The organism is Streptomyces sp. NPDC005898, from assembly GCF_040629635.1.
Classification (GTDB): domain Bacteria; phylum Actinomycetota; class Actinomycetes; order Streptomycetales; family Streptomycetaceae; genus Streptomyces.
Genome location: NZ_JBEXWC010000027.1, coordinates 1 through 54,453 on the forward strand (window position 1 = coordinate 1; position 54,453 = coordinate 54,453).

Annotated in this window: 58 protein-coding genes and 1 tRNA gene (1 of these 59 only partly in view); 22 read left to right on the forward strand and 37 right to left on the reverse strand. The window is 72.1% G+C overall.

Features of this window, described 5'->3' with window-relative positions:
• Positions 1-139: 139 nt before the first annotated feature.
• Positions 140-343 carry a hypothetical protein gene (locus ABZ385_RS28030; RefSeq protein WP_358913682.1) on the forward strand — a complete coding sequence of 68 codons (204 nt, stop codon included), beginning with the start codon at positions 140-142 and terminating at the stop codon, positions 341-343.
• An 18-nt stretch (positions 344-361) separates the two neighbouring features.
• Here the strand turns inward: ABZ385_RS28030 and ABZ385_RS28035 are convergent, their stop codons facing one another.
• A complete protein-coding gene (locus tag ABZ385_RS28035) occupies positions 362-1,129 on the reverse strand; it encodes a hypothetical protein (protein ID WP_358581247.1) in 768 nt (255 codons plus the stop codon).
• Between the two features lie 47 nt (positions 1,130-1,176).
• Here ABZ385_RS28035 and ABZ385_RS28040 point away from each other — a divergent pair, with 47 nt between their 5' ends.
• The gene (locus ABZ385_RS28040) at positions 1,177-1,365 is read left to right on the forward strand and encodes a DUF5703 family protein (RefSeq protein ID WP_127911640.1); all 189 of its coding nucleotides are present in this window, start codon (positions 1,177-1,179) and stop codon (positions 1,363-1,365) included.
• A 120-nt stretch (positions 1,366-1,485) separates the two neighbouring features.
• Here the strand turns inward: ABZ385_RS28040 and ABZ385_RS28045 are convergent, their stop codons facing one another.
• From ABZ385_RS28045 to ABZ385_RS28055, 3 genes are all read right to left on the reverse strand, one after another.
• A complete protein-coding gene (locus ABZ385_RS28045) occupies positions 1,486-2,256 on the reverse strand; it encodes a chaplin (protein ID WP_358913683.1) in 771 nt (256 codons plus the stop codon).
• Between the two features lie 136 nt (positions 2,257-2,392).
• Positions 2,393-2,626, reverse strand: a complete 234-nt coding sequence (chpH, locus tag ABZ385_RS28050; RefSeq protein WP_358696309.1) for a chaplin ChpH — start codon at positions 2,624-2,626, stop codon at positions 2,393-2,395.
• Between the two features lie 210 nt (positions 2,627-2,836).
• Positions 2,837-4,162: a M20/M25/M40 family metallo-hydrolase gene (locus ABZ385_RS28055; protein WP_358581241.1), complete on the reverse strand. Its 1,326-nt coding sequence runs from the start codon at positions 4,160-4,162 to the stop codon at positions 2,837-2,839.
• Positions 4,163-4,349: 187 nt separating this feature from the next.
• Here ABZ385_RS28055 and ABZ385_RS28060 point away from each other — a divergent pair.
• Positions 4,350-4,437: transfer RNA gene (locus tag ABZ385_RS28060), tRNA-Leu, on the forward strand.
• A 255-nt stretch (positions 4,438-4,692) separates the two neighbouring features.
• On the opposite strand, the gene ABZ385_RS28065 is transcribed toward ABZ385_RS28060, so the two are convergent.
• From ABZ385_RS28065 to ABZ385_RS28110, 10 genes are all read right to left on the reverse strand, one after another.
• Positions 4,693-5,007 carry a hypothetical protein gene (locus tag ABZ385_RS28065; protein ID WP_358913684.1) on the reverse strand — a complete coding sequence of 105 codons (315 nt, stop codon included), beginning with the start codon at positions 5,005-5,007 and terminating at the stop codon, positions 4,693-4,695.
• 62 nt (positions 5,008-5,069) lie between these two features.
• The gene (locus tag ABZ385_RS28070; protein WP_358913685.1) at positions 5,070-5,903 is read right to left on the reverse strand and encodes a helix-turn-helix transcriptional regulator; all 834 of its coding nucleotides are present in this window, start codon (positions 5,901-5,903) and stop codon (positions 5,070-5,072) included.
• Positions 5,893-6,417, reverse strand: coding sequence for a DUF6879 family protein (locus ABZ385_RS28075; RefSeq protein ID WP_358913686.1), 525 nt, complete (start codon positions 6,415-6,417; stop codon positions 5,893-5,895). The genes ABZ385_RS28070 and ABZ385_RS28075 overlap by 11 nt, the downstream gene beginning before the upstream one ends.
• Positions 6,401-6,610 (reverse strand): hypothetical protein, encoded by a 210-nt coding sequence (locus ABZ385_RS28080; RefSeq protein WP_358913687.1) that lies wholly within the window; start codon positions 6,608-6,610, stop codon positions 6,401-6,403. The genes ABZ385_RS28075 and ABZ385_RS28080 overlap by 17 nt, the downstream gene beginning before the upstream one ends.
• A 205-nt stretch (positions 6,611-6,815) precedes the next feature.
• Complete coding sequence (locus tag ABZ385_RS28085) at positions 6,816-7,493, reverse strand: potassium-transporting ATPase subunit C (protein ID WP_358913688.1); 678 nt, start codon at positions 7,491-7,493, stop codon at positions 6,816-6,818.
• Between the two features lie 7 nt (positions 7,494-7,500).
• Positions 7,501-9,675, reverse strand: coding sequence for a potassium-transporting ATPase subunit KdpB (gene kdpB, locus ABZ385_RS28090; RefSeq protein ID WP_358913689.1), 2,175 nt, complete (start codon positions 9,673-9,675; stop codon positions 7,501-7,503).
• Positions 9,672-11,339, reverse strand: coding sequence for a potassium-transporting ATPase subunit KdpA (kdpA, locus tag ABZ385_RS28095; protein WP_358913690.1), 1,668 nt, complete (start codon positions 11,337-11,339; stop codon positions 9,672-9,674). Before kdpA ends, kdpB begins: the two co-directional genes overlap by 4 nt.
• A gap of 8 nt (positions 11,340-11,347) precedes the next feature.
• Entirely contained in the window at positions 11,348-11,437 is a 90-nt protein-coding gene (gene kdpF, locus ABZ385_RS28100) for a K(+)-transporting ATPase subunit F (protein WP_358581209.1), read from the reverse strand.
• Positions 11,434-11,607 (reverse strand): hypothetical protein, encoded by a 174-nt coding sequence (locus ABZ385_RS28105; protein WP_358581207.1) that lies wholly within the window; start codon positions 11,605-11,607, stop codon positions 11,434-11,436. The genes kdpF and ABZ385_RS28105 overlap by 4 nt, the downstream gene beginning before the upstream one ends.
• Before the next feature lie 50 nt (positions 11,608-11,657).
• Positions 11,658-12,143, reverse strand: a complete 486-nt coding sequence (locus ABZ385_RS28110) for a cupin domain-containing protein (protein ID WP_358581205.1) — start codon at positions 12,141-12,143, stop codon at positions 11,658-11,660.
• 52 nt (positions 12,144-12,195) lie between these two features.
• On the opposite strand from ABZ385_RS28110, the gene ABZ385_RS28115 reads away from it, so the two are divergent.
• Positions 12,196-13,269 carry a helix-turn-helix domain-containing protein gene (locus tag ABZ385_RS28115; protein ID WP_358581203.1) on the forward strand — a complete coding sequence of 358 codons (1,074 nt, stop codon included), beginning with the start codon at positions 12,196-12,198 and terminating at the stop codon, positions 13,267-13,269.
• Here the strand turns inward: ABZ385_RS28115 and ABZ385_RS28120 are convergent.
• Positions 13,259-13,672 carry a YchJ family protein gene (locus ABZ385_RS28120; RefSeq protein ID WP_358581201.1) on the reverse strand — a complete coding sequence of 138 codons (414 nt, stop codon included), beginning with the start codon at positions 13,670-13,672 and terminating at the stop codon, positions 13,259-13,261. The two genes, ABZ385_RS28115 and ABZ385_RS28120, sit on opposite strands and share 11 nt — an antisense overlap.
• 29 nt (positions 13,673-13,701) lie before the next feature.
• Positions 13,702-14,403: a FadR/GntR family transcriptional regulator gene (locus ABZ385_RS28125; protein ID WP_358581199.1), complete on the reverse strand. Its 702-nt coding sequence runs from the start codon at positions 14,401-14,403 to the stop codon at positions 13,702-13,704.
• Positions 14,404-14,543: 140 nt separating this feature from the next.
• On the opposite strand from ABZ385_RS28125, the gene ABZ385_RS28130 reads away from it, so the two are divergent.
• Both ABZ385_RS28130 and ABZ385_RS28135 read left to right on the forward strand, forming a co-directional pair.
• Positions 14,544-15,050 (forward strand): gluconokinase, encoded by a 507-nt coding sequence (locus tag ABZ385_RS28130; RefSeq protein WP_358696326.1) that lies wholly within the window; start codon positions 14,544-14,546, stop codon positions 15,048-15,050.
• A 44-nt stretch (positions 15,051-15,094) separates the two neighbouring features.
• Positions 15,095-16,492, forward strand: coding sequence for a gluconate:H+ symporter (locus ABZ385_RS28135; protein WP_358696327.1), 1,398 nt, complete (start codon positions 15,095-15,097; stop codon positions 16,490-16,492).
• Positions 16,493-16,561: 69 nt separating this feature from the next.
• Here the strand turns inward: ABZ385_RS28135 and ABZ385_RS28140 are convergent, their stop codons facing one another.
• The 3 genes from ABZ385_RS28140 to ABZ385_RS28150 form a co-directional block, all read right to left on the reverse strand.
• A complete protein-coding gene (locus ABZ385_RS28140) occupies positions 16,562-18,124 on the reverse strand; it encodes an APC family permease (RefSeq protein WP_358913691.1) in 1,563 nt (520 codons plus the stop codon).
• A gap of 32 nt (positions 18,125-18,156) precedes the next feature.
• Positions 18,157-19,119 carry a hypothetical protein gene (locus ABZ385_RS28145; RefSeq protein WP_358581188.1) on the reverse strand — a complete coding sequence of 321 codons (963 nt, stop codon included), beginning with the start codon at positions 19,117-19,119 and terminating at the stop codon, positions 18,157-18,159.
• Positions 19,120-19,339: 220 nt separating this feature from the next.
• Entirely contained in the window at positions 19,340-20,995 is a 1,656-nt protein-coding gene (locus ABZ385_RS28150) for an FAD-binding dehydrogenase (protein ID WP_358581186.1), read from the reverse strand.
• Between the two features lie 133 nt (positions 20,996-21,128).
• Here ABZ385_RS28150 and ABZ385_RS28155 point away from each other — a divergent pair, with 133 nt between their 5' ends.
• From ABZ385_RS28155 to ABZ385_RS28165, 3 genes are read left to right on the forward strand one after another with little or no spacing between them, the layout of a single operon-like run.
• Positions 21,129-21,665, forward strand: a complete 537-nt coding sequence (locus ABZ385_RS28155) for an NUDIX domain-containing protein (RefSeq protein WP_358581184.1) — start codon at positions 21,129-21,131, stop codon at positions 21,663-21,665.
• Positions 21,666-21,688: 23 nt separating this feature from the next.
• The gene (locus ABZ385_RS28160) at positions 21,689-22,081 is read left to right on the forward strand and encodes a DUF202 domain-containing protein (RefSeq protein ID WP_358581182.1); all 393 of its coding nucleotides are present in this window, start codon (positions 21,689-21,691) and stop codon (positions 22,079-22,081) included.
• 32 nt (positions 22,082-22,113) lie between these two features.
• On the forward strand, positions 22,114-22,413 hold the full coding sequence (locus ABZ385_RS28165; protein WP_358581179.1) for a DUF202 domain-containing protein: 300 nt from the start codon (positions 22,114-22,116) through the stop codon (positions 22,411-22,413).
• Positions 22,414-22,474: 61 nt separating this feature from the next.
• On the opposite strand, the gene ABZ385_RS28170 is transcribed toward ABZ385_RS28165, so the two are convergent.
• Positions 22,475-23,410, reverse strand: a complete 936-nt coding sequence (locus ABZ385_RS28170; RefSeq protein ID WP_358913692.1) for an NADP-dependent oxidoreductase — start codon at positions 23,408-23,410, stop codon at positions 22,475-22,477.
• A 159-nt stretch (positions 23,411-23,569) separates the two neighbouring features.
• Between ABZ385_RS28170 and ABZ385_RS28175 the strand changes: the two genes are divergently transcribed.
• The 3 genes from ABZ385_RS28175 (at position 23,570) to ABZ385_RS28185 (ending at position 26,244) form a co-directional block, all read left to right on the forward strand.
• Positions 23,570-23,866, forward strand: coding sequence for a hypothetical protein (locus tag ABZ385_RS28175; protein ID WP_358581174.1), 297 nt, complete (start codon positions 23,570-23,572; stop codon positions 23,864-23,866).
• Positions 23,867-24,000: 134 nt separating this feature from the next.
• On the forward strand, positions 24,001-25,023 hold the full coding sequence (locus tag ABZ385_RS28180; RefSeq protein WP_358913693.1) for a phosphotransferase family protein: 1,023 nt from the start codon (positions 24,001-24,003) through the stop codon (positions 25,021-25,023).
• Positions 25,024-25,029: 6 nt separating this feature from the next.
• Positions 25,030-26,244, forward strand: coding sequence for an acyl-CoA dehydrogenase family protein (locus ABZ385_RS28185; protein ID WP_358913694.1), 1,215 nt, complete (start codon positions 25,030-25,032; stop codon positions 26,242-26,244).
• A gap of 18 nt (positions 26,245-26,262) precedes the next feature.
• Here ABZ385_RS28185 and ABZ385_RS28190 read toward each other — a convergent pair whose 3' ends face one another.
• From ABZ385_RS28190 to ABZ385_RS28200, 3 genes are read right to left on the reverse strand one after another with little or no spacing between them, the layout of a single operon-like run.
• Positions 26,263-26,856 carry a TetR/AcrR family transcriptional regulator gene (locus ABZ385_RS28190; RefSeq protein ID WP_358913695.1) on the reverse strand — a complete coding sequence of 198 codons (594 nt, stop codon included), beginning with the start codon at positions 26,854-26,856 and terminating at the stop codon, positions 26,263-26,265.
• A 21-nt stretch (positions 26,857-26,877) separates the two neighbouring features.
• On the reverse strand, positions 26,878-28,563 hold the full coding sequence (locus tag ABZ385_RS28195; RefSeq protein WP_358913696.1) for an AMP-binding protein: 1,686 nt from the start codon (positions 28,561-28,563) through the stop codon (positions 26,878-26,880).
• The gene (locus ABZ385_RS28200) at positions 28,560-29,324 is read right to left on the reverse strand and encodes an SDR family oxidoreductase (RefSeq protein WP_358913697.1); all 765 of its coding nucleotides are present in this window, start codon (positions 29,322-29,324) and stop codon (positions 28,560-28,562) included. Before ABZ385_RS28200 ends, ABZ385_RS28195 begins: the two co-directional genes overlap by 4 nt.
• A 311-nt stretch (positions 29,325-29,635) precedes the next feature.
• Here ABZ385_RS28200 and ABZ385_RS28205 point away from each other — a divergent pair, with 311 nt between their 5' ends.
• Entirely contained in the window at positions 29,636-30,919 is a 1,284-nt protein-coding gene (locus tag ABZ385_RS28205; RefSeq protein WP_358913729.1) for an MFS transporter, read from the forward strand.
• A 66-nt stretch (positions 30,920-30,985) separates the two neighbouring features.
• Positions 30,986-32,245, forward strand: coding sequence for a serine-threonine protein kinase (locus tag ABZ385_RS28210; RefSeq protein ID WP_358913698.1), 1,260 nt, complete (start codon positions 30,986-30,988; stop codon positions 32,243-32,245).
• A gap of 33 nt (positions 32,246-32,278) precedes the next feature.
• On the opposite strand, the gene ABZ385_RS28215 is transcribed toward ABZ385_RS28210, so the two are convergent.
• Positions 32,279-35,107 (reverse strand): penicillin acylase family protein, encoded by a 2,829-nt coding sequence (locus ABZ385_RS28215; RefSeq protein ID WP_358913699.1) that lies wholly within the window; start codon positions 35,105-35,107, stop codon positions 32,279-32,281.
• Between the two features lie 293 nt (positions 35,108-35,400).
• Here ABZ385_RS28215 and ABZ385_RS28220 point away from each other — a divergent pair, with 293 nt between their 5' ends.
• Positions 35,401-36,009, forward strand: a complete 609-nt coding sequence (locus tag ABZ385_RS28220; RefSeq protein ID WP_358698806.1) for a hypothetical protein — start codon at positions 35,401-35,403, stop codon at positions 36,007-36,009.
• A gap of 54 nt (positions 36,010-36,063) precedes the next feature.
• On the opposite strand, the gene ABZ385_RS28225 is transcribed toward ABZ385_RS28220, so the two are convergent.
• Both ABZ385_RS28225 and soxR read right to left on the reverse strand, forming a co-directional pair.
• The gene (locus tag ABZ385_RS28225) at positions 36,064-36,582 is read right to left on the reverse strand and encodes a hypothetical protein (protein ID WP_358581151.1); all 519 of its coding nucleotides are present in this window, start codon (positions 36,580-36,582) and stop codon (positions 36,064-36,066) included.
• Positions 36,583-36,651: 69 nt separating this feature from the next.
• Positions 36,652-37,119, reverse strand: a complete 468-nt coding sequence (gene soxR, locus ABZ385_RS28230) for a redox-sensitive transcriptional activator SoxR (RefSeq protein WP_358581148.1) — start codon at positions 37,117-37,119, stop codon at positions 36,652-36,654.
• A 104-nt stretch (positions 37,120-37,223) separates the two neighbouring features.
• Between soxR and ABZ385_RS28235 the strand changes: the two genes are divergently transcribed.
• Positions 37,224-37,688: a MaoC family dehydratase gene (locus ABZ385_RS28235; protein WP_358581145.1), complete on the forward strand. Its 465-nt coding sequence runs from the start codon at positions 37,224-37,226 to the stop codon at positions 37,686-37,688.
• Here ABZ385_RS28235 and ABZ385_RS28240 read toward each other — a convergent pair.
• From ABZ385_RS28240 to ABZ385_RS28250, 3 genes are all read right to left on the reverse strand, one after another.
• Complete coding sequence (locus ABZ385_RS28240; RefSeq protein ID WP_358581142.1) at positions 37,679-38,317, reverse strand: TetR/AcrR family transcriptional regulator; 639 nt, start codon at positions 38,315-38,317, stop codon at positions 37,679-37,681. The genes ABZ385_RS28235 and ABZ385_RS28240 overlap by 10 nt on opposite strands.
• A gap of 68 nt (positions 38,318-38,385) precedes the next feature.
• On the reverse strand, positions 38,386-38,676 hold the full coding sequence (locus ABZ385_RS28245; RefSeq protein WP_358581139.1) for a YiaA/YiaB family inner membrane protein: 291 nt from the start codon (positions 38,674-38,676) through the stop codon (positions 38,386-38,388).
• 99 nt (positions 38,677-38,775) lie between these two features.
• A complete protein-coding gene (locus ABZ385_RS28250) occupies positions 38,776-39,927 on the reverse strand; it encodes an acyl-CoA dehydrogenase family protein (RefSeq protein ID WP_358913700.1) in 1,152 nt (383 codons plus the stop codon).
• A 111-nt stretch (positions 39,928-40,038) separates the two neighbouring features.
• Between ABZ385_RS28250 and ABZ385_RS28255 the strand changes: the two genes are divergently transcribed.
• On the forward strand, positions 40,039-40,698 hold the full coding sequence (locus ABZ385_RS28255) for a TetR/AcrR family transcriptional regulator (RefSeq protein WP_358913701.1): 660 nt from the start codon (positions 40,039-40,041) through the stop codon (positions 40,696-40,698).
• Positions 40,699-40,704: 6 nt separating this feature from the next.
• On the opposite strand, the gene ABZ385_RS28260 is transcribed toward ABZ385_RS28255, so the two are convergent.
• Complete coding sequence (locus tag ABZ385_RS28260) at positions 40,705-41,280, reverse strand: TetR family transcriptional regulator (RefSeq protein WP_358913702.1); 576 nt, start codon at positions 41,278-41,280, stop codon at positions 40,705-40,707.
• 151 nt (positions 41,281-41,431) lie between these two features.
• On the opposite strand from ABZ385_RS28260, the gene ABZ385_RS28265 reads away from it, so the two are divergent.
• The gene (locus ABZ385_RS28265; protein ID WP_358913703.1) at positions 41,432-42,454 is read left to right on the forward strand and encodes an urea transporter; all 1,023 of its coding nucleotides are present in this window, start codon (positions 41,432-41,434) and stop codon (positions 42,452-42,454) included.
• A gap of 24 nt (positions 42,455-42,478) precedes the next feature.
• Here the strand turns inward: ABZ385_RS28265 and ABZ385_RS28270 are convergent, their stop codons facing one another.
• From ABZ385_RS28270 to ABZ385_RS28285, 4 genes are all read right to left on the reverse strand, one after another.
• On the reverse strand, positions 42,479-43,558 hold the full coding sequence (locus tag ABZ385_RS28270; protein ID WP_358913730.1) for a Zn-dependent alcohol dehydrogenase: 1,080 nt from the start codon (positions 43,556-43,558) through the stop codon (positions 42,479-42,481).
• 64 nt (positions 43,559-43,622) lie between these two features.
• Positions 43,623-45,014, reverse strand: coding sequence for an aldehyde dehydrogenase family protein (locus ABZ385_RS28275; protein ID WP_358913731.1), 1,392 nt, complete (start codon positions 45,012-45,014; stop codon positions 43,623-43,625).
• A gap of 150 nt (positions 45,015-45,164) precedes the next feature.
• Positions 45,165-46,304, reverse strand: coding sequence for a DUF6596 domain-containing protein (locus ABZ385_RS28280; protein WP_358581255.1), 1,140 nt, complete (start codon positions 46,302-46,304; stop codon positions 45,165-45,167).
• 8 nt (positions 46,305-46,312) lie between these two features.
• On the reverse strand, positions 46,313-46,720 hold the full coding sequence (locus ABZ385_RS28285; protein WP_358581129.1) for a YciI family protein: 408 nt from the start codon (positions 46,718-46,720) through the stop codon (positions 46,313-46,315).
• A 381-nt stretch (positions 46,721-47,101) separates the two neighbouring features.
• Between ABZ385_RS28285 and ABZ385_RS28290 the strand changes: the two genes are divergently transcribed.
• Positions 47,102-48,313: a S8 family peptidase gene (locus ABZ385_RS28290; RefSeq protein ID WP_358581126.1), complete on the forward strand. Its 1,212-nt coding sequence runs from the start codon at positions 47,102-47,104 to the stop codon at positions 48,311-48,313.
• 97 nt (positions 48,314-48,410) lie between these two features.
• Here the strand turns inward: ABZ385_RS28290 and ABZ385_RS28295 are convergent, their stop codons facing one another.
• From ABZ385_RS28295 to ABZ385_RS28305, 3 genes are all read right to left on the reverse strand, one after another.
• Positions 48,411-49,583 carry an MFS transporter gene (locus ABZ385_RS28295; protein WP_358581124.1) on the reverse strand — a complete coding sequence of 391 codons (1,173 nt, stop codon included), beginning with the start codon at positions 49,581-49,583 and terminating at the stop codon, positions 48,411-48,413.
• A complete protein-coding gene (locus ABZ385_RS28300) occupies positions 49,583-51,085 on the reverse strand; it encodes a citrate:proton symporter (protein ID WP_358581123.1) in 1,503 nt (500 codons plus the stop codon). Before ABZ385_RS28300 ends, ABZ385_RS28295 begins: the two co-directional genes overlap by 1 nt.
• Positions 51,086-51,243: 158 nt before the next feature.
• Positions 51,244-51,876 carry a TetR/AcrR family transcriptional regulator gene (locus ABZ385_RS28305; RefSeq protein WP_358581120.1) on the reverse strand — a complete coding sequence of 211 codons (633 nt, stop codon included), beginning with the start codon at positions 51,874-51,876 and terminating at the stop codon, positions 51,244-51,246.
• 92 nt (positions 51,877-51,968) lie between these two features.
• Between ABZ385_RS28305 and hmgA the strand changes: the two genes are divergently transcribed.
• The 3 genes in view from hmgA to ABZ385_RS28320 are tightly spaced (at most 46 nt apart) and all read left to right on the forward strand, a layout consistent with a single transcriptional unit that may run on beyond the window.
• Complete coding sequence (hmgA, locus tag ABZ385_RS28310) at positions 51,969-53,369, forward strand: homogentisate 1,2-dioxygenase (RefSeq protein WP_358913704.1); 1,401 nt, start codon at positions 51,969-51,971, stop codon at positions 53,367-53,369.
• 39 nt (positions 53,370-53,408) lie between these two features.
• Positions 53,409-54,158 carry a GntR family transcriptional regulator gene (locus ABZ385_RS28315; protein WP_358913705.1) on the forward strand — a complete coding sequence of 250 codons (750 nt, stop codon included), beginning with the start codon at positions 53,409-53,411 and terminating at the stop codon, positions 54,156-54,158.
• Positions 54,159-54,204: 46 nt separating this feature from the next.
• A protein-coding gene (locus tag ABZ385_RS28320; protein ID WP_358590357.1) for a type ISP restriction/modification enzyme crosses the window boundary here: on the forward strand, positions 54,205-54,453 show its start. It continues 963 nt past the right edge of the window; the window shows 249 of its 1,212 coding nt (coding positions 1-249); the start codon lies at positions 54,205-54,207; its stop codon lies beyond the right edge, outside the window.

Consider the following 54,453-nt stretch of genomic DNA (forward strand, 5'->3'; position numbering starts at 1 on the left):
GGTGCGTGCGCTCGCAAGGCGGAGGGTCGCCCCGATACTGGTGGTATCGGGGCGACCCCGACAACGCCGCGAGGGCGCGTGCCAGGCGTCGCCAGGCAGACGGGACTTTCACCACACGCCCTAGCCGGGGGCCCGCCTCGTGCGGACGGCCGTGGGTATCCCGCTCGTACGGCTGCGGCAGTGGTCCCGGCAGCGGGTGGCCGTCGCCGCCCTGCACGGTGAGTCGGTGGCCGCGGCCGCGGCGGTCGCGGGCTTTGCCAACCAGGCTTACCTGGCCCGCACGGCACGGGCCCTCCTCGGCCGTGCGCCCGCCTCCGTCAAAGGGGCGGGCGCGGACCGCTGAGCACGGCCCGGGCAGGCCTCAGCGACCGCCCGCGCCCCGCGTGCCGGGCCCCTTCCCGTCGGCCTCGGTGATGTCATCGACCTCGACGATCTCGACGATCTCGATCTCATCGAGCGGTACGGCCAGGTCCGGGTCGATGTCGGGATCCGCGTCGAGGCCGTCGAGCACCTCGTCGTCCAGTTCGTCGTCGAAGACCGCGCTAACGTCGAAGCGGCACACCACCCGGTGCGGATCGGCCTGTTCGAAGGGGGCCTCCAGCCACTCCCCCGGCTCGGCGGGGGCGTCCGCCGCGGTGACCCACACCGTGGAGTCGCCCTCCTCCAGCCCGAACTCCTTGTGCCGGGAGGCGATCTCGTCCGGTTCGAACTCGCCGAACAGGACCCCGAGCGCGCCGTGGACCGTGTCGGCCGGGCCGGCGCCCCGCTGCCCCGGGACGTCGGCGTCGGCGACCCGCTGGGCCTGCGCGAGCAGCCGCTGCGGCTCCGCCACGGCGTAGTCGCGGCGGATCAGCACGCTCAGCGCGTTCGCCTCCTCGGGGCCCCGGTAGGGCGGCAGCGCGTCGTCGGTGCCGGGGATCTCGAAGGGCGTGACCTCGTCGTAGCGGTCGTAGAGGAGTTCGTCGTACTCCTCGGCCGCGGCGGCGAGTTCGTTGAAGGCCTCGTACACGGCCGGATCGTCCTCGCCCGACCTGCGTTCGACCGCGGCCAGGTGGCGGTCGAGCGCGGTCTTGACCGCCTCGGCGGCGGCACGTACCTCGGCAGCGGTGGGCTGCGCAGCATCAGACATAGTGCAGACGCTATCCGTACCGGGCCGGTGCCCGCACAATAGATGCGATGCCGGAATACGAATTTGTCGACGTCTACGTCCCGCGCGGGGTCACCCGCAAGGAAGCCACACGTCTGCTCACGGACCACGCGGAGTACGGACACTGGGAGCTGGACCGCCTGAGCCTGCACCCCGACGGAAGCCGCAGGGTGCGGCTGAAACGGCGCATCATCCGCCAGGTGCGGGCCACCTGGTAGGCCGGTGCGGGCGCCTGGCGGGCCGGCTCGGGCCGAGTACAGGGGGTAGACGCGGAAACGGAGCGGGCCCCGCGACGGCGGGGCACGCTCCGTTTCCGGTGTTCTCGGGCTCGGGGCGGCTCAGGCGGACGCCCGCGCCCTCCGGTACAGCACGGTGCCCGCGAGCAGCACGCCCGCGCCCGCCGGCAGTGCGATGCCGATCGGCAGCGAGCTGCCCGTCTCGGCGAGCTGCGAGGCGCCCTTGGGGGGCGTGACGACCTGCGTGCCGGGGTGGTTCGGCTTGTCGTGCCCGCCCGGGACGTGGGGCTTGCCCGGCTTACCGGGCTCTCCCGGCTTGCCCGGCTCCTCCGGCTTGCCGGGGTGTTCCGGCTTGCCCGGCTCCTCCGGCTCACCCGGCTCGCCCGGCTCCTCGGGCTCCGTCGGCGGCTTCTCGCCGGGCGGCTTGGAGTGGCCGGCCTCGTTGGCGCAGCGGTTGCCGAAGGCCGGGTTGCCGACGCCGACGACGGTGATGCTGTTGCCGCAGACATTGACCGGGACGTCCACCGGCAGCTGCACGTTGTTGCCGGAGCCGACACCGGGCGAGTTGGCGGCGTGCCCCTCGGCCTTCGCCCCGCCGGAGGGCTTGTGCGAACCGCCGCCGCCCTTGCCGGAGCCGTTGGTGCAAGAGTTGCCCATCGCGGGGTTCAGGACCCCGACGACGTTCACGGTGTTGCCGCAGACGTTGACCGGAATATCGACCGGGGCCTGAACCGAGTTGCCCGCCAATACGCCGGGCGAGTTCGAACTGCCGCCCTGGGCGGTGGAGTCCGCGTGTGCGTAGCCACCGGTCGCGGCGAGTACGCCGGTCGCGGCCGCCACGGTGATCAGGCCTTTGCGCGTGACCTGTCGCATAGCTGTTCCCTGCCTTTTACCTTCCGAAGTACGCACGGACGTGCTCGCCCGGACGTGGAATATCCGTCGGCCCCGGAGCGCATGGCGTGCACTCCGGGGCCGACGGACTCAGACCCTCAACGGGTGAGGCACAACGTCACTTGTTGATGCAGGTGTTGCCGAAGGTGGGGTTCAGCAGCCCGATCACGTTGACCGTGTTGCCGCAGACGTTCACCGGCACGTGCACGGGGACCTGGAGTACGTTGCCCGAGAGGACACCGGGAGAGTTCACGGCGGCGCCCTGGGCACCGGCGTCGGCGGCGGCGATGCCCGCGCCCGCGAGCACGAGACCACCAGTGGCAGCCGCAGCAGCGACGACCTTCTTGATCATTATTCCTCCTTGTTGGCAATGCAGTCCCAGCCGCGGACTGCACCACCTGTAACGAGGAGGGGGTTGCGGGGCTACGAGCCGAAGGCTCCTTTCACTCTTCTCAGGCACGTACGTACGTGCTGACGATTATTGGAGAGTCGTTTCAGCACGTAAAACGGCCGTATTCCAGTCGGTTCACGGCCCGTTGCCGTCAGGCCGGGCCCGCCTCCGTCAGGACGCGTCGATGAACCGGTCGAGCACCCGGACGCCGAACTTGAGGCCGTCCACCGGCACCCGCTCGTCGACGCCGTGGAACATGCCGGCGAAGTCCAGCTCCGGCGGCAGCTTCAGCGGCGCGAAGCCGAAGCCGCGGATGCCGAGGTCGTCGAAGGACTTGGCGTCCGTGCCGGCCGAGAGCATGTACGGCACCGCGCGGGCGATCGGGTCCTCGGCGCGCAGGGCGGTCTGCATGGCGTCGACGAGCGCCCCGTCGAAGGTGGTCTCCAGAGCCTTGTCGGCATGCACGTCCTCGCGCTTGACCCGCGGACCGAGAATCCGGTCCAGGTCGGCGAGGAACTCCTCCTCGTAGCCCGGCAGGTAGCGGCCGTCGACATGCGCGGTCGCCTGGCCGGGGATCACGTTCACCTTGTAACCGGCGCCGAGCTGGGTGGGGTTCGCGGTGTTCTGGAGCGAGGCGCCGATGAGCTTGGCGATGCCGCCGAGCTTGGCGAGCGTCGCGTCCATGTTCTCCGGGTCGAGCTCGGTGCCGAGCGCGTCGCCCAGCTCGTCGAGGAAGTGCCGCAGCGTCTTGGTGACCCGCACCGGGAACTTGTGCCGCCCGAGGCGCCCGACGGCCTCGGACAGCTCGGTGATCGCGTTGTCCCGGTGGATCATCGAGCCGTGCCCCGCGGTGCCGTCCACGGTCAGCTTCATCCAGTGCATGCCCTTCTGGGCCGTCTCGACGAGGTAGAGCCGCAGGTTCTCGTTGACGGTGAAGGAGAAGCCGCCGACCTCGCTGATCGCCTCCGTGCAGCCCTCGAAGAGGTCGGGGTGGTTGTCCACGAGATACCGGGCGCCGTACGTGCCGCCCGCCTCCTCGTCCGCGAGGAAGGCGAGGACGATGTCGCGCGGGGGCTTGCGGCCGCTGCGCATCCGGTCCCGTACGACCGCGAGGGTCATCGCGTCCATGTCCTTCATGTCGACGGCGCCCCGGCCCCACACGCAGCCGTCCGCGATCTCGCCGGAGAACGGGTGGTGCGTCCAGTCCACGGCGTTGGCCGGCACGACGTCGGTGTGGCCGTGGATGAGCAGCGCGGGCCGCGAGGGGTCCTCGCCCTCGATCCTCGCCACCGTCGAGGCCCTGCCGGGGTGGGATTCGAAGATCTTCGGTTCGAGACCGACCTCGGCGAGCTTCTCCGCGACGTACTCGGCGGCCTTGCGCTCCCCCGGGCCCGAGTGGTCGCCGTAGTTGCTCGTATCGATCTGGATGAGTTCCCGGCAGAGGTCGACGACCTCGTCCTCACCGGTGACGGCCTTGCCCGTGCTGGACCCGCTCACGCTGGGCTCCTCCCGCATTCGCTGCTGGTGGTCCCCCTCATCCTCTCTCTCCCGGCCTCCGCGCCCAAGGCCGGGCGGCACCCGCCATCAGCAGTTCACGCCAGGTGGCGGGGTGATCGAGTACCCCCGGAAGCCTGGTAATGTTCTCTGTGTCGCCGCGGGGAACGCCCCGCGAGACACACACCTGGTCCGGGTGGCGGAATGGCAGACGCGCTAGCTTGAGGTGCTAGTGCCCTTTATCGGGCGTGGGGGTTCAAGTCCCCCCTCGGACACCAGCGAAAACCCCAGTTGATCTGGGGTTTTCTGCGTTTCTGGGGTGTGGCGTGACCCACCATGTGACCAACAGTTCAGAGAGTTCCCAGGTCAGGCCTGGGATGACTGGCCGAGCCTGTTGGCTCCGGAGACGGTGAGCTTCCCGGTTCCGTTTTTTCTGCCGTGCCAGGCAGGCGCCGGAACTGGTTGCGCTGGGTCCGGCCGGCGTGGCTCACGCACTCCGCGTCCACGGTCTCGGCGACGGAGATGGGGCAGGCTCAGAACTGGTGTCGTTCCGGCTTCGGCACGTACACAACTCCGGGGCCAGGAGCCGTCGTGCTTTGCCGGAAGATCTCGTGCAGCATCGACCGGGAGTTTTCGTGCATCGCGTTGGCCAGGTTGTCGGCCAGGAGGGCGGCCTCAGACGGAAGCAGGACCATTTCCGTGTCTGCCGTATGCCGACCGTTTTTCGTCAACCACATGGGGACACGAATGCGTCCCTCGTCATCCCGATACGCCGGACGGCTCGGGATGGGGTCCATCCGCCAGCCCTGCGGCGCCTTCTGCCTCTGGTTCTTCGGTTCGGTGGGCATGAGTACATCCTCGGGCCATCAGCACCGACCCGCCAGCAATATTCGCGTTGCGGGGTAGACGATCACGAACGGTAGGAGGCGGCCCAACGTACAAGCATTTCTCTGGCATCTTCATCGAACATCCCATGACGCTCGTACAAGCCGAACACTTCGAGATGTTCTGCGATGTCCCGAGCGTCCTGGAAAACTATGCGCCCAGTGAAGGTCTCGACCGTTGCCAGGCGCTGGTCGTAAACCGTGAAGGTATTCATCGGGCCGCGCCCGATGGTCGACCCCAACGGGATGATGCCGATTCGCACGTTGGGGAAATGAGAGAGCGAGACAAGGCGGTCGATCTGGACGGCCATCGCGGCGCTGGGGACCACGGCCCATCTGACGGCCTGCTCCGTCAACAGGAACGTGAACCGTTTCCTGTTGTCATAGAGGACCGCTTGCCGGTCCAGCTTCCTCGCGACTGTCTTGGAGATGTCCACTGGTGAGTGGCCCAGGCTCGCCCTGATGTACTCAGGTGTGGCCAGGAGCCCTGTCACCATCGCGGGCAGGAAGTACCGGAGCGTCACGGCTTCCGCTTCCAGGGCCGCCAATTCCGACTGCCGCTTCTCCAGTCCCCGACGCCACGATGCCCGCTTACCCTGCCACTCCGTATGGGCGAGCCGCGCGAGGACGGCCACTTCCGCCACCATCTCCGGGGGAGCGTCGAGGGCTCTGAGAATCAACTCGACGTCGACAAGTCCCGGTATCATTCGACCGGTCTCGATGTTGCTGAGCTTTGTCTGGGACATGTTGCAGCGCTGGGCGAGCCAAACCTGTGTACGGCCGGCTCGCCTGCGCATCGTGCGAAGCGTTTCCGCCAGGGCAGCTTTCGACTGTCCCAGCTCTCCAGGATCAAACGTCAAGGCCCTTCACGTACTCCTCGAAAGGCACGGCGTGTTCCAGGGCGATTTGCTGCCACTCCCGATACGGGGCGGGGTCCCCCTCGTACGCCTTGCGATTGATTTGGGTACCGTCCGGCCGGAAATTCAAGTGGGCGATGCGAATCCTGTCGAACATCCACCAGTCACGCCCGCAGAGCGGCAGACCGTAGTCCTCTTGCGTCACGTCCAAGACGCGGATGTCCTCCCCGGCCGCGACGTTGCCGGGGATTCCCCACGCGAATTGGTAGCGCTGGTAATCGGTGAGCGGTCGGCGCACGATGCGCACGCGACCGATGCGCTTGCCGGACGCGATATATCCGCGTACCCGTTCATGCCAGCGAGCATTATGGCCGTCGGGCATATTCTCGCCCCTCAGGAAGCGGGCGACGTTCTCCCGCTCTTTGGGCATGATGTAGGTGGGCTGCGCCTCGAACCGCCACGCTTCGTGCTCGAAGGCGTCGAAGAACCTACGCCACTCCTCACCATCCAAGAGCACGAACAGCCTCCCTCATAACGTGCTCCGGGATCTCCACCAGAGCCTCACCTGCGGGCGCGGTGAACGCGTTGGACAGGTCCCCCTGGACAACGAATGAACCGCTCCGGGTCCGGTAGATGTTGGGGCAATCGTCGTCGTCGCACTCGGGGCCTCCGGTCCGGCCAGTGAGACGGGTCAGTTCCTCGCGTGCCATCGGACCCTCCTTCGTCGCAGGGGCGCTCCCTGGCTCCAAGAGGACGGTAGGGCGGATGAGTCTGCCTGGTCCATGGCACCTCGCGGATATGCGCGTTGTCGGGTAGACAATCACGGGCGAAGGAGGGGAGGTACCCGCTCCGCCCTGGTTGGTCACGTGACCAGTACATGAGCAACAGCGGTCCGCAGTGGGCCTTCCTCGCGGGTCAGGGGGTGGGGCTGTGGGACGTCAGTTCCTTGAGGGCCAGGTTCAGGCGTAGGACGTTGACTCGGGGTTCGCCCAGGAAGCCCAGGGTTCGGGGGGTGGTGTTCTGAATGATCAGGTGTTGGATCCGGGGGACGCTCAGGTGGTTTTTTTCCGCCACGCGGTGGGCCTGGAGGGCGGCGTAGGCCGGGGAGATGTGCGGGTCCAGGCCGGAGCCCGAGGAGGTGACCGCGTCGGCGGGGACGTTGGTGGGGTTGATCTTGTGGGACGCGGTGGAGTTGTCCCTGATGACTGCCGCCTTCGCCTCCTTCACCTGGGCGATCAGCTCCTCGCTGTCGCCCGCGAGGTTGGTCGCGCCGGACAGGAGCAGCTTGTGGTCGGTGTTGACGCTGTTCTCGCCCAGGCCGTTCGACGGGCGCGGTTGGAACCATCGCAGGTCGGGGGCTGGGGTCCTCTGGCCCCGCTTGGGCGGCAAGTCGTAGCGCTGGCCGATGAGTTCGGAGCCGACGACCTTGCCGTGCGCCTCGATCTCGGAGCCGTTGGCCTTGTCGTGGAAGAGCGCCTGGGCGACGCCGGTGACCGCCAGCGGGTACAGGACGCCGCAGAGCAGGGTCAGGACGAGCAGCGCGCGCAGTCCCGCGCCGAGCAGCCGGGCGGTGTTGGTCACGGAGTTGTTCATGGTCGCGTCACCCAATGCCGGGGATGAGGGAGATGAGTACGTCGATGATCTTGATGCCGATGAAGGGGGCGACCAGGCCGCCGAGGCCGTAGACGCCGAGGTTGCGGCGGAGCATCCGGTCCGCGCTCATCGGGCGGTAGCGCACGCCCTTGAGGGCCAGCGGCACGAGCGCGACGATGATCAGGGCGTTGAAGACGACCGCCGAGAGGATCGCGGACTCGGGCGAGGACAGGCTCATGACGTTGAGCTTGTCGAGGCTCGGGTACGCCACCGCGAACATGGCCGGGATGATGGCGAAGTACTTCGCCACGTCGTTGGCGATGGAGAAGGTCGTCAGGGCGCCCCGGGTGATCAGGAGCTGCTTGCCGATCTCGACGATCTCGATGAGCTTGGTGGGGTCGGAGTCCAGGTCCACCATGTTCCCGGCCTCCTTGGCGGCCGAGGTGCCGGTGTTCATCGCCACGCCCACGTCGGCCTGGGCGAGCGCGGGGGCGTCGTTGGTGCCGTCACCCGTCATCGCCACCAGCTTGCCGCCGGCCTGCTCGCGTTTGATCAGCGCCATCTTGTCCTCGGGCGTGGCCTCGGCGAGGAAGTCGTCCACGCCCGCCTCGTCCGCTATCGCCTTGGCGGTCAGCGGGTTGTCGCCCGTGATCATGACCGTCCTGATGCCCATGCGGCGCAGCTCGTCGAAGCGTTCGCGCATGCCCTCCTTGACGACGTCCTTGAGGTGGATCACCCCGAGGACCCGGGCGCCGTCGGCGTCTTCCACGGCCACCAGCAGCGGCGTGCCGCCGGCCTGTGAGATCCGGTCGTTGAGTGCCCGCGCGTCCTCGGCGACCTGGCCGCCGCGCTCCTTGACCCAGGCGATGACCGAACCGGTCGCGCCCTTGCGGACCTTGCGGCCGTCGACGTCCACACCCGACATGCGGGTCCGGGCGGTGAACGCCACCCACGCGGCGCCGGTCAGCTCCCCCTGGTGCCGTTCGCGCAGGCCGTACCTCTCCTTGGCGAGTACGACGACGGAGCGGCCCTCGGGGGTCTCGTCGGCCAGCGAGGAGAGCTGAGCGGCGTCGGCCAGTTCGGCCGCGGTGGTGCCGCGTACGGGGACGAACTCGGCGGCCCGGCGGTTGCCCAGTGTGATCGTGCCGGTCTTGTCCAGGAGAAGCGTGGAGACGTCGCCGGCGGCCTCGACGGCCCGGCCCGACATGGCGAGGACGTTGCGCTGCACCAGGCGGTCCATGCCCGCGATGCCGATCGCGGAGAGCAGGGCGCCGATGGTCGTCGGGATGAGGCAGACGAGCAGTGCCGTCAGGACGATCAGGGACGTCTGGTCGTCGGCCCCGGCGTAGATCGCGAAGGGCTTCAGCGTCACGACTGCCAGCAGGAAGACGATGGTCAGGGACGCCAGGAGGATGTTGAGGGCGATCTCGTTGGGCGTCTTCTGGCGGGCGGCGCCCTCGACCAGGTTAATCATGCGGTCGATGAACGTCTCGCCGGGTTTCGTCGTGATCTTGATGGTGACGCGGTCGGAGAGGATCTTCGTACCGCCCGTGACGGCCGAGCGGTCGCCGCCGGACTCGCGGATGACGGGGGCCGACTCCCCGGTGATCGCGGACTCGTCGACGGAGGCGACGCCCTCGACGACGTCACCGTCGCCGGGGATGATGTCGCCCGCCTCGCAGACCACGAGGTCGCCGACGCGCAGTTCGGTGCCGGGCACGCTCTCCTCGGCGCCGCCGATCAGGCGGCGCGCGACGGTGCCGGTCTTGGCCTTGCGCAGCGTGTCGGCCTGCGCCTTGCCGCGGCCCTCGGCGACGGCCTCGGCGAGGTTGGCGAAGAGAGTGGTCAGCCAGAGCCAGCCGGTGATCGCCCAGCCGAACCAGTTCCCCGGGTCCAGGGCGGCGAGCACGGTGGTGACCACCGAGCCGATCAGGACGACGAACATGACCGGCGACTTGACCATGGTCCGCGGGTGCAGTTTGCGGACGGCGTCGGGCAGGGACCTCAGCAGCTGGGCGGGGTCGAAGAGGCCCGCGCCGACCTTGTTCTCCTCGGCGGTCCCGGGTCCGGTCGGCACGTCCGAGTGGGGGACGGCGGCCGTCGCACCCTTCTCGCCCGGCGCGCGTGTCCCGGTGGCCTTGTCGTGCTCGTCCGTCTGGTGGTTCTTCGTGTGTGTGTTCATGACGCCAGCCCCTCGGCGAGCGGTCCCAGCGCGAGCGCGGGGAAGTAGGTGAGACCGGTGATGATCAGGATGGCGCCGACCAGCAGCCCCGCGAAGAGCGGTTTCTCCGTGCGCAGGGTGCCGGCCGTCGTCGGGACCGGTTGCTGCCGGGCCAGCGAGCCGGCGAGCGCGAGGACGAACACCATCGGCAGGAAGCGGCCGAGCAGCATGGCGAGACCGAGCGTGGTGTTGAACCAGTTCGTGTCCGCGCTCAGGCCGCCGAAGGCCGAGCCGTTGTTGTTGGCGCCGGACGTGTAGGCGTACAGGATCTCCGAGAAGCCGTGCGCCCCGGAGTTGAGCATCGAGTCCTTGGGCGTGGGCAGCGCCATCGACACGGCCGTGAAGCCGAGCACGAGCGCCGGGGTGATCAGGATGTAACAGGCCGCCAGCTTGATCTCGCGGGTGCCGATCTTCTTGCCCAGGTACTCGGGTGTGCGGCCGACCATCAGGCCCGCGACGAACACCGCGATGACCGCCATGACGAGCATGCCGTAGAGGCCGGAGCCCACCCCGCCGGGCGCGATCTCGCCGAGCTGCATGCCGAGCATCTCGATGCCGCCGCCGAAACCGGTGTAGGAGGAGTGGAAGGAGTTCACCGCGCCCGTGGAGGTGAGCGTGGTGGCCACCGCGAAGAGCGACGAGCCGCCGATCCCGAAGCGGGTCTCCTTGCCCTCCATGGCCCCGCCCGCCACGTCGAACGCGGGCCCGCCGTGGTGGAACTCCGTCCACATCATCAGCGCGGTGAGGCCGAGCCAGATCGTCGCCATCGTGGCGAGGAGGGCGTACCCCTGCCGGAGCGAGCCGGCCATCCTGCCGAAGGTGCGGGTCAGCGCGAAGGGGATGACGAGGATCAGGTAGATCTCGAAGAGGTTGGACAGGGGGGTGGGGTTCTCGAAGGGGTGGGCGGAGTTGGCGTTGAAGTAGCCGCCGCCGTTCGTGCCCAGCTCCTTGATGACCTCCTGTGAGGCGACCGCGCCGCCGTTCCACTGCCGGCTGCCGCCCATGAACTGCCCGACCTCGTGGATGCCGGAGAAGCTCTGCAGGGCGCCGCAGGCGACCAGGACCAGCGCGCCGATCACGGAGATCGGCAGCAGGATCCGGACGACGCCGCGCACCAGGTCGGCCCAGAAGTTGCCCAGCTCACCGGTGCGGGAGCGCGTGGTGAAGCCGCGTACGAGGGCCACCGCCACGGCGATCCCCACCGCCGCCGAGACGAAGTTCTGCACGGCGAGACCCGCTGTCTGCACGACGTGGCCCATGGCCTGCTCGCCGGCGTACGACTGCCAGTTGGTGTTGGCCACGAAGGAGGCGGCCGTGTTGAAGGCCTGGTCCGGGTCGATGGACCGGAAGCCGAGCGAGCCGGGCAGCGAGCCCTGGAGCCGCTGGAGGAGGTAGAGGAAGAGGACCCCGGCCAGGGAGAAGGCGAGGACGCCGCGCAGGTACGCGGTCCAGCGCATCGGGGAGTCGGGGTCGGCTCCGATTGCTTTGTAGATCCACTTTTCGGCCCGCAGGTGCTTCTTCGAGCCGTAGACGCGGGCCATGTGGTCGCCCAGGGGGCGGTAGGTCAGGGCGAGCGCCGCTGTGAGAGCGAGCAGCTGGAGCACGCCGGCAAGGACGGGGCTCATATCCGTACTCAGAACCTCTCCGGGAAGGCGAGGGCGAGGACGAGATAGCCCAGGAGGGTGACGGCCACGACCAGGCCGACGACGTTCTCGGCGGTCACAGCTTCGTCACCCCCTTGGCGACGAGGGCCACCAGCGCGAAGACCGCGATCGTGGTGGCGACGAAGGCCAGATCGGCCATCGTGAGCTCCTGAGGAAGTGGACGGATGAGTTGCTGGTGTCGAGAAAAGCTCCCTTCCGGCCGTTTCCGGCCACCGTTGACGCCCTCCATACGGCGTCCGCCGACGTCTTGACGGGTCTCTTACGAGCAGGTCAGGCCGGTCACCCGGCCAGCCGGTGGCCCGTCGTGGCGTCCACGTGGTCGGGCACCTCGTCGTGGCGGTCCCCGACGGTCGAGGTGCCGCTGGGCTCGAAGAGCAGCAGCCTCGCCCCGTCGGGCGCGGACGGCTTGTGCTCGGTGCCGCGCGGGACGGTGAAGAGCGAGCCCTGCGGGAGGGTGACCCGGCGCTCCCCCGCCGGCTCGCGCAGGTCGATGTGCAGTTCGCCGCCGAGCACGAGGAAGAACTCGTCGGTGTCGTCGTGGACGTGCCACAGGTGTTCGCCCTGGACCTTCGTCAGACGGACGTCGTAGTCGTTGACGGTGGTGGCGATGCGGGGGCTCCACAGGGCGTCGAAGGAGGCGAAGGCCTGGTCGAGGGAGATGGCCCCGCTGGTCGCGGTGGGGGCGTCGCTGGTCGCGGCGGTGACTTCGGTGGTCGCGACGGTGGTTTCGGCGGTCGCGGCGGTTGCGTCGGGTTCGTTGGTCATGAGGTGATCTTCCGGCGTGACGTGCCGCGCCCACGAGTGCTAGAAATCGCACATGGCGCAAGAATCCTCGCAAGCGGCCGGCCCCCGGCCGGGGTCGTCGGGGCCGGTCCCGGACCGGCTCCACCGGGTCGTCGTCATCGTCGACGAGAACTCCAACCCCTTCGAACTCGGCTGCGCGACGGAGGTGTTCGGCCTGCGCCGGCCCGAGCTCGGCAGGGAGCTGTACGACTTCGCGCTCTGCTCCCCCGAGCCCGGCACCCTGATGCGGGACGGGTTCTTCACGCTCACCGGGGTCGCCGGGCTCGACGCGACCGAGACGGCGGACACCGTGATCGTGCCGAACCGGCCGGACACCGACGTGCCCCGGCGGCCCGCCGTCCTGGACGCCGTCCGGCGCGCGCACGCGCGGGGCGCCCGGCTGGTGGGGTTCTGCAGCGGGGCCTTCACGCTCGCCGAGGCCGGGGTGCTCGACGGGCGCGGGGCCACCGCGCACTGGCAGTGGGCCGACTCCTTCAGGGAGCGGTTTGCGGCCGTGCGGCTCGAACCGGACGTCCTCTTCGTGGACGAGGGCGACATCCTGACCGCGGCGGGCAGCGCGGCCGCCCTCGACCTGTCCCTGCACATCGTGCGCAAGGACTTCGGCGCCGAGATCGCCAACGCGGTGAGCAGGCGTCTCGTCTTCGCGGCGCACCGGGACGGAGGCCAGCGGCAGTTCGTGGAGCGGCCCGTCCCGAAGGTGCGGGACGAGTCCCTGGCGCCGGTGCTGAGCTGGGCGCAGGAGCGTCTGGACGAGCCGCTGACCGTGGCCGGTCTCGCGGCCCGCGCCGGACTGAGCCCCGCGACCTTGCACCGCCGCTTCCGGGCCCAGCTCGGCACCACCCCACTGGCCTGGCTCATCACGGAACGCGTCGCGCTGGCCTGCCGGATCATCGAGCGGGGCGAGGAGCGCCTGGACGTCGTCGCGCGGCGCAGCGGCCTTGGCACCGCCGCGAATCTACGGGCGAGACTGCGCCGTGAGACGGGGCTCAGCCCCTCCGACTACCGGCGCAGGTTCGGCCCCGTCGGCCCCTCGGCCGCCGACCGGGTGCCGGCCGCCGCACCGAGGTCTCGCGCCGTCAGTCGATGAACGCGCCGTCGACGTACACCCACGCCCCGTCCAGCCGCTCGAAGCGGCTCCGCTCGTGCAGGGCGTCCGGGCGGCCCCCGTCGGTGTAGCGGGCCCGGAAGGTCACGGTGCCCGTGGTGTGGAACGCGGTGCCCTCGGTGGTGTCCTCGATCTCCAGGCCGACCCAGCGCAGCGCCGGGTCGAACTCCACCAGGGGCGGGCGCGTCGCCGGGTGCCAGGTGCGCAGCAGGTAGGGCTCGTCGCGCACCGCGAAGGCGCAGTACCGGGAGCGCATCAGCTCCTCGGGCGTACGGGCCGCGGCCTCGCCCCGGTGCAGCCGGCCGCAGCACTTTTCGTACGGCTCGGGGCGCCCGCAGGGGCAGGACGTGGGGCGGGACGTGGCGCGTCGGGACATGGCGTCCATTGTGGCCGACCCGGCGGCGCCCCGCGGCGTCAGGGCGCCAGGATGTCCAGCTCCTCCAGCGCGCCGAGGGCGATCTGCCGCGTGAGGGCCTCCGCGCGGGCCGCGTCGCCCTCCCTGACGGCCTCCGCGACCTGGACGTGCAGGGACACGGCGGGCGGGTCGGGGTCCTCGAACATCACCTGGTGGGCGGTGCGCCCGGTGAGGACCTCGGCGACGACGTCACCGAGGCGGGCGAACATCTCGTTGCCGCAGGAGTCGAGGATGACCCGGTGGAAGGCGACGTCGTACTTGAGGTAGCCCTCCAGCTGGTGGCCGCGCGAGTGGGCGACCATGCCGAGGGCGCACTCGGTCAGCTCCGCGCACTGGGCGGCCGTGGCGTGCCGGGCGGCGAGCCCCGCCGCGACCGGCTCGATCGCGGAGCGCAGCACGGTCAGGGAGCGCAGTTGCCGTGGCCGGTCGGCGCCGGCCAGACGCCACCGGATGACCTGCGGGTCGTAGACGTTCCACTCCCGGGCGGGCAGGACGGTCACGCCCACGCGGCGCCGGGAGGCGACGAGGTGCATGGACTCCAGGACCCGGACCGCTTCGCGCATCACGGAGCGGGACACCTCGAAGCGCTGGGCCAGCTCATCGGTGCGCAGAACGCTGCCGGGGGGGTACTCGCCCGCCGTGATGGCGGGCCCGAGGCTTTCCAGTACGCGGGAGTGCAGCCCTCGGGTCTGTGCGGTCATGACGGAAGCCTACGAGGGAACCGACGTGAACAATAAGTCAGACTTTTACGTCACAGGCTCTTGAATTCGTCATACCTAATGGGTTTCAGTGACGTGAACGAACCGACCGATGTCGATGAAGACAGCGAAGGCAGGCAGCGATGAGCACCCCCCACGTCGTCGTGATCATGGGTGTGGCAGGGACCGGCAAGACCACGATCGGCCCCCTGCTCGCGGACCGGCTCGGCGTCCCGTACGCCGAGGGCGACGACTTCCACCCGCCGCAGAACGTGCGGAAGATGTCGTCCGGCACCCCCCTCACCGATGACGACCGTTGGCCCTGGCTGGACGCCATCGGGGCCTGGGCGCACGGGCGGGCGGGGCGCGGCGGGGTGGTCAGCAGCTCGGCGCTCAAGCGGAGTTACCGCGACCGGCTGCGCTCGGTGGCCCCCGGGGTCGTCTTCGTCCACCTCACCGGTGACCGCGAGCTCATCGAGGAGCGGATGAGGCAGCGCAAGGGGCACTTCATGCCCACGGCACTGCTGGATTCGCAGTTCGCCACCTTGCAGCCCCTCGGGGCGGACGAGGCGGGCGTCGCCGTCGATGTCGCCGGGTCCCCGCAGGAGATCGCCGACAGGGCCGTCGACGCCCTGAGCCGGCTCGGCTGAGCGGTCGGCCACCAGTTCCCGCACCCTCGTACAAGGAAAGCACCGTGACCCGTCTCAGCGTCGAGATGTTGGCAGCGGACCCCGTCGAGCCGATCACCTCAGCGGGCCATGCCCAGCTGGGGATCGCCGTCCTCGCGGGCATCGCCGTCATCGTCCTGCTCATCACCAAGTTCAAGCTGCACGCGTTCCTCGCGCTGACCATCGGGTCACTCGCGCTCGGGGCGTTCGCGCGCGCCCCGCTCGACAAGGCCATCGCCAGTTTCACCGCCGGCCTCGGCTCGACCGTGGCGGGCGTGGGGGTGCTCATCGCGCTCGGCGCGATCCTCGGCAAGCTGCTCGCCGACTCCGGGGGCGCGGACCAGATCGTCGACACGATCCTCGCCAAGGCGGGCGGGCGCGCGATGCCCTGGGCGATGGTCCTGATCGCCTCGGTGATCGGTCTGCCGCTCTTCTTCGAGGTCGGCATCGTGCTGCTGATCCCGGTCGTCCTGATGGTCGCCAGGCGCGGCAACTACTCGCTGATGCGGATCGGCATCCCGGCGCTGGCCGGCCTGTCCGTGATGCACGGGCTCATCCCGCCGCACCCGGGCCCGCTCGTCGCCATCGACGCGGTCAAGGCCAACCTCGGTGTCACGCTGGCCCTCGGTGTGCTCGTCGCGATCCCCACGGTGATCGTCGCGGGGCCGCTGTTCTCCAAGGTGGCGGCGCGCTGGGTGGACGTGCCCGCGCCCGAGAAGATGATCCCGCAGCGCCCCTCGGAGGACCTGGCGAAGCGTCCGGGCTTCGGCGTCACGGTCGCCACCGTGCTGCTGCCGGTCGTGCTGATGCTGGCCAAGGCGCTGGTGGACATCGTCGTCGACGACCCCGGGGCGACCGTGCAGCGGGTCTTCGACGTCATCGGCTCCCCGCTGGTGGCGCTGCTCTCGGCGGTGATCGTCGGGATGTTCACGCTGGGCCGTGCGGCCGGGTTCGGCAAGGAGCGGCTGTCGAGCACCGTCGAGAAGTCGCTCGCCCCGATCGCGGGCGTGCTGATGATCGTGGGCGCGGGCGGCGGCTTCAAGCAGACGCTCATCGACATCGGCGTGGGCCAGATGATCCTGGACTTCTCCAAGGACTGGTCGATCCCCGCGCTGCTGCTCGCCTGGCTGATCGCGGTGGCCATCCGGCTCGCGACGGGTTCGGCGACGGTCGCCACGATCTCGGCGGCGGGCCTGGCGGCGCCGCTGGCGGCGGACATGTCGACCGCGCACACGGCGCTCCTGGTGCTGGCCATCGGAGCGGGCTCGCTGTTCTTCTCGCACGTCAACGACGCGGGGTTCTGGCTGGTCAAGGAGTACTTCGGACTGGACGTCGGCCAGACGGTCAAGACGTGGTCCGTGATGGAGACGATCATCTCCGTGGTGGCGGGGGCGTTGGTCCTCCTGCTGTCCCTGGTCCTCTAGCGCGCCCTCTCCCGGGGCTTTGCCCCGCACCCGCCGGAGGGGCTGCGTCCCGCAGCCCCTCCGGCGTCTTTACGCCCCCGGTGACGAGGACGCCTTCTCCAGCTGGAACGCCTCGTTGCCGAGGCCGATCCGGGCGTGCGCCGCGGGATTCCTGGCGCGCAGGACCGCGCCGTACGCCACACCGATGACCGCCGCCAGGAAGATGATGCCGGGCAGCACCCGGCTCAGCGCCGAGTCCGGGCCCGCGCCGACGAGGACGTCGAAGTCCTTGACGGTGTAGCCCGCGATGACGAGCAGGCCCACCGCGGCGAGCGCGGAGGCGGCGATCCGCCAGGCCTGGGCGCGCGCGGCGCCGCGGCGGGCGAAGAAGACGATGACGGCGACGGACGCGGTGGCCATCAGGAGGATCACGCCGAGGGCGCCGATGTTGCCGCCCCAGGTGAACAGGTGCAGGACGGGCGCGGTCGGGTCGCCCGCCGCGCCGTCGTCCGCGGCGGCGAAGCCCGCGACGACCACGACCGACACGACGGTCTGGAGCAGTGAGCCGGTGCCGGGCGCGCCGGTCGAGGTGTTGGTGCGGCCGAACGCGGCGGGCAGCAGCCTCTCGCGGCCCATCGCGAAGGCGTAGCGGGCGACCACGTTGTGGAAGCTGAGGACGGCCGCGAACATGCCGGTCACGAACAGCACGTGCAGGACGTCGGTGAAGGTGCCGCCGAGCCGGGCCTCGGTGAGGCCGAAGAGCAGGCCCGCGCTCTGCTCCTGGGCCGCGGGGACGATCCCGGAGGGGCCCGCCGCGACGGTCAGCGCCCAGGAGCTGAGCGCGAAGAAGACGGCGACGAAGCCGACGGCGAAGAACATCACGCGGGCGACGACGACCTGGGGGCGGCTGGTCTCCTCGGCGTACACGGGGGCCTGCTCGAAGCCGGTGAAGGCCGCGATGCAGAAGCACAGGGACGTGGCGACGCCCGCGCCGGTGAGCGTCTGCGGATCGAAGGCGTGCAGCGACAGGCCCTCCTTGCCCGGGTCCGCGATGGCCGCGACGTCGAAGATGACGACGAGCGCCACCTCGACGATGAGCAGCACGCCGAGGACGCGCGCGTTGAGGTCGATCTTCAGCCAGGCGAGGACGGCGACGAGGGCGACCGTGAGCAGCGCCGGGATCCACCAGGCGACCTCGACCTCGAAGTACGTCCGGAGCAGCCCGGAGACCTCGAAGCCGAGCAGGCCGTACAGGCCCGCCTGGAGGGCGCTGTAGGCGACGAGCGCGACCATCGCCGCGCCCGCCCCCGCGGTGCCGCCGAGGCCGCGGGATATGTACGCGTAGAAGGCGCCGGCGTTGTGGACGTGCCGGCTCATCTCGGCGTACCCGAGGCTGAAGAGGGCGAGGACTACGCCGAGGACGAGGAAGAGCAGGGGCTGCCCGACGACACCCATCACGCCGTACGTGGTGGGCATGACCCCGGCGACGACCATCAGCGGGCCGGTCGCGGCGAGCACGGACAGCAGCAGGCCCGCCGTGCCGAGCCGGCCCGCGCGCAGCGCGCGTTCCTGCCCCTTGTACGTGCTGATGACGCCGCCCGTCGGCTCCTCGACGGATCTGATGCCGCTCGTGCTCGAACTGCCCGTCGCCATGGCGCGGTCGTCCTTTCCGGAGGTGTGGGTTCTCAGGCCGATCCGAGCGCGGTGGCGCGCGCGGCGGTGAACGCTTCGTACGGGTCCCGGTCCGGGTAGGCCCAGGGGGCCGGGGTGGCGTGCCGTCCGATGCGGTGGAAGAGCACCGCGGCCTCGGCCGCCCTGCCCTCGCAGGACTTCGCGTGGGCGAGGAAGTTGAGGTCGATGTGGCAGCGCGGATGGGGGAGCCCGTCGGGGGTCTCCCACTCCAGCCACCAGTCGAAGGCGGCCTTCATGACGCCCCGGGCGCGGCGCCCGGTCCAGTGCCCGCTCGTCACGGGGTCGGTGGGCTCCATGCCGGCGGTGGCGAGGACGCGGTAGCGCTCGGCGTGCGCGACGACGGGCAGGACGGCCAGCGGCGAGTCGGCGGGGGCCTGTTCGGCCGCCCAGGAGGCGAAGTCGTAGACCTCGTGCAGCGGGTCCTGGCCCGCGCCGGGCCGCCGCTCGGCGAGCCGGGCGACCATCAGGTGGTGGGCGTGGTGGTGCTCGGGGTGGCGGAGGCGGACCTCGTCGAAGAGACGTACGACGTCCTCCTCGCGGCCCAGCGAGCGTTCGAGCAGGAGCAGCGCGAGCCAGGGCGTCGGGTCGGCGGGGACCTCGGCGGCCGCCTCGCGGCACAGTTCACGCACCTTGTCCGAGCGCTCCTTGCCGCGCAGCGCCTTGTGGACGGCGGCGAAGGCGTGCAGCAGCCGCGCGTCACAGCTCTCGGGCTCCACGAGCCGCCAGTCGCGGGCCCAGGCGGCCGTGGTGGGTTCCTGCCCGAGGACGTCGAAGCGGTGCCCCCTGCGGTCCCAGTCGTCGCCGGTCGCGGCGAGCAGCGCGCGGACCTCGATCCAGCGTCCCTGGGCCAATGCCGCGCGGGCGGCGGTCAGTTCGACGTCGTCGAGTGCGGCGTCGAAGGCGTGCGCCGCGGCCCTCTTGCGGGAACGGCCCAGTGGGGGTGGGGGTGGTGACACCGCGGGACTTCCTCCCCGGCGCGGTTCGCTTACGGATGATCACGCACAGCAAACCGGTAGGCACCAGTCCGCGTCAAGGGCAGCCTAACCTTCGTTCCCGGCCAACTCCGCTCACCTTCCGTCGACTTCGCCCCTCACCTGCGGCAACAGCCCTTGGCAAAGAGCTTCTCAACTCACCGGGGCTTCTCAACTCACCGGGCTTCGCAACTCGCCGGGCTTCTCAACTCACCGCGCGCGCCGCCGCGCGGCCCGCCGTGCGGCCGGAGAAGAGGCAGCCGCCGAGGAAGGTGCCTTCGAGCGAGCGGTAGCCGTGCACTCCCCCGCCGCCGAAACCGGCGGCCTCCCCGGCCGCGTACACCCCGGGCAGCGGTTCGCCGCCCTCGGTCAGGACGCGGGAGGACAGGTCGGTCTCCAGACCGCCGAGGGTCTTGCGGGTGAGGATGTTGAGGCGTACGGCGATCAGCGGGCCGGCCTTCGGATCGAGGACGCGGTGCGGGGCGGCGGCCCGGATGAGGCGGTCGCCGAGGAACTTGCGGGCGCCCCTGATGGCCGTGACCTGGAGGTCCTTGGTGAAGGGGTTGGCGATCTCGCGGTCGCGCGCGGTGAGGGTGCGGCGCAGCACGGCCTCGTCGATGAGCGGCTCCTTGGTGAGCGCGTTCATGCCGCGCACCAGCGCGCCGAGGTCCCTCTCCACCACGAAGTCGACGCCGTGGTCCATGAACGCCTTGACGGGGCCCGGCACTTCGGAGCGCGCCCGGTCGATGACGCCGCGCACCGACTTGCCGGTCAGGTCGGGGTTCTGCTCGGAGCCGCTGAGCGTGAACTCCTTGCCGATGATCCGCTGGTTGAGCACGAACCACGTGTAGTCGTACCCGGTGCTCATGATCTGGTGCAGCGTGCCGAGGGTGTCGAAGCCGGGGAAGAGCGGGACCGGCAGGCGCTCGCCGCGCGCGTCCAGCCACAGGGACGAGGGGCCGGGCAGGATGCGGATGCCGTGGCGCTCCCAGATGGGGTTCCAGTTCTGGATGCCCTCGGTGTAGTGCCACATGCGGTCGCGGTTGATGAGGCGCGCCCCGGCGTCCTCGGCGATGCCGAGCATCTTGCCGTCCACGTGCGCGGGCACCCCGGAGATCATCTTCTCGGGCGGGGTGCCGAGCCGTTCGGGCCAGTTGGCGCGGACGAGGTCGTGGTTGCCGCCGATGCCGCCCGAGGTGACCACGACCGCCTGGGCCCGCAGCTCGAAGGTCCCCGACACCTCGCGGCTGCTGGCCCTGCCGCGCTCGACGCCGGAGGGTTCGAGGACCTCGCCGGTGACGGTGTCGACGGCGCCCGCGCTGCGCGTGAGCCCGGTGACGCGGTGGCGGAACCGCAGCTCGACCAGGCCGCGCGCGACCCCGGCACGCACCCGCCGCACGAAGGGCGCGAGCAGCCCGGGTCCCGTCCCCCAGGTGATGTGGAAGCGGGGCACGGAGTTGCCGTGGCCCTGCGCGTCGTAGCCGCCGCGCTCGGCCCAGCCGACGACCGGGAAGAAGCGCACGCCCTGCCCGTGCAGCCAGGACCGCTTCTCGCCGGCCGCGAAGTCGACGTACGCCTCGGCCCACTTGCGCGGCCAGTGGTCCTCCGGGCGGTCGAAGGCGGCGGTGCCCAGCCAGTCCTGGAGGGCCAGCGCGTGGGAGTCCTTGATCCGCAGCCGCCGCTGTTCGGGCGAGTCGACGAAGAAGAGGCCGCCGAAGGACCAGTGCGCCTGGCCGCCGATGGACTGCTCGGGCTCCTGGTCCACGAGGATGACCCGGCGGCCCGCGTCGACCAGCTCCGCGGTCGCCGCGAGACCCGCGAGTCCCGCCCCGATCACGATCACGTCTGCGTCGTACGCCATAGGGGTCGTCCTCCTCGACAGGGCCCGCGAAGTTACCGGTGGGTCAGATCCTGGGCAGCGGCGGGGCCGCACGTCAACCGGCTGAGCGGGGGAAGTTGCGGACGTCGGGAGCCGGTGGGGTTGGATGGCCCGTATGACGGCATCCAGCGACTCCCCGCCCGACCCCCGCGACGAGATCCTGACCGTCGTCGACGCCGACGACCAGGTGATCGGTGCGGCCCCGCGCGGCGAGGTGTACGCGCGTGGGCTGCGCCACCGCTGCGTGTTCATCCGGGCGCGCGACGCCGAGGGCCGGGTCTTCGTGCACCGCCGCACCGCGACGAAGCTGGTCTACCCCTCCCTGTACGACATGTTCGTGGGCGGGGTGGTCGGTGCCGGCGAGTCCTGCGACGACGCCGCGCTGCGCGAGGCGCGGGAGGAGCTGGGGGTCCGGGAGCTGCCGCGGCCGACGCCGCTGTTCACGTTCCTCTTCGACGACGGCGCGGGCAGGTCGTGGTGGGCGTACCTCTACGACGTGCGCTGCGACCTGCCGGTGAATCCGCAGGTCGAAGAGGTGGCCTGGCACGCCTTCCTCACCGCGGAGGAGCTGGAGCGGCGGCTGGCGGAGTGGGAGTGGGTGCCGGACGGGCTCGCCGCCCATCACCGGCTGAGGGCCTTCCTCGCGAGCTGATCGCCGGCGCTTATGGTGCGGCCGTGAGCAATTTCCTGTGGAGTCTGCGGCTGTGGTTCGCGCCCGAGCGTGTCCGCGAGGAGGGCGACACCCCCGACTACCGCTTCTCGCTCGCCAACGAACGCACCTTCCTGGCCTGGCTGCGCACCGCGCTCGCGCTGATCGGCGGCGGTTTCGCGGTGGACCAGTTCCTGCCGGACCTGCGCCGGGGCTGGCGGATCGGCCTCGCGCTCGCGCTGCTCGCCGCGGGCGTGCTGTGCTCGCTGCGGGCCGTCGACCACTGGGTGCGGTGCGAGCGGGCCATGCGGCGCGGCGAGGACCTGCCCGCCGGGCGGTTCCCGACGGTCCTGAGCCTCGCGGTGGCGCTGGTCGCCCTGGCGATGGTGGTGGTCGTGCTCTTCGGGTGGGAGGGGTGAGCGGCCGGGCGCCTGGGCCGGCCCACGCGCCGGTGCGTGATCCCGGGCTCCAGCCGGAGCGCACCCGGCTGGCGTGGCGGCGTACGACGTTGTCCTGCACGGTCGCGGCGGTCCTGGCCGCCCGCGCGGTCCTCCAGCAGGGGCGCACGCCGACCGGCGTCCTGGCCGGCGTCCTGTGTCTGCTGCTCTGGCTCGGCTTCCTGGCGGTCGCGCACCACAGGATGCTGGCGCTGGCCGCCCACCGGCCCCGACCGCTCGGCGTACGCGGGGCCAGGGCGGCGGCCCTGTGCACGCTCGCGCTCGCCGTGTGCGCGGCGGCCCTGGTGCTCTGACCGGCGTCCACCGGCCCGGCCGCCCGGGGCCCCGGCCGCCCGGGGCCCGTCCGGGGGAGCCTCAGTCGCCCGGGGCCACCCGTACGACGATCTTGCCGCGAGTGCGGCCCTGTTCGCTCAGGCGGTGGGCGTCGGCCGCCTCTTCCAGGGGGAACGCCTTGTCGACGTGGACCGTCACCACGCCCCGCTCCGCCAGCTCCGTCAGGCGGCGCAGGTCGGCCGCGTCGGGGCGCACGAAGCAGTAGCGGCCGCCGAGGCCGATGACGGCGCCGTCCGCGATGGACGCCAGCCGCCCGCCGGGGGCGAGGAGTTCGGCGGACGCCTTGAGCGTGTCACCGCCGATGGTGTCGAAGACCGCGTCGACGCCCTTCGGGGCGAGGCCGCGAACCCGGTCCGCGAGTCCGTCTCCGTAGGTCACCGGCTCCGCGCCCAGCTCGCGCAGGTAGTCGTGGTTGCGTTCGCTGGCCGTGCCGATGACCCGGGCGCCCGCGTGCGCGGCGAGCTGCACGGCGAGGGAGCCGACGCCGCCGGCCGCCGCGTGCACCAGGACGGTGTCGCCGTCCTTGACGTCCAGCGCGTCGGTGAGCACCTGGTAGGCGGTGAGCCCGGCGAGCGGCAGGCCCGCCGCCTCCTCGAAGGTGAGATTGCGCGGCTTGGGGGCGAGGGTGCGCACGGGGGCGGCGACGTACTCGGCGAAGGTGCCGCGGGAGAGGAAGTCCTCGCGGACGTAGCCGATCACCTCGTCGCCGACGGCGAACTCCGGGACGGCGGCGCCCGGCCGCACCACCACCCCGGACACGTCCCAGCCGGGGATCACGGGGAAGACGGCGTCCAGCGCGCCGTCGAGGTGGCCCTGGCGGCACTTCCAGTCGACGGGGTTCACGGCCGCGGCCCGCACCTTCACCAGGACGGAGTCGGGGCCCAGCTTGGGGTCGGGCACCTCGGTGTACTCCAGGACTTCGGGCCCGCCGTAGCCGCGGTAGCTGATCGCCTTCATGGGTCCGCCTTCGTGGGGTCGCTTTCAAGGGACACCCGCACGGGTCACCAGCGCGGAGGTCGGGGAAACATCGACCAGACTGACATACCGCAATAAAAGGGGCACAGGCGGCTAGCCTGAGAGGGTCAGCCCTCCCGTGAGCCACAGAAGGTGCGCGTCATGACCACGCTCCACCACGACCACCCGGTGCACGACCACATCCACGGCCCGGCCTGCGGCCACCCCGAGGTGCCGCACGGCGACCACGTCGACTACGCGCACGACGGACACCTGCACCGGCGCCACACCGACCACTACGACGAGTGCGAGCCGGCCGGCCACGTCGCCCACCGGGACCACGAGCACCGGCACGGCGACGGCTGCGGCCACGCCTCCGTGCTGCACGGCGACCACGTCGACTACCTGCACGACGGGCACCGGCACGCGGCCCACGAGGGCCACTGGGACGACCACTGAACCACCGCCGGTGTCCGGCGCCCGCCCCGCCACGGGCCGGCGCCGGGCGCCGGGGCGCCTGACGCTCTGGACGGCATACCGACTGGTCGGCATCATGGGGTGGCACGCCACCACCACGCCGATCAGGAGCGAAGATGAGCGCAGACCACCCGCCGGACCTCGACCTCGACCAGTTGCGTGCCCATCTCGACCGGGAGCGGCCGGGCCTGGTCGGCGGGCCGCTCACCGCCCGGCTGATCGAGGGCGGCAGGTCCAACCTCACGTACGCCGTGACCGACGGCACCGGGCGCTGGGTCGTGCGGCGGCCGCCGCTCGGCCATGTGCTGGCCACCGCGCACGACATGAAGCGCGAGCACCGGGTGATCGAGGCCCTGCACCCGACGGAGGTGCCGGTGCCCGCGCCGGTCCTGCTCTGCGCGGACGAGAGCGTCATCGGGGCGCCGTTCTACGTCATGGAGCACGTGGACGGGACGCCGTACCGCACCGCCGAGGAGCTGGCGCCGCTCGGCCCCGAACGCACCCGCGCCGCCGTGCTCGGCCTCCTCGACACCCTCGTCGATCTGCACGCCGTGGACCCCGAGGCGGTCGGCCTCGGCGACTTCGGGCGGCCCGAGGGGTTCCTGGACCGGCAGCTGCGCCGCTGGGGCAAGCAGCTCGACGCCTCCCGCGACCGCGACCTGCCCGGCGTCGACGAGCTGCACGCGGCGCTCGGGCGCGCCCTGCCCGCCTCACCCCCGGCGACGGTCGTGCACGGCGACTACCGCCTGGACAACGTCCTGATCGGCCCGGACGACCGGATCCGGGCCGTCCTCGACTGGGAGATGTCCACCCTCGGCGATCCGCTCACCGACCTCGGCCTGCTGGTGATGTACAGCGCGAGGCTGGAGGTGCCCGACTCCCCCGTCAGCACCACGGCGGGCGCGCCCGGCCACCCGGACCCCGCCGAGCTGATCGAGCGGTACGCCGCGCGCTCGGGGCGCGACGTCTCCGCCATCTCCTGGTACACGGCCTTCGCGTGGTTCAAGCTCGCCGTGATCCTGGAGGGCATCCACTACCGCTACACGCTCGGCCGGACGGTCGGCGCGGGCTTCGACCGGATCGGCGAACTGGTGCCCGTCTTCATCGACCACGGGCTCGCCACCCTCCAGGAAGGCTGACCGACCATGGACTTCGCATTCGACGCCCGCACCGAGGAGCTGCGCGCGAAGCTGCTCGCCTTCATGGACGAGCACGTGTATCCGGCCGAGGCCGTCGCCGAGGAGCAGCGCGCGGCGCTCGCCTCGCCGTGGGACACGCCCGCCGTCGTGGAGGAGTTGAAGGCCGAGGCCCGCAGGCAGGGCCTGTGGAACCTGTTCCTGCCCGACGCGGAACACGGCGCCGGGCTCACCAATCTCCAGTACGCGCCGCTCGCCGAGATCACCGGCCGCTCCCCGCAGTTGGCGCCCACCGCGCTGAACTGCGCGGCCCCCGACACCGGCAACATGGAGGTGCTCGCGCAGTTCGGCACCGAGGAGCACAAGAAGCGCTGGCTCGGGCCGCTGCTGGCCGGGGAGATCCGCTCGGCGTTCGCGATGACCGAGCCGGATGTGGCCTCCTCCGACGCCACGAACATCACCACGCTCATCGAGCGGGACGGCGACGACTACGTCATCACGGGCCGCAAGTGGTACATCTCCGGGGCGATGAACCCCCACTGCCAGGTCTTCATCGTGATGGGCAAGACCGACCCGGACGGCGCCGACATCCGCCGCCAGCAGTCGATGGTCCTCGTCCCGCGCGACGCCCCGGGCCTCGAAGTGCGGCGCGCCATGCGGGTGTACGGGTACGAGGACCACTACCACGGCGGTCACGCGGAGGTCGTCTTCGACCGGGTGCGCGTCCCCGTCTCGCACCTGATCGGCGAGGAGGGCGGCGGTTTCGCCATCGCCCAGGCCCGGCTCGGCCCCGGCCGCATCCACCACTGCATGCGCCTGATCGGCATGGCCGAGCGTGCCATCGAGCTGATGTGCCGGCGCGCGGCGACGCGGACGGCCTTCGGCAAGCCGCTGGCCCAGCAGGGCGTCGTACAGGAGTGGATCGCGGACGCGCGGGTCGCGGTGGAGCAGCTGCGGCTGCTCGTCCTGAAGACGGCCTGGCTGATGGACACCGTCGGCAACAAGGGCGCGCACACGGAGATCCAGGCCATCAAGATCGCGACGCCCCGGGCCGTGGTGGACATCCTCGACCGGGCCGTGCAGGTGCACGGCGCGGGCGGGGTCGGTCAGGACTTCCCGCTGGCGGAGCTGTGGGCCGCCGCGCGGACGCTGCGCCTGGCCGACGGGCCCGACGAGGTGCACCAGCGCTCGCTCGCCCGGCGGGAGCTCAAGCGGCACCTCTGACGGCGGGGCGGCCGGGCCTCACGGCCGCAGCGCCCGCAGCAGGAGGTCGGCCAGGTGGTCGGCCACCTGGCGCGGGCTCAGGGGGCCCTCGGGGCGGTACCAGGTGGACAGGTGGTGGACGGAGCCGAAGTGGTAGTCCACCACCAGGTCCGCCGGGGTCGCCGTGGAGAAGACGCCGCTGTCCTGACCCTCCTCGATCAGGGCCCGGAAGCGCTCGTGGTAGCGGCGCCGCTCGGCGCGCACCTGCTTGTTCTTCTCGGGGCCGAGGTGGTGCATGGAGCGGAAGAAGATCGAGGCGTCGTCGAGGTTGTCGATCGTGGTGACGACGACGTCGGCGGCGGCGTCGCGGACCCGGCGCTCGACGGGGGCGTCCGCGTCCGCGATGGCGTCCAGGCGCTCCTGCTGGACGCGGAGCATGCGGGCGTAGACCTCGTGCAGGAGGTCGTCCTTGGAGCCGAAGTAGTGGTAGAGCGCGCCCTTGGTGACACCGGCCGCCTCCACGATCTCCTGCACCGAGGTGCGGTCGTAGCCCTGGTCGGCGAAGAGCCGGGTGGCGGCGGCCAGCAGCCGCTGCGGGACGGGCGTGCCGTCACCGTCCGTTGTCCTGGCCACTGCCGCCACCTGCCTTTCGTGTCACTGACTGTCCTGTGCGCGGTCGCGCAGTTCCCGCCGGAGGATCTTCCCACTTGTGGTCTTCGGCAGTTCCGGCAGGATCTCGACCTCGCGCGGGTATTTGTACGCGGCGAGCCGCTGGGCGCAGTACGCGCTCAGCTCCGCGGCGCCGGTCCCGCTGCCGGGGCGCAGGCTGACGTACGCCTTGACGCTCTCGCCCCGGTAGCTGTCGGGCACCCCGACGACGGCCGCCTCGCGCACGGCCGGGTGCGTGTACAGGACGTCCTCGACCTCGCGGGGCCACACCTTGAAGCCGGAGGCGTTGATCATGTCCTTCTTGCGGTCGACGACGTAGAGCCAGCCGGCCGGGTCCATGAAGCCGATGTCGCCGGTGCGCAGTTCGCCGTCGGGGAAGGTGGCGGCGGTGGCCTCGGGCAGCTTCCAGTAGCCCGGCACCACCTGGGGTCCGCGTACGACGATCTCGCCGTGTTCCCCGAAAGGGACCTCCTGGCCGTGTTCGTCCAGGATGCGTACGACCGTCTCGGGTCCCGGGACGCCGACGGCGAGGGTGCCCGAGAACGGGTCGACGGGTGCCTCCTGTCCCGGCGGCACGGAGGCGCAGGGCGCGGTGCACTCGGTGAGGCCGTAGCCGTTGTGGAGGTAGGGCCCGAAGGCCGTGCGGAACTTCTCCACGAGGGCCGGGGGCAGCGGCGCGCCACCCGAGGAGATCAGCGTGAAGGAGTCGAAGTGGGCGCGGGTGGCCGCGGGGTGGGCGGCGAGCGCCATGAAGGCCGTGGACGGGCCGACGGTGTAGGCGGGGCGGTGCTCGGCGAAGGCGTCGAGGACCGCCCCGGCCTCGAAGCGGTAGGTGAGCGCGAGGGTGCCCGCGTTGGTGACGCAGCCCGCGAGCTGCACGACCATGCCGGTGATGTGGAAGAGCGGCGCGAGCGCGAAGTAGCAGGCGCCTTCGGGGATGCCGGAGCCCGCGCGCTGGCGTGCCGCGTTGTAGGTGATGTTGCCGTGGGTGTTCATGGCGCCCTTGGGGGTGCCGCTGGTGCCGGAGGTGTAGCTGATGAGGGCCACGTCGTGGGGGCCGGGCGCGCGGTCGGCGGGAGCGGGGTGGCCCTGGCGGGCGACCGCCACCAGGTCGTCGGCGTCGGCGGCCACGGGCAGCCGCTCGAAGTCGAGGACGCGCGGGTCGTTCCTGCTCTGGAGGTCCAGCTCGCAGGCGGTGAGCACGATGCGCACCGGCGAGTGCGCCGCCGTGTCGCGCAGATACGTCTCCCAGGCCCGGTCCGCGCAGATCAGCGCGGTCACCTCCGCGTCGGCGAGGACGTGGGCGACCTCCGCCGACTTGTACATGGGGTTGACGGGCACCACCGTCGCGCCGGCCTTCCAGGCGCCGAGGAGCGCGAGGACGAAGTGCGGGGTGTTCTGCAGCAGAATCGCCACGCGGTCGCCGCGGGCGAGTCCGCGCGCCGCCAGGTGTCCGGCGACGGAGTCGCTGAGGGCGTCGGTCTCGCGGTAGCTCAGGCGGCCGTCGAAGTAGGCGAGGGCGGTGTGTTCGGGGCTCCGCGCGACGGCGTCACGGAAGGCGTGCACCATGGAGGCGGCCGGGGTGACGGGACCGCGCTGGGCGTCGTTCAGACGGGCGAGCCAGGGCTTGGCCGCGTAGATCGAGCCGTTCGGGGGCGGGGACGTGCTCACGCCTGGGTCGCCTCCCACTTCTGCTGGAGGTGGTTCATGCCGGTCAGCCACTTGTCGGGGGTGGCGGCGCGGGCCTCGTAGTACGCGGCGACCTCGGGGTGCGGGAGGATCAGGAAGCGGTCCTCGGCCATGCCCGCGAAGAGCGCGGCGGCGACGTCCTCCGGTTCGATGGCGGTGGGGGCGAGCACGAGGTCGCCCGCGGTGCCGGTGGCGGCGAGCATGTCGGTGCGCACGCCCTGCGGGCAGATCGCGTGGACCTTGAGGCCGCGGTGGCGGTAGGTGAGCGAGAGCCACTCCGCGAAGGCGTACGCGCCGTGCTTGGTGACGCTGTAGGGGGCGGCGCCGATCATGGTGAGCAGGCCGGCCGCGGAGACGGTGGAGACGAAGCGGCCGGTGCCGCGGGCCAGCCAGCCGGGCAGCAGGGTGTGCGCCGCCCGTACGTGCGCCATGACGTTGACGTCCCAGGCCGCCGCCCAGACCTCCTCGGGAGCGGCCTCGCTGCCGCCGGAGCCGAGCCCGGCGTTGGCGCAGTACACGTCGACCGTGCCGCCGAGCGCCTCGACGGCCCGCTCCACGACGACCGAGGCGTCCCCGGGGACGGCGGTGCCGCCCACCTCGTCGGCGACGGCCCGCGCCTTGTCGCCGTCCAGGTCGTTGACGACGACGCGCGCTCCCTCGGCGGCGAAGCGCCGGGCGAGCGCGGCTCCGATGCCGCCTCCGGCGCCGGTGACGACAACTCCCTTGTCCCGCAGGGTCTCCACGACCGGTCTCCTTAGGCGTCGGGCCGGCCACGCTCGCGCGGCCTGTCTGTGGCAGCAGACTAACCAGTCGGTATGTGGTGAGGGAAGAGGGCCGGACCGGGGGCGGACCGACGGTGGATTCCCTCGTCCGGGGCCATGGGTCTCACGCTCCGAGACACAGGCGTCCCGGGTATTGACTGCCTCCTACATCCACCAAGAGAGTGCCGCTCGTGCACAGCGAAGCGACAGCGAACCAGCGGCAGCCGGCCCCCCGGGCGCAGGACGGCGACGACGAGGACCGCGAGCGCGGGGAGGGCGGAGAGGGCGGGGCCGTGGAGGCCGGGGAGGTCACCCCGGAGAGTCTGCGCCGGGTGGCCGTGGCCTCGTTCATCGGGACGGCCATCGAGTTCTACGACTTCTACATCTACGGCACGGCGGCCGCCCTCGTCCTCGACCAGGCGTTCTTCCCCACCCTGGACCCGGTCAACGCCACGCTCGCGTCGTTCTCCACCTACGCGGTCGCGTTCGCGGCGCGGCCCATCGGATCGGTGATCTTCGGGCACTTCGGCGACCGGGTGGGCCGCAAGTCCGTGCTGGTGGCCTCGCTGCTCCTGATGGGCCTGTCCACCGCCCTGGTCGGCCTCCTGCCCGGCTACGGCACATGGGGCGTCTGGGCCCCGCTGCTGCTCATCCTGCTCCGCTTCCTCCAGGGCATCGGCCTCGGCGGCGAGTGGGGCGGCGCGGCGCTGCTCGCGGTGGAGCACGCGCCGCGCGGGAAGCGGGGCCTGTACGCCGCTTTCCCGCAACTGGGGCCGTCCGTCGGCTTCTCCGCGGCGACCGGCGTCTTCTGGCTGCTGTCGGCCACCCTGTCCGACGAGGCGTTCCGCGGCTGGGGCTGGCGGGTGCCGTTCCTGCTCTCCTTCCTGCTCGTCGGCGTCGGCCTGTTCGTGCGGCTGCGGATCAGCGAGACGCCCGTCTTCGCGAAGGCCGTGCGGGCCCAGGAGGCCAGCAAGGCGCCCGCGCTGGACGTGCTGCGCCGGCATCCGCGCGAACTGCTGCTCGGCGCCGGGGGCATGGTCGTCGCGTACGGCCTCTTCTACACGGCCACGACGTACTGCCTCTCCTACGCCACCGGCGCCCTGCGCGTCCCCCGCGACACCATGCTGGGCCTGTCCCTGGCGGCCTGCCTGTTCCTCGCGGCCGGGACCTGGTTCGCCGCGACGCGCTCCGACGGCGCCGGGCGGCGCCGGCTGGTCCTCGCGGGCACGGGGCTCGCGGCGGTGTGGGGGCTCGTGCTCTTCCCGCTCCTGGACACCGGGCGGCCGGTGCTCATCGCGCTGGCGCTGGGCGGCGCGCTGTTCTGCATGGGGGTGGTCTACGGCCCGATGGGCGCCTACCTGCCGGAGCTGTTCGCCGCGAACGTACGCTACTCGGGCGCCTCGCTCGCCTACAACCTGGGCGGTGTGCTCGGCGGCGCGGTCTCGCCGCTGGTCGCGACGCGGCTGCAGGCGGCGTTCGGCTCCTCCGCCGTGGGCTGGTACGTGAGCGCGATGGCCGTGGTGTCACTGGCGTGCGTCCTCGCGCTCCCCGAGACGCGGGAGCGGGAACTGGCCTGAGCGTGCGCCCCCGTCGCGGGCGCGCAGACTCTGGTCAGGCGGGCCCGGCGGCAGGACCATACCGGCGTGGAACCCTACTGGGAACTGACCTTCGACGCCGACGGCGACGTCGACACCGAGCAGCGTGCGCGGCTGCTGGAGGGCGCGGAACGCGAACGCGTCACCGATCTGCTGGTCTTCGCGCACGGCTGGAACAACGACAAGAAGGACGCCCGCAGGCTCTGCCGGCGCTTCTTCGCCCCCTGCCGGGCGCTGGCGGGGGCGGGGGTGCGGCTCGGCCACGTCGGGGTGCTGTGGCCCGCCATCCGCTTCCCCGACGAGTCGATCCCCGACTTCGACCCCTCGGCCGCGCCCGTTGCGCCGAGCGGCGCCCCGCTGCTCGACACGGCCACCCGGCAGGCGCTCGACCGCGCCTTCCCCGGGCGCGGCCCGACGCTCGACCGGATCGGCGAGCTGCTCGCGGAGCGCTCCGACGTGCCCTCGCGCGTCTATGAGTTCGGGCGGCTCGTGCGGGAGCTGGTCTCGCTGCGCGAGACGAGCCCGGCCCGGCACCTCGGCGAGGACACCGGGGCGGGCGAACCCGCGATGCTCACCGACGACGCGGTCCAGGTATGCGAGGTGTTCGCCGCGGCCCGCGCGGACCCCGGCCGGCCCCTGCTCCTCGGCACCCTGCGCGAGCGGGTGTGGGACGGCGCCCACGAGCTGCTGCGGCAGGGCAGCTACTACGCGATGAAGCGGCGGGCGGGCGCGGTCGGCCAGCTGGGCCTCGGCCCCGCGATCGGCCTGCTCGCCGCCGACGTCTCCGGCATCAGGGTGCATCTGATCGGGCACAGCTTCGGTGCCCGGCTCGTGGCGTACGCACTGCGCGGCATGCCCGCCGACGTGCGCGCGGTGAAGTCGGTGACGCTGCTCCAAGGGGCGTTCTCGCACTACGCGTTCGCCGAACGGCTGCCGCACGACCGCTCCCGCGGCGGCGCCCTGCACGGCGTGCAGCACCGCGTCGACGGCCCCCTGCTCGCCTGCTACTCGCGCCACGACGACGCCCTGGGGCGCCTGTACCCCTTGGCGTCGAAGCTGGCCGGGGACTCCTCCGGTTTCCTGCACGTGTTCGAGCGGTGGGGCGCCGTCGGCCACGACGGCATCCGGGCCGTGGCGGGGGCCGAGCGGGTGAGGCTGGGCGAGCGGCTGCCCGCCCGGGGGTGTGTGAGCGTGGACGCGGCCTCGGTGGTGCGGCGCGGCGGGCCGCCCGCCGGCGCCCACAGCGATGTGTGCCACGAGGAGCTGGCACGTGCCGTGTTCGCCGCCGGGCGGATCGCTCTCGCCTGAGCCCGCCGTCTGGCGGTCCGGGGCCGCCCCCGGCTACTCGCGGTGCCGGGGGAATTCGACGACCTGCTGGTACGTCGGGCGGTTCTGCCACTGCACGGGCCGGTGCGTGATGCCGCCGAGCGCGCGGTGGATGATCGCGTCGGCGCACCACTGGTCGCCGGCCCGGCACGCGTCGTCGCCGGGGTAGACCTCGGTGGCGGGCTTGGCGACGGCCTGCGCGAGGGTGGCCAGCAGGGTGTCGCGGCAGGCGTCGAGCACGCCGTCACCGCAGTAGGTGTGGGCCAGGGCGCCCTTGACCGGCTCGCCGAGGACCGCGCGCAGGTCCTTGTCGGCGTAGCCCCACCAGCCGTACTGGAAGGCCGAACCGGCGTGCCCCCCGGTGGGCCCGTGCCCCGCCGAGGGCGCCTCGTCGGTGCTCAGCTGCGCGGTCAGCGCGTCGTACAGGTCCGTGCCGAGGCCCGGCTTGAACTGCGCCTCGACCAGCAGCGGCCACCAGGCGTCCATGACGCGCACGGCGTCGGGATGGGCGTACGCCTTGGAGTCCGCCGCCGTCTGGTTGCGCTGCGCGCCGGCCTTGCGCCAGGCCTCCAACTGCTCGACGGCCTCGCTCAGTCGCGGGTCGGTGACCGGCTTGCTCCGTACGACCTTCAGCAGTTCGGGCAGCACCTGCTCGCCGCGCAGATCGGTGACGGCCGCCTCCGACATCGCCCGGGTGAGCGAGGCACGGGTGACACCGCCCTGCTCGGTGAGCTTCTTGACCCGTCCGTCGAGCAGGTCTCCCCGGTGCACCGCGCTCAGGCCGAAGCCGGCCGCGGCGAAGTCCTTGGCCTGCTTGTTGTTCCAGGAGATGTAGTAGTCCTGGTTCACGGACTGGGGGTGCGCGGCGGGCGGCGTCTGCGCTGAGGTGTTGTCCTCCGGGTCGAAATCGCGCCATTCGTAGGCCTGTTGGGCGCTGATCGGCAGCGCGGGGTCGACGCTGTCGGCCCGCTCGGGGTTGGCGCCGCTGTTGTAGTACGCGATGTCGCGCGAGTCGGCGTAGAACCAGTTGAAGGCGTAGCTGATGTGCTGGGCCGCCTTCTTGAAGGTCGTGGCGTCCTTGACGTACGAGGGGTCGTTGAGCATCTGGAAGCCGATGATCGAGTCGGCCTCGTGGCGGTAGGTGGAGCGCAGCGAGACGTAGGCGACCGGCTTGCCGTCGACGCTCGCGCGGTGCGTGACGACGCCGTACTTGGTGCGCAGGACCTGAAGGCGGTAGGAGCCGGCGGCCGTGGAGTCGGCCAGGGTCGGCTTCCAGGCGTTGGTGCGCTCCAGCTTCTCCATGGGGGTGCAGGTGCCCCGGTACAGATAGCCTGCGGACTGCTTGGTGGGTGTGCCGCCGCCCGGCTCGCACAGTTCCACGGCGTAGGTGTCGGTGATGTCCTGCCCGGCGGAGGTCGCCGACCAGGCGTAGTCCTGGCCGCGCCCGAGCTGGACGTACATCCCGACGCCCGCGAAGGAGACGCCCCGGGCGCTGATGCCCGGCCCCTGGAGTTCCTGCTGCATGAGCAGCTGGGGCGCGAAGTAACCGGTCTGGGGGCCGAAGACGGCGACGGGGTGGCCGCTCGCGGTGTGCTCGCCGGAGACGAGCAGGGCGTTCGACATGCCTTTCTTGCGGCCGTCCCGCCGGAACAGGTCGGCGGGCAGGACGCCCTGGTCGTACATGCCCTGGAGCGGCTTGAGTCTCGCGGGCGCCCGCACCGGGTCCTTGGCGCCGCTCCTCGCGCCGCCCCGGCGGTCGTACACGAGTGGCTCGCGCTCGACCGATCCCGGGTCGGGCAGGGCGGTGCCGCGCGCCTTGTCCGGTTTGCCGGCGTAGGGGAAGCTCGTGCCGTCGTGGATGGTCTGGACGGCCTCGGGGTCGTTGCGGGCGCGGAAGGACTCCCAGACCTTCGTGCCCTTCTCGACGCCGTACTTCTCCTGGGACTTCAGCAGGGAGAGCGCGGATTCGACCTCGCCACCCCCGCCGTTGCCGAAGAGCCCGCCGACCACGGAGGCCAGCGCGATCATGTCGGTGATCTTGAAGGGCTCGATCTCGCCGGCGTTGGTGATCGCGTCGATCTTGCCGGTCAGGACGTACTCGCCGGGGAAGTAGCGGCCGTTCTTGGCCTTCACGCGGTAGGCGTTGAGCCCGTCGACGTAGGCCTGCGCGTCCGCCATGGCCTGCCTGCCGCGCTCGCCCTGGGTCGTCCTGATGTACTCGACCTGTTTCTCCAGGTCCTGCTCGGTGTACGGGGCCTGCGGCCAGAACTGCTGCTCCAGGCCCTGGTTGGCGGGCGCGCCGCCCGCGAACGGGGTGAGCTGTCCGCGGCCTATGTGCCGGAAGAGGTCGATCAGCCAGAGCCGGTCCTGCCCGGCGGCGAAGCCGGCGCCGAACTCGGTGCCGTAGCGGGTGGCGCCCTTGATGTGCGGGATGCCGTACTTCTTGTCCCGGGTGATCGTCACGTCGTCGCGCGGCCTGGTCACCGAGGCCACCTGGCCCTCGCCCACCCCGAAGGAGGCGTCGTCGAAGAACTCGGTGAGCCGGTCGTCGGTGAGCGAGGGGTATCCGGTGGAGAGCGCGTCGTAGGGGCCCAACTGGTCGTCGGCGTGGGCGGGCCGGGTGCCCAGGAGGCGGTGGGCGAGGATCTCGGCGAGCGTCGCGCCGCCGTTGGCGCCGGGCGGCAGGATGTCCGCGCACTGGCCCGCGCAGTAGTCGGCGCCCTCCTCGGCGGCGGCCTCCCGGGGTGCGGCGCCCGCGCCCGCCGGGGGCGTGAGCAGGCAGGCGCCGAGCGCGAGCGCCGCCCCCGCCGTGAGCGTTCTGAGTCTGACGGTGCGTCCTCGCATGGCTGCTCCTCCGGGTCCCGCGGAAGGCCGATGCGGCGGAGGTTACTGTCGGGCCCGCGAAGTCGAAAGATGAACAAGCGTCGCCTTTTCTAAATCACCACAACGCGCCCCCTTCCAGGACGCATCAGCGCTGCCGGGGCGGGCAGGCGAAAAGCGGTCGCCTCGAAAGGGAGCCGAATCGGGTGTCGATACGTCTACTCGGCGACGACGTCCCGGTTTCTGCCCGACCGCGACGCCACGGACACGGAACACGGGGTACAGGTACGAGAGCGCGTATACGGAGGTGCAGGGCGATGGCCGGATTCCGGAGTCTCGCGAGACAGGTACGTGACCCGCAGAGCGATCTGGCACTGCGGCGCTATTCGCTGCGCAAGTGCCTGGAGAGGTTCGCCCCCTACGGACACCGGGCGACCTGGGACCACTTGTGCGCCCGAGCGGGCTTCGGGCCCGAGGACAGGTCACCCGACCCGGCGCGCCTGGTGGCCGCGCTGAACGAGCTGGAGGCGGCGCGGGCCGTCTGGCTCGCCTACGAGGCGGACTTCGCCGAGCGCCGCCGCAAGGAGAAGCACGACGGGCTCAGGCGCCCGGGCACCGAGGACGACTGGCACCGCCGCACCTGGGGCGGCTGCGGCGTCGCCTGGTGCGACGACCCGTACGTCCATCCCCGCGCCCCCCTCGCCGAGGTGCTGCGGCGGCTGATCGCGGCGCTGGAGCGGGAGCCGGGCGCGTCCTGCCCCGTCTGCGGGGACACCTCCCTGGTGTGGAAGCGGGGCCTGGCGCACAAGCCGTCGGCGGGCGCGGTCTGCACGGGCTGCGGCATCGTCGTCCCGGCCCCCGTGCTCACGCCGGACGCGGTGGCCAGGGCCCGGGCCCGCAGTCTGCGGCCGCTGGTGTCGGTGTGAGCCGGGGGCGCCGCCGAGCGCGACGTCGGCGGTGCCCGGCGAGGAAAGGTGCCGTCAGGGTGTGATGACGTCCGTGTGGATGGCGAGCTTGAACTGGGCGTGTGCCAGCGGTGTGGCGAGCCTCGCGTCTCCCACGCCGCGCGCCGAGATCTTCAGACCGAGCGGCGTCCCGGGGTGCACGAACATCTGCCAGACGCAGGATCTGAACTGGCTGCCCCGGGTGGGCGCGGAGTCGGTCGTCGCCGTGGAGTCGTAGCCGGTCGCGATGTTCAGCGGGTCGCGGACGAAGCGCGTGCGGTACTCGGTGCAGTCGCCGTCCGGCTGCCAGAAGACCATGGCGGAGAGCACGCCCCAGCCGTCGTGGCTCGGCCAGATCAGCCCGGAGCGGGCCTTGGGGAAGCGCGTGGGACCGGCGCCGCCCTTGACCGGGTCGTGCATGTGCCAGGGGTCGTACGACTCCTCGTCCGCCCCGTACGGGAAGCGCACGAGGTGGTACCCGTCACTGTCGTACGCGATGGACTGCGGCCCGTGCTGTGCGGCGTCCCACTTCAACGAGCAGACGGCGACGGACATCGGCCCTCCCCCTGAGTGATGCGGCGTGGTGCCCCTGCCTTCACTTGTACTCCTTCGCCACCCGCGGCACTACGTCCCGGGACGGCCCTCCGCCATCAGGCGGGAGCCGGTGAGGCGCTCGCCGAAGACGTCGTCGGGGTTGGAGAGCACGCAGGTCTCCAGGGACAGGCAGCCGCAGCCGATGCAGTCGCTGAGATGGTCGCGCAGCCGGCCCAACTGCTTGATGCGCTCCTCCAGTTCCGTGCGCCAGTGCTCGGACAGGCGCGCCCAGTCCTCGCGGTTGGGCGTGCGCTCCTCGGGCAGCGAGTCGAGGGCCTCGCGGATCGTGGCGAGCGGGATGCCGACGCGCTGGGAGGCGCGGATGAAGGCGACGCGGCGCAGGGTGTCGCGGTGGTAGCGGCGCTGGTTGCCGGAGGTGCGGCGGCTGCTGATGAGGCCCTTGGACTCGTAGAAGTGCAGGGCGGAGACGGCGGCGCCGCTGCGGGCCGACAGCTGGCCGACCGTGAGTTCATGGACCTTTTCCGGGATCTGGGGCACCCCTCGAACCCTAATGGCTGGTCCGTTGACACGCGTCGGCCCACCCCGCATGCTGAGCAAGCGCTTAGTCCGCGCATGACGCACACGTCTAGGAGGCCAGGGACATGGCGGAGCCGAGGATCTTCACGTCGGCCGAGGAACTGCGGGCCGGAGTCGGCGAACAGCTGGGGCACAGCGACTGGCTGGAGATCGACCAGAAGCGGATCGACCTCTTCGCCGACGCCACGGGCGATCACCAGTGGATCCACGTGGACCCCGAGAAGGCCGCCGCGGGCCCCTTCGGGACGACCATCGCCCACGGCTACCTGACCCTGTCGCTGCTGCCGAGCCTGGTCCCGCAGATCATGCGGGTCGAAGGCATGCGGATGGGCATCAACTACGGCACCGAGAAGGTCCGTTTCCCCTCGCCCGTGCCGGTCGGCTCGCGGCTTCGGGCGAGCGCCGTGCTCACGGACGTGACGCCCACGAAGGACGGCGGCGTGCAGGTGAGCGCCCGGGTGACCGTGGAGCGCGAGGGCGCCGACAAGCCCGCGTGCGTGGCGGAGTCGGTCTCGCGCTACTACTTCTGAGCCCGCTCGGGGCGGGCGCCCACCATCCGCAGCACGAGGTCGGCGTAGAGCGCGCCGACCTCGTCGGGCGTGCGGCGCCCGGCCACGTTGAACCAGCGGGCCACGTCGATGCAGAGCGAGAGCACGGCGAGCGTGGTGCCGGGCACGTCCGGCACGTCGAACTCGCCGGCGCGCACCCCGTCCTCGATGATCTCCCGCACCGCCGCGTCCGTCCGCCGACGCAGCGCGACGATCTCCGTGCGGTGCTCCTCGCCGAGGGCGTCCAGCTCGTACTGCACGACGCGCGCGGTCGTGTGGTGGGCGGCGTGCCAGCCGACGAAGGAGCGCACGGCCGCCGCGAGCCGGTCGGCCGGGCCGCCCTCGCCGTCCGCCGCGGTGCGCAGGATGGCCAGGGCCTTGTCGTGGCCGATCCTGCTGATGCGGTGGAGCAGCTCTTCCTTCGTCTTGTAGTGGATGTAGAGCGCGGCGGGGCTCATGCCGGCGCGGCCGGCGATGTCGCGGGTCGTCGTGGCGTGGTAGCCGCGCTCGGCGAAGGCCTCGACGGCGGCGATCAGCAGCCGCCTGGCCGCGTCGGGGCTGACCTCGCCCCACGGCTGCTCCTGACCGCCGGTCTCCTCCGCCGCACTCATGCCCACTCCTTAGCCGTTCGGGAGGGACACCATACCCCCGGCGGTGAGCAAGCGCTTAGCGGGCGGGTTCAGGAGACGGGCCGGAACGGGTCGTGCTCGGCCAGGATCTTCTCCAGGCGCGCCTGGTCGACCCGGCTGACGATCTGGTCGGCCTCCTGGCGGTCCCTGACCACCTTGGCCAGGGTGAACGCCGAGGTCGTCAGGTACAGGACGGACACGGCGAGGAAGGCGCGGATCCACCCGCTGACGTCGAGGCTGTAGATGCCGACCGAGGTCGCGCCGAGGGCCACGGCGAACGACGCGACGGCCTGGCCGTAGTAGGCGGTGGTGCTCTGCTGCTTGACGGGAGTCTCACTCATGGCCACAGCCTGGCCCGTGGACGCCGCCGCCACATCCGCTCGCGTACTCACCTCCCGTACTCAGGCCCCGTACGCGACCCCGGTGCGCGACGTCCGTGCTCAGAACGCGGAGACGCCCGTCAGCGCGCGGCCGATGACGAGTTTCTGGATCTGGCTGGTGCCCTCGTAGAGCGTCATGACGCGGGCGTCGCGCAGCAGTTTGCCCGCCGGGTACTCGTCTATGTAGCCGTAGCCGCCGAAGACCTGGAGGGCGTTGTTGGCGGCGCGGACGGCGGCCTCGGAGGCGAACAGCTTGGCCTTGGAGGACTCCGTGGCGAAGGGCAGCCCCCGGTCGATCAGGTCGGCGACCCGCCAGGTGAGCAGGCGCGCCGCGTCGACGTCCACCGCGATGTCGCTGAGCAGCTCCTGCACCAGCTGGTGGTGGGCGATGGCCTTGCCGAACTGCTCGCGCTCGCCCGCGTACTTCACCGCGGCGTCCAGGGCGGCCTGCGCGATGCCCACGCAGCCGGCGGCCACCGACATGCGCCCCTTGGCGAGGGCGGACATGGCGACGGAGAAGCCCTTGCCCTCGGGCGCCAGCATGGCCGAGGCCGGGACGCGCACGTCCTCCAGGACCAGCTCGGCGGTGGCCTGGCCGCGCAGCCCGAGCTTGCCGTGCACGGTGCGGCGGCCGAGCCCGGGGGTGTCGGTGGGCACGAGGAAGGCGGAGACGCCCTTGTGTCCCGGGGTGTCGTTCGTGCGGGCGAACAGGAGCACGACGTCGGCCCAGGTGCCGTTCGTGATGAACATCTTGGCGCCGTTGACCACGTAGTCGTCGCCGTCGCGCACGGCCCTGGTGGTGAGGTTGCCCGCGTCGGAGCCGGTGCCGGGCTCGGTGAGCCCGAAGCAGCCGACGTACTCCCCCGAGGTGAGCCCGGGGAGCCACTGCCGCTTCTGCGCCTCGCCGCCCCAGGCCGCGATGGTCTTGGCGACGAGGCCGAGCGAGACGGAGACGATGCCGCGCACGGAGGAGTCGCCGCGGCCCAGCTCCTCGGTCACCAGGCAGTACGCGAGATGGTCGCCGCCCGAGCCGCCGTACTCCTCGTCGATGGTGAGCCCCAGGAAGCCGACCTCGCCGAGCTTTTTCACCAGCGCCCGGTCGACGCTCTCCGCGCGGTCCCACTCGACGACGTGCGGGGTGACCTCCCGCGCGACGAAGTCCTCGGCCAGCCGCCGGACCGCGCTCTGCTCCTCGCTGAGCTCCAGGTTCATCGTGGGCACCTCTTCGCGTCGGGTTACGTCGGGCCACGGCGAGTTACGTCGGGTAACGACAGAATTAAATTAGCAGTGCTAGTTTCCCGTGGCAGCCCTACTATGTGCCGCATGGCCCGACCGCGCAAGCCCCTCCTCAGCCGAGAACGCATCGTCGAGACGGCGCGCGCCCTCGTGGACACCGAGGGGCTCGCCGCCGTCTCCACGCGCCGCCTCGCCGCGGAACTGGGCGTCAGCGGGCCGTCCCTGTACAACCACTTCCGCACCAAGGACCAGATCCTGGAGGCGGTCGCCGACTCGGTGAGCGCCCAGGTCGACCTGTCGATGTTCGACGCCGCGGACGGGCGCGACTGGCGTACGGCCCTGCACGACTGGGCGGTCTCCTACCGGGCCGCGCTCACCGAGCACCCGAACATCGTCCCGGTGCTGGCCCGCGGCCCCGGCCGCCGCCCGGCCGGACTGCGGCTCGCGGACGCGGTCTTCGGCGCCATGGTCGACGCGGGCTGGCCGGCCGCGCAGGCCACGTCGATCGGCGCGCTGATGCGGTACTTCATCATGGGCTCGGCGCTCGGCTCCTTCGCCGGCGGCTTCGTGGACGACGAGAGCGCGTACGACCCGGCGGACTACCCGCACCTCGGCCAGGCCCATCTGCTCGCCGAACGCCAGCAGGTCGTCGACGAGCGGGCGTTCACGGCGGGCCTCACGGCCCTGCTGGACGGGCTCGCGCTCCAGTACGACCAGGTGGGCACCGGCCGGACGGCCGATGCCTGACCCGCGTCACTCCGTCACGATGCGCTCCACCGCCGCCGCGACGAGCGCCTCGCGCTCGGCCTCGGTGAGCACGCCCGGCAGGGTCAGCTGCTCCAGGATCAGCCAGTTGAACGCGAGGTAGAGCAGGCGCACGGCCGTCGCGTCGCCGGGCAGCCCGGAGGCCTCGTGGTAGGCGAGATTGGCGTCGAGGTCGGCCCGGACCCGCTCGGTGAGCACCGCCCGCAGACCCGGGCGCCGGACGGACTCCAGGCGCAGTTCGAGCAGGGCCAGATAGCCGGTGCGAAAGCCGCTGACCCGGCCCACGACCTCGCGCATCAGCTCCGCGTACGTCTCCTTGTCCCGCTTGGCCGTGCGTTGGCGCTCGATCTCCTCGGCGCCGGGCCGCAGCCGTTCGTAGACGCGGGCGCCCGCCTGGGTCAGCAGGTCGTCGCGGTTGGCGAAGTAGTTGGAGGCGGTGCCCGCGGGCACCGCGGCCGCCGTGTCGACCGCCCGGAAGGTCAGCCCCCGGGCGCCTTCCGCGGCCAGCACCTCGATGGCGGCGTCGACCAGGGCCGCACGCCGCTCGTCGTTCCTGCGCACCACTGACACCACTCCATTCGAAGTACTACGACACAAGCACTACAGCGACAGTACTACAGGTGGGGGCAGGGCGGTGGGGCCCGGGTGCCGCACCCCTGGCTGTAACCTGCATCCGTTCTGGTGGCACAACAGGGACGTGACACGGGAGTTGGCCGTGGGGCAAGCGACGGACGCGCCGGACGCCGGGGGCCCGGCGCAGGCCTCGGCGGTGGCTTCCACCGCCGCGGGGCGGGTGATCGGACCCGCGCGCGCAGGCGGTTTCGCCGTGCCGCTGCTGCGGGGCCACGCGCAGGTCACCTTCCTGCCGAGCGCCGCCGCCGGCGCGCTCTTCGTCCTCGCGCTCTCGGCCGCGAGCTGGGAGTACGGCCTCTACGGCCTGCTGGGCACCGCCGTCGGCACGGGCGCCGCGCGACTCCTCGGCGTCGACCGCGACCGGGTGGAGAGCGGCCTCGAAGGGTTCAACGCCTGCCTGACCTCGCTCAGTTGCGCGGTCCTCCTCGGCCCGCGCCACCTGTCGACGGCGCTGCTGGCGATCGCGGGCTGCGTGGTCGTCACCGTCGTGACCGCCGCCGTGACACGGCTCCTCGGCGCCTGCGGGCTGCCGTCGCTCACCCTGCCGTTCTGCCTGGTCGCGAGCGCCACGGCCCTCGCCGCGCCCGCCTTCCGCCGCCTCTGGCACCACGGCGAGGGACTCGCGGCGCTCGCCGGCCCCGCGACGGGCCCGACCGCGCCCCGGCCGGACCAGCTGGCCCGCGGCTTCCTCGCCGGCTTCGCGCAGATCTTCCTCATGCCGCAGTGGTACGTCGGCGCCCTGCTGCTCGCCGGTCTCCTGATCGCCGGCCGGCGCGCGGCGGCCGTGGCCTGCCTCGGCAGCGCCACCGGGATCGCCACGGCGTGGGCGCTCGGCGCGCCCGCCGGGCGGATCGCCGACGGCACGGCGGGATACAACGCCGTGCTCGTCGCCCTGGCGCTGTGCGGCGTCTTCCTGCCCGTGCGGGCGGCGACACTCGCGTACGCGCTGGTGGGCGCCGCCGCCGCGACGGCGCTCGGCCCGTCGGTGTCGGCGCTCTTCGCACCGTCCGGCGGGCACGCCTTCACCTGGCCGTTCGTCCTGACCACGCTCGTGTTCCTGGCGGCGGCCAGGTCCTTCCCGCGCCTGGGCGCGCCGGGCGGGTGAGGGGCGGCGGCCGATGCCTCGGCGTCAGAAGACGACCAGCGCCCGGCCGCCCTTGCCCGCGAGCATGTGCTCGAAGGCCGCCGGGATGCCGTCCAGGGTGATGCGGTCGGTCACCAGCGCGCTCAGGTCCAGGCGCCCCGCCCGGATGTGCTCGGCGAGCACCGGGAGGTCGAGCGCGGGATCGCAGTTGCCGTAGACGCAGCCCGACAGGGTCCTGCCCCAGTGGAAGAGCTCCAGGGCGTTGAAGGTGACCTGCTGGTCCTTGCCGCCGATGCCGACCACCGTGGTGCGTCCGCCGCGCCGCGTGGACTCCCAGGCCGTGCGGATCGTCACCGCGCGGCCCACGCACTCCACGGCCACGTCGACGCCGTTCCCGCCGGTGAGCCCCCGGATGTCGCGCGCGGTGGTCTGCGAGGCCACGACGTAGTCGGTGGCGCCCGCCGAGCGCGCCAGCTGCTCCTTGTCCGGGGACACGTCGACGGCGATGATCTGCGCGGCACCGGCGATGCGGGCGGCCTGGAGCGTGGCGAGACCGACCCCGCCGACCCCGTACACGGCGACGCTCTCGCCCGCGCGCACCTTCGCCGAGTGGTGCACGGCGCCGTACCCGGTCAGGACGGCGCAGCCGAGGAGGGCCGCGTCGGTGAGCGGGACGCCGTCCGGCACAGGCAGCAGGCAGTCGGCGGCCACCACCGTCTCCTCGGCGAACGCGGCGACGTTCAGGCCCGGGTGCAGGTCCGTGCCGTCCGGCCGCCTGGCGTAGACGTCGGCGGCGCCCGCGAGGGCGTTCGCGCAGAGCCACACCTCGCCGAGCGAGCAGGCGTGACAACCGCCGCAGGACGGCGCCCAGTTCAGGACGACGCCGGCGCCGGGGGCGACCCCGGTGACGCCCTCGCCGACGGAGACGACGGTGCCGGCGCCCTCGTGGCCGAGGACGGCGGGCACCGGGACCCGCATGGTGCCGTTGGACAGGGACAGGTCGGAGTGGCAGACCCCGGCGGCGGCGAGGCGGACCCGGACCTGGCCGGGGCCCGGCTGCGGCAGCTCGATGTCGGCGATCTCCAGCGGGGAGCCGACGGCGGGGAGGATGGCGGCGCGGACCACGTTCACGTACTCCTTGGGGAGGCTGGCGGGCTCGGGCGGACGGGCGGCCCCAGGGGGCCGGGGGTCAGAACTGGAGGGACTTCGTCTGGAGGTACTCCGCGAGGCCGTGCGCGCCCAGCTCCCTGCCGACGCCCGACTGCTTGTAACCGCCGAAGGGGGCCAGCGGGTTGAACCGGCCGCCGTTGATGTCGACCTGGCCGGTGTCCATGCGGCGGGCGAAGGCGACGGCCTCGGCGTCGTCGGCCGCCCAGACGGCGCCCGCGAGGCCGTACACGGTGCCGTTGGCGATGCGCAGGGCGTCCTCCTCGTCCTCGTAGCGCAGGAGGCAGAGCACCGGGCCGAAGATCTCCTCCTGGGCGACGGTCATCTCCGGGGTGACGTCGGCGAAGACGGTCGGCTGGACGAAGTAGCCCCGCTCGCGCGGCGCCTCGGGGCCGCCCGCCACGAGCCGGGCGCCCTCCGCGATCCCCTTCTCGATGTAGCCGCGCACCCGCTCGTGCTGCTTGGCGTTGACGACGGGGCCGATGCGGGAGCCGTACTTGGCCGCCGCCTGCGCCGCCAGCTCCACGGCCTCGTCGTAGCGGTCGGTGTGCACCAGCATGCGGGTCCAGGCGCTGCACGTCTGGCCGGAGTTGGACATCACGTTGGCGACGCCGACGCCGACGGCCTTGGCGAGGTCGGCGCTCGGCAGGATGACGTTGGCGGACTTGCCGCCGAGTTCCAGGGCGACGCGCTTGACGGCCGCGCCGGCGGTGGCGCCGATGCGCCTGCCGACGGCCGTGGAGCCGGTGAACGACACGAGGTCCACGCCCTCGTGCTCGGCGAGCGCCTGTCCGGCGACCGGGCCGAGGCCGGTGACGAGGTTGAACACGCCGGCGGGTACGCCCGCCTCGTGCACGGCCTCGGCGAAGAGCTGGGCGGTGAGCGGGGTGTCCTCGGCGGGCTTGAGCACCACGGTGCAGCCCGCGGCGAGCGCGGGGGCCACCTTGTTGACGATCTGGTGGAGGGGGTAGTTCCAGGGGGTGATCGCGCCGACCACGCCGACCGGCTCCAGGTAGACGGTGGAGTTGCCCACCTTCTCCTCGAAGGGGTGGCTCGCGGCCAGTTCGGCGTACGAGCCGCAGACGGCGACCGGCACACCGGCGTGCACCGCCTCCGCGAACGCCTGCGGGGCGCCCAGCTCGGCGGACACGACCCCAACGATCTCGTCCTTGCGGGCCACCAGCCGGTCCCGGAGGGCGCCGATCCGCGCGGCGCGCTCGGCGGGCGGCGTGGCGGCCCAGCCGGGCAGCGCGGCGCGGGCGGCGCGCACCGCGGCGTCGACGTCCTGCGCGGTGCCGGCCGGCACCTCCGCGATGGCTCGCTCGTCGGCGGGGTCGACGACCGTGATCGTGTCGGTGCCCGCGGCCGGACGCCAGGCACCGTCGATGTACATGCCGTCGTGGGCCCTGTACATGCCGTCGTTGGCCTTCATCGCATTCCTCCAGGTTGTCGTCCGCCCTACAAACTAGCGCTGATAGTTTTCGGGCACCAGGGGGTACCGGCACCCTCGGGGGCGCCCGGCGGTATTCGGGACGGGCCGGGAGCGTGGCCGGTTCCCGGGCCGTCAGCGGCGGTTGTTGAGGCGGGCCGCCCGGCGGGTCAAGTGGTCGCGCTCCGCGAGGTTGGGAGCCTGCCCGGCCGCTTGCGCGTACAGCCGGGCCGCCGTGCCGAGGTCCCCGTCGCGCTCGTGGAGGTAGGCCGCCACGGCGGTGTACCGGGGCAGGGAGTCGTCCAGGGCCGCGAGCGCGGCGAGACCCGCGCGCGGTCCGTCGGCCTCACCGACGGCGACGGCGCGGTTCAGCCGGACGACGGGGCTGTCGGTCAGCCGGACCAGCTCGTCGTACCACTCGACGATCTGCACCCAGTCGGTCTCCTCGGCGGTCGGCGCGTCGGCGTGCAGGGCGGCGACGGCGGCCTGGGCCTGGAACTCGCCCAGCCGGTCCCGGGCGAGGGCCGCCTGGAGGATCGCGACGCCCTCGGCGATCGCCGCCGTGTCCCACCGCCCCCGGTCCTGCTCGGCGAGCGGCACCAGGGCGCCGTCGGGCGCGGTGCGGGCGGCGCGCCGGGCGTGGTGGAGCAGCATGAGGGCGAGCAGGCCCGCCACCTCGGGGTGGTCGATGGCGGCCGCGAGCTGCCGGGTGAGCCGGATGGCCTCGGCGGCGAGGTCGACGTCGCCGGAGTAGCCCTCGTTGAAGACGAGGTAGAGGACGCGCAGCACGGTGGCGACGTCGCCGGGCCGGTCGAACCGCACCGTGGAGACGGTCCGCTTGGCGCGGCTGATCCGCTGGGCCATCGTCGCCTCGGGCACCAGGTAGGCGCGGGCGATCTGCCGGGTGGTGAGCCCGCCGACGGCGCGCAGCGTGAGGGCGACGGCCGACGACGGGGTCAGCGACGGGTGGGCGCACAGGAAGTACAGCTGGAGCGTGTCGTCCGCGCCGGGGGCGGGCCCGGGGGCCGGCTCCTCCTCGACGCGGCCCTCGCGGCGCCGGCGGGCGGTGTCCGCCCGCGCCGCGTCGAGGAACTTGCGCCAGGCCGTGGTGATCAGCCACCCCTTCGGCTCGCTCGGGGGGTTGTCGGGCCAGACGCGGACCGCCTCCACCAGCGCGTCCTGCACCGCGTCCTCGGCCGCCGCGAAGTCGGCTCCGCGGCGGACGAGGACGGTCAGGACGCTCGGTGTGAGGCTCCTCAGCAGGGCCTCGTCCATCGGTGACGTCACTCCGTGATGGTGGGCGGGGCGGTCAGGAACGGGCGGACCTCCAGCCATTCGTGGATCGGCCTGCCGCCCGCGCCGGGGGCGGCCGACAGCTCGCCGGCCAGCTCTACGGCGCGCTCGTAGGTGTCGACGTCGATGATCATCCAGCCCGCGATGAGGTCCTTGGTCTCGGCGAACGGGCCGTCGGTGACCGGCGGGCGCCCTTCGCCGTCGTAACGCACCCAGGCTCCCTCGGGGGCGAGCGCCTGACCGTCGACGAACTCGCCGGTCTTCTCCAGGCGGTCCGCGAAGTCGCCCATGTACCGCATGTGCGCGGAGACCTCCTCGGGCGTCCACCGGTCCATGGGGACGTCGTTGACGGGGGCCGGGGCGCCTCGGTAGTGCTTCAACAGCAGGTACTTGGCCATGGTGTGCTCCTCGGTGCTCGTGCGCCCATTGTGGTCGCGTTCACCCCGGGGACGGAGCCGGACGCGGGTTCTCGACATCGCGGGCGAAGTTTTTTTTCCGGGATCACGAAGCGCCGCCCCGCCGGGCCACGGGACACCACGCACGAAGCGCCGCCAAAGATGACATTCACGGTGACGTCGGCCGGAGTTTGATTTCCGTTGCGTGACATACGCATGACAAGGCGTCCGGGCTCTTGATCTACCCCGCGCGGAGCGGACACGCTGCTGCTCGCGACGGGAGCGGCCCCGCACCGCTCCCTTCCGTGTGTGCGACCCCGCACACGCCCCCCACCGTCGCGACGCCCCCACCCGGGCGCCACCCATGAGGAGGACCCCCTCGTAATGGCTACGCTCCGCAGCAAGAAGACGGTGATCGCCGCGGCGATCTCGACCGCCGCCGTCGCCGTCCTCGGCACGGTCACCGCCCTGCCCGCCCAGGCCGCCCCCACCGCGGGCACCGTGATCGCGGCGGGCTCCCCCGACGCGGTCGACGGCAGCTACATCGTCACCCTCAAGAAGAGTTCGGGGCTGAAGGCCGCGACGCACCAGGGCAAGGGCCTCATAGCCGAGTACGGCGGCTCGGTGACGAAGACCTTCAGATCCGCCCTCAACGGCTACGCCGTGAAGCTGAGCGCGGGGCAGGCCAGGCGGCTGGCCGCCGACCCGGCGGTCGCCTCCGTCGAGCAGAACCGGCGGATCTCCGCCGACGCGACGCAGACCGGCGCCCCCTGGGGCCTGGACCGCATCGACCAGGCCAACCTGCCCCTGAACGGCGCCTACACCTACCCGGACACCGCCGGTTCCGGCGTCACCGCGTACGTGATCGACACCGGCGTACGCATCACGCACACGGAGATCAGCGGCCGCGCGGTCAACGGCTACGACGCCGTGGACGGCGACACCACCGCCCAGGACGGCAACGGTCACGGCACGCACGTCGCCACGACCATCGCGGGCAAGACGTACGGCGTCGCCAAGAAGGCGAGGATCGTCGCCGTGCGCGTGCTCGACGACAACGGCTCCGGCACCACCGCCGGCGTCATCGCGGGCATCGACTGGGTGACCGGCAACCACGCCGCGGGCGCCCCGGCCGTGGCCAACATGTCGCTCGGCGGCGGCGCCTCCACGTCGCTGGACAACGCGGTGAAGAACTCCATCGCCGACGGCGTCACCTACGCCGTCGCGGCGGGCAACGAGGGCGTCAACGCCTCCAGTTCCTCCCCGGCCCGGGTCCCCGCGGCCATCACGGTGGGCGCGACGGGCAGCAACGACGCCCGGGCGAGCTGGTCCAACTACGGCTCGGTCCTGGACGTCTTCGCGCCCGGCGTCTCCATCAAGGCGGGCTGGAACACCGGCGACACGGCGACCAACACCATCTCCGGTACGTCGATGGCCACGCCGCACGTCGCGGGCGCCGCGGCGGTCTACCTCGCGGGCCACACCTCGGCCACGCCGGCGCAGGTCTCCTCCGCCCTGGTGAACGGGGCCACGCCGAGTGTCGTGACCAGCCCCGGGTCCGGTTCCCCCAACCGGCTCCTCAAGATCGTCCAGTGACGCAGCGGCCCGCGGGGACGGTTGACCGTCCATCCCCGTCCCCGCGGGTCGTTCGTGGCCGGCCGCGCCGTTCCCCGCGCCCCTTCGGGCACTTGCCTCAGGGACGTGGGGAGCGTGCGGTCAACGTCGCCGCCAGGAGGAGCAGGCCTCCCAGCAGCACGAAAGGCGCCGCCACCCCCGCGATACCCGCGACCAGGCCCGCCGAGGCCGGTGCGGCCACCTGGCCCAGGCGGTTGCCGGTGAGACGCAGCGCCAGGGCCGTCGAGCGGGCGCCGTCCGGGGCCGCCCGGACGACGGTCGTCATGGAGAGCGGCTGGCCCACGCCGAGGCAGAAGCCGAGCGCGGCGAGCATCAGGGCAAGGCCCCACACCGGTACGGGCAGCGCCATGCCCGCGCAGAGCAGCCCACCCAGCAGGCAGGTGCCGGTGAGCAGGACGGTCCTGCCGAGCAGGCGGATCATCGGGCTCATCACCAGGCGGCAGGCGATGGTCGACGCCGCCCGCAGACTCAGGAGCAGCCCGACGGTGGCGGGGGCGATGCCACGGTGCTCGCCGACCACCGGCAGGTAGGCGGTCAGGACGTCCGTCGCGGACAGCACGGCGAGGCTGACGAAGATGCCGGCGGGCACGCCACGGGCGCGCAGGATGGCCGGCACCGGCACCCGCTCGGCGCGCTGCACGGAACGCACCGGCCGGACGTGCTCGATGCGCCACAGCGAGGTCAGGGAGACCGCGCCGACCGCCGCCGAGACGAGCAGGGCCAGCGCACTGGTGCGGCCCATGTCCGCGCCGATCAGGGCGCCCGCCGCGATCGGCCCGATCAGCTGGCCGAGCGAGGCGCCGATGGTGAAGTGCCCGAAGTCGCGGTCCTGTTCGTCGGGCGCCGACTGCCGGGCGACGATCGACTGGGCGCCGATCACGAAGCAGAGGTGGCCGAGCCCCAGCACGCCGCTCCACGCGGCCATCGCGGCGAGCGATCCCGCCGTGCCGCTGAGCGCGCAGCCGCCGGAGATCAGGACGACGCCGAGGGGCAGCAGCGGCGCGCACCGCCCGTGGTCGGTCCGGCGCCCGAGGGGGACGGCGGCGAAGAGCGGGAGCAGCGCGTAGACGCCCGCGACGACGCCGACGGCCCGCTCGTCGGCGCCCAGCGAGAGCGCCCGGTAGGAGACGGCGGGCCGCGCCATCGACACCGCCCCCTGGGCGAAGCCGAAGGCGATGACGAGACGGAGCAGCCACCCCCTGCCCCCGGGCCCGGGTGACGCGTGGGGCATCAGATGATGCCGAAGAGGATTCCGGCACCGAGCACCACGAGCGAGGTGAGCACGGCCCACTTGACGGTGAACCGCGTGTGGTCGCCGAACTCGACCTTGGCCATCCCGACGAGCACGTACACGGCGGGCACCAGCGGGCTCGACATGTGCAGCGCCTGGCCGACGATGGAGGCGCGGGCGATCTCCAGGGTGGAGACGCCGTGGGCCTGCCCGGCCTCGGCGAGGACCGGCAGGACGCCGAAGTAGAAGCCGTCGTTGGACATGAAGTAGGTCAGCGGGATCGACAGCAGGCCGGTCACCAGGCCCATGTGCGGGCCCATGCCCTCGGGGACGGCGTCGACGAGCCAGTCGGCCATGTGGTCGACCATGCCGGTGCCGGTGAGGACGCCGGTGAAGACGGCGGCGGCGAAGACCATGCCGGTGACGTTGAGGACGTTCTCCGCGTGGGCGGCGATCCGGGCCTTCTGGTCGGGCATGTGCGGGAAGTTGACCGTGAGGGCGAGCGCGGCGCCGAGCAGGAAGAGCACCGGGATCGGCAGCCACTCCATGATCATGGCGGTGAGCAGCAGGACGGTCAGGCCCGCGTTGAACCAGTAGAGCCGGGGGCGCAGGGTGGGACGGTTCGGATCGAGCCCCTGGAGACCGTCGTCCTCGGAGACCGCGGTGTCTTTGGAGTCCTCGCAGGCCTTGGACACCTTGGAGTCCCCCGAGGCCTTGGAGACCTCGGAGTGCCCGGGGTCCTCGGCAGACGTGGTCACCGTGTCGGCGCCGGTGCCGGTGCCGCCGGCGGACTTCTCGGTGAGTGGCGTCCGCTCGTCACCGCCGCCCGCGCCCACCAGGACCGTCTCGCCAGCCGCCTCCTTCTCCAGCACCTCGTCCAGCGAGAGCACGCCGAGCCGCCCCCGCTCGCGCAGCCCCAGTGCGTACGACAGGACGAAGACGGCGACCAGGCCCACGGCGAGGGCCGGGATCATGGGGACGAAGATGTCGCCCGCGTCGACCTTCAGGGCGGTCGCGGCGCGGGCCGTCGGGCCGCCCCAGGGCAGGGTGTTCATGACGCCGTTGGCGGTGGCGGCGACACCGGTCATCACGACCAGGCTCATCTTGAGCCGCTTGTACAGCGGGTACATCGCCGAGACCGTGATCATGAACGTGGTCGAGCCGTCGCCGTCCAGCGAGACGATCGCGGCGAGGACGGCGGTGCCGACCACGATGCGCAGCGGGTCCGCCTTGCAGAAGCGCAGGATGCCCCGGACGACCGGGTCGAACAGGCCGACGTCGATCATGACGCCGAAGTACACGATGGCGAACATGAGCATGGCCGCCGTGGGCGCCAGATTGCCGACGCCGTCGAGGACGTAGTCCCCGAGCCGGGCTCCCTTGCCCACGAACACGCAGAACAGCGCGGGGATCAGCACCAGCGCCGCGATCGGCGACATCTTCTTCATCATGATCAGCACCAGGAAGGTGGCGATCATGACGAATCCGAGGATTGTCAGCATGGGGGGCTACCTCACGTTCACCATCGAACTCCCACCAGGTCTGGCGGTCCGGATGACGTTAGGACCCGCTCTCCCGCGTTAACAAGATGTTGACGCGCGAGCAATAAGCGCAAAACTCCAGGTCAACGACGTACGGCCGGAGCGGGCCGCCGGGGCGCTCACTCAAGTGAGCGCGCGAAGTACGCGTGCAGCAGCGTCCGCGCCTCCTCGACCAGGTCCGGATCGCCCGAGGGCTGCCCGCGAAAGGCCAGCTGCAGCACCGCGTCGACCGCCTCCACGCCGACGAGCACGGTCCTGCGCAGCCGGTCGTCCAGCGGGCGGGCGAGGTGGTCGGCGAGCAGGTCCGCCACCCGGTCGGCGACCCGGTCGTTCGCGTCCGGCATGGCGTCGGGGGCGCTCGGCACACCGAAGTCGACGAGGCCGAACCCGGGGACGGTGCGCTTCATCGCCACGTACTCCTCGAAGGCGGCGTCGAGCGCGCCGCGCCAGTCGCCCCGCTCCAGGCCGCTCACCCGCGCGGCCACGCGCTCCGCGTACGCGTCGAGATTGCGGTGGGCCAGGGCGTCCGTCAGAGCCCGTTTGTTGCCGAAGAAGCGGTAGACGGAGCCGATGGGCACGCCCGCGCGATGGGCGACGGCGCGGGTGGTCAGGGCCTCGTAGCCGACCTCGTCCAGGACGTCGGCGCAGGCGTCGAGGATCCGGGTCAGCCGCTCGGCGCTGCGCTCCTGTACGGGCAGGCGGCGCAGGGAGGCCGGGGGCCGGGGTTCCTTCTGCGGGTTCCGGTGGGACATTCGGGGAGCGTAGAGCAGCGGGCTCCCTCTTGCGGAAGGAAAACTCCAATCCTACGGTGTCCCATAGGAATCATGGACGAGGAGCGATGGCGATGACGAGCGGGGACCACGTGGGCGACACGAGCGGGGCGGGCGGGGCGGGCGGGGCGAGCCGTGCGGGCGCGCGGGACGCGCAGGACGCGCGCACGACGGCCGAGGGGCTGGACCACCTCCACGGCTTCGGCAACGAACACAGCTCCGAGGCGGTGCCCGGAGCGCTGCCGCACGGCCGCAACTCACCGCAGCGCGCCCCCCTCGGCCTCTACGCCGAGCAGCTCAGCGGCTCGGCCTTCACCGAGCCCCGCGCGCACAACCGCCGCTCGTGGCTGTACCGCGTCCGCCCCTCGGCCGCGCACCCGCGCTTCACGCGCGTCGACAACGGCGCCCTGCGCTCCGCGCCCTTCACCGAGTCGGTGCCCGACCCGAACCGGCTGCGCTGGAACCCCCTCCCCGAGCCCGCCCCCGGCACGGACTTCCTGGCCGGCCTGTGGACCCTCGGCGGCAACGGCGACGCCACGCAGCGCACCGGCATGGGCATCCACCTCTACCACGCCAACTCCTCGATGTCGGCCGGGGCCGGGGGAAGGGTGTTCAGCGACGCGGACGGCGAGCTGCTGATCGTGCCCGAGCGCGGTGGCCTGCTGCTGCGCACCGAGTTCGGCCTGCTGCGCGCCGAGCCGGGCGAGGTCGCGCTGATCCCGCGCGGCGTCCGGTTCCGCGTGGACCTGCTGGCGGAGAGCGCGCGCGGGTACGTCTGCGAGAACTACGGCGCCCCCTTCCAGCTGCCCGACCTCGGCCCGATCGGCGCCAACGGCCTGGCGAACGCACGGGACTTCAGGGCGCCCGTCGCGGCCTACGAGGACGTCGAGGGCCCGGTGGAGGTGGTGAACAAGTTCTGCGGCAACCTCTGGCGCGCGACCTACGACCACTCCCCGCTCGACGTCGTCGCCTGGCACGGCAACCACGTCCCGTACGTCTACGACCTGCACCGCTTCAACGTCATCGGCTCCATCAGCTACGACCACCCGGATCCGTCGATCTTCACGGTGCTGACCTCGCCGTCCGACACCCCGGGCCTCGCGGGCGTCGACTTCGTGGTGTTCGCGCCGCGCTGGCTGGTGGGCGAGGACACCTTCCGCCCGCCGTACTTCCACCGGAACGTGATGAGCGAGTACATGGGCCTGATCGAGGGCGCCTACGACGCGAAGGCCGAGGGCTTCGTGCCGGGCGGCGGCTCGCTGCACAACATGATGTCCGCGCACGGCCCCGACCGCGAGACGTTCGACAAGGCGTCGGCCGCCGAGCTGCGGCCGCAGAAGATCGACGACGGCCTGGCCTTCATGTTCGAGACGCGGTGGCCGGTGACGGCGACCGAGCAGGCGGCCACGGCGTCCCACCTGCAGCACGGCTACGACGACGTGTGGCAGGGTCTGGAGCGCCACTTCCGCAGCTGAGCCCTCCGCACCGGGCAGCGCGACTGATTCGGAGAGACCGTGACCGCATTCGCCCCGGACTCGATCGTCCTGAATCGGAAACTGCCGCTCTGGTACCAGGTGTCGCAGTCCCTGCGCGCCTCGATACTCGGCCGCGCGCCCGACGCCCCGCTCCGGCTGCCCACCGAGGAGCAGCTGGCGGGGCACTACGGCGTGAGCGTGCTCACCATGCGGCAGGCGCTCAAGGAGCTGGAGGACGAGGGGCTGATCACCCGCCACCGGCGGCGCGGCACCTTCATCGAGCCGAGCGCCCGCCGCGGCGCCCCGGTGCGCCTGCTCGGCTCGGTCGACGCGATCGTGGCCCAGCAGTCCGGCATGACCACCGAACTGCTGGGGCACGGGCCGGCGCCCCTGCCCGCCGAACTCGCCCCGCACTTCCCCGACTCGGCCGAGGTCGCGACGTACCACCGGCTGCGCAGCGACGAGAAGACGGGCGAGCCGACCAACCACGCCCGCAACTACGTCCGCCCCGAACTGGCCGCCCGCATCGACCTGGCGGACCTGGCGCGCTGGCCGATGACGAAGGTCCTGCGCCACGTGGTGGGCGTGCGCATCAGCCGCATCACGGACACCGTCGAGGCCACCCTCGCCGACCCGGAGACCGCCCGCCTCCTCCAAGTGCCGCTGCTCAGCCCGATACTGCACTACACCGGCGTCACCTATGACGAGGCCGGCCGGGTCCTCGACGTGGCCCGCATCCACTACCGCGGGGACCGCTTCTCCTTCTCCGTCACGCTCGAAGCGACGTGAGGCGGGGCGCCGGCACGGTGCCGTCCGCCGCCCGGACCGTCGTACGATGCCGGGCGTGACGCACGACGAAGCGCCGCTGCTCGCCGACCTCATGCCGTGGTCCGTCGCACCGCTCCGGCCGGGCCGGGGCTGGCCGATGGGGCCCGACGCCGCCTGTCTGAAGGCCCGTTGGGCCGCGCTCCTGCGCGCCGACGGGGCGGAGCGCGAGGCGCTCTTTCGTCCGACCCGCTCCCGCACCCCGGACAGCGCGGTCGCCCAGCTCCCCGGCCACCCCGGCGGGACGGGCCGGCTGGCC

Coding starts and splice junctions, on each gene's coding strand:
- ABZ385_RS28275 (WP_358913731.1), bottom strand. CDS start 45,014: ATGTACAGGGCCCACGACGGCATGTACATCGACGGTGCCTGGCGTCCG.
- ABZ385_RS28235 (WP_358581145.1), top strand. CDS start 37,224: ATGGCGGAGCCGAGGATCTTCACGTCGGCCGAGGAACTGCGGGCCGGA.
- kdpA (WP_358913690.1), bottom strand. CDS start 11,339: ATGAGCCCCGTCCTTGCCGGCGTGCTCCAGCTGCTCGCTCTCACAGCG.
- ABZ385_RS28300 (WP_358581123.1), bottom strand. CDS start 51,085: ATGCTGACAATCCTCGGATTCGTCATGATCGCCACCTTCCTGGTGCTG.
- ABZ385_RS28215 (WP_358913699.1), bottom strand. CDS start 35,107: ATGCGAGGACGCACCGTCAGACTCAGAACGCTCACGGCGGGGGCGGCG.
- ABZ385_RS28170 (WP_358913692.1), bottom strand. CDS start 23,410: ATGAAGGCGATCAGCTACCGCGGCTACGGCGGGCCCGAAGTCCTGGAG.
- ABZ385_RS28040 (WP_127911640.1), top strand. CDS start 1,177: ATGCCGGAATACGAATTTGTCGACGTCTACGTCCCGCGCGGGGTCACC.
- ABZ385_RS28085 (WP_358913688.1), bottom strand. CDS start 7,493: ATGAACAACTCCGTGACCAACACCGCCCGGCTGCTCGGCGCGGGACTG.
- ABZ385_RS28080 (WP_358913687.1), bottom strand. CDS start 6,610: ATGGCACGCGAGGAACTGACCCGTCTCACTGGCCGGACCGGAGGCCCC.
- ABZ385_RS28065 (WP_358913684.1), bottom strand. CDS start 5,007: ATGCCCACCGAACCGAAGAACCAGAGGCAGAAGGCGCCGCAGGGCTGG.
- ABZ385_RS28140 (WP_358913691.1), bottom strand. CDS start 18,124: ATGGCGACGGGCAGTTCGAGCACGAGCGGCATCAGATCCGTCGAGGAG.
- ABZ385_RS28305 (WP_358581120.1), bottom strand. CDS start 51,876: ATGTCCCACCGGAACCCGCAGAAGGAACCCCGGCCCCCGGCCTCCCTG.
- ABZ385_RS28280 (WP_358581255.1), bottom strand. CDS start 46,304: ATGGACGAGGCCCTGCTGAGGAGCCTCACACCGAGCGTCCTGACCGTC.
- ABZ385_RS28110 (WP_358581205.1), bottom strand. CDS start 12,143: ATGACCAACGAACCCGACGCAACCGCCGCGACCGCCGAAACCACCGTC.
- ABZ385_RS28150 (WP_358581186.1), bottom strand. CDS start 20,995: ATGGCGTACGACGCAGACGTGATCGTGATCGGGGCGGGACTCGCGGGT.
- ABZ385_RS28220 (WP_358698806.1), top strand. CDS start 35,401: ATGGCCGGATTCCGGAGTCTCGCGAGACAGGTACGTGACCCGCAGAGC.
- ABZ385_RS28255 (WP_358913701.1), top strand. CDS start 40,039: ATGGCCCGACCGCGCAAGCCCCTCCTCAGCCGAGAACGCATCGTCGAG.
- ABZ385_RS28185 (WP_358913694.1), top strand. CDS start 25,030: ATGGACTTCGCATTCGACGCCCGCACCGAGGAGCTGCGCGCGAAGCTG.
- ABZ385_RS28290 (WP_358581126.1), top strand. CDS start 47,102: ATGGCTACGCTCCGCAGCAAGAAGACGGTGATCGCCGCGGCGATCTCG.
- ABZ385_RS28105 (WP_358581207.1), bottom strand. CDS start 11,607: ATGGAGGGCGTCAACGGTGGCCGGAAACGGCCGGAAGGGAGCTTTTCT.
- ABZ385_RS28225 (WP_358581151.1), bottom strand. CDS start 36,582: ATGTCCGTCGCCGTCTGCTCGTTGAAGTGGGACGCCGCACAGCACGGG.
- ABZ385_RS28285 (WP_358581129.1), bottom strand. CDS start 46,720: ATGGCCAAGTACCTGCTGTTGAAGCACTACCGAGGCGCCCCGGCCCCC.
- ABZ385_RS28240 (WP_358581142.1), bottom strand. CDS start 38,317: ATGAGTGCGGCGGAGGAGACCGGCGGTCAGGAGCAGCCGTGGGGCGAG.
- ABZ385_RS28125 (WP_358581199.1), bottom strand. CDS start 14,403: ATGACCGCACAGACCCGAGGGCTGCACTCCCGCGTACTGGAAAGCCTC.
- ABZ385_RS28035 (WP_358581247.1), bottom strand. CDS start 1,129: ATGTCTGATGCTGCGCAGCCCACCGCTGCCGAGGTACGTGCCGCCGCC.
- chpH (WP_358696309.1), bottom strand. CDS start 2,626: ATGATCAAGAAGGTCGTCGCTGCTGCGGCTGCCACTGGTGGTCTCGTG.
- ABZ385_RS28045 (WP_358913683.1), bottom strand. CDS start 2,256: ATGCGACAGGTCACGCGCAAAGGCCTGATCACCGTGGCGGCCGCGACC.
- ABZ385_RS28245 (WP_358581139.1), bottom strand. CDS start 38,676: ATGAGTGAGACTCCCGTCAAGCAGCAGAGCACCACCGCCTACTACGGC.
- ABZ385_RS28250 (WP_358913700.1), bottom strand. CDS start 39,927: ATGAACCTGGAGCTCAGCGAGGAGCAGAGCGCGGTCCGGCGGCTGGCC.
- ABZ385_RS28175 (WP_358581174.1), top strand. CDS start 23,570: ATGACCACGCTCCACCACGACCACCCGGTGCACGACCACATCCACGGC.
- ABZ385_RS28155 (WP_358581184.1), top strand. CDS start 21,129: ATGACGGCATCCAGCGACTCCCCGCCCGACCCCCGCGACGAGATCCTG.
- ABZ385_RS28120 (WP_358581201.1), bottom strand. CDS start 13,672: ATGGACGCCATGTCCCGACGCGCCACGTCCCGCCCCACGTCCTGCCCC.
- ABZ385_RS28180 (WP_358913693.1), top strand. CDS start 24,001: ATGAGCGCAGACCACCCGCCGGACCTCGACCTCGACCAGTTGCGTGCC.
- ABZ385_RS28115 (WP_358581203.1), top strand. CDS start 12,196: ATGGCGCAAGAATCCTCGCAAGCGGCCGGCCCCCGGCCGGGGTCGTCG.
- hmgA (WP_358913704.1), top strand. CDS start 51,969: ATGACGAGCGGGGACCACGTGGGCGACACGAGCGGGGCGGGCGGGGCG.
- kdpB (WP_358913689.1), bottom strand. CDS start 9,675: ATGAACACACACACGAAGAACCACCAGACGGACGAGCACGACAAGGCC.
- ABZ385_RS28295 (WP_358581124.1), bottom strand. CDS start 49,583: ATGCCCCACGCGTCACCCGGGCCCGGGGGCAGGGGGTGGCTGCTCCGT.
- ABZ385_RS28130 (WP_358696326.1), top strand. CDS start 14,544: ATGAGCACCCCCCACGTCGTCGTGATCATGGGTGTGGCAGGGACCGGC.